Genomic DNA, 56,875 nt, shown 5'->3' with positions numbered 1-56,875 from the left:
TGGATCTTGGGCCCGGGCCCGGCACCTCGCGGACGTTCACCGGACAGCACCGGCCCGACCTCGTCCAGGCTCACCGTGGCGGCGACGAGCGGCCTGGGGTCGACCGCACCGGAGGAGTAGGCCCGGACGGTGGCGTCGAGGGCGGGGGAGGCGGACAGGATGCCCACCGCGGTCACGTCCTTCAGGACCAGGGAACGGGTGTCGATCCCGCTGCGCCCGCCCGCCAGCCCGATGTAGACGAGGCGGCCGCCCGGTTCGATCAACTCCAGTGCCAGTTCCGGCAGATGCGCGGCGTTCGAGGCGTCCACGACCGCGTCGAACGGCAGGTCCGGCAGCGCGCCCTCCGCCCAGACGTGCTCGAGGCCCAGCTCACGGGCGAAGGCGAGGGAGCTCTCGGTGCAGCCCATCAGATGGACCTCCGCACCGGCGGCCCGCAGGAACATCGCCGTCAGCAGCCCGATCGTGCCCGGACCCAGGACCAGGGCGCGGTCCCCGGGACGCGCCGCGGCGGCCCGCGCGGCGCGCAGCGCGTTGCCGCCCGGCTCCACCAGCGCGCCCAGCACCGGGTCGAGGGCCTCCGGCAGTGCGTGCAACGACGAGGCGGGCACGGTGAGTTGCTCGGCCAGCGCGCCCGCCCGCGCCCCGCGGATGCCGACCTCCTGCCGCTGCTCGCACACGTGCTGATGCCCCCGCAGGCAGCGGCGGCAGGTGCCGCAGCCGAGCATCGTGTCGCCCATGACACGCCGGCCCGTCCAACCGGGATCGACGCCGGCACCGACCGCCGAGACACGGCCGGCCCACTCGTGCCCCGGCCGCATCGGATAGGCGCAGTGCCCCTGGTGGAGATAGGCCATCTCGCCGGTGAAGAACTCGACATCGGTGCCGCACACGCCGACCCGCTCGACGTCGACGACGACCTCGCCGGGACCGGCCACGGGCACCGGGACCTCCTCGACCGCGTACGCGCCCGGCGCGGTCAGGACGAACGCGCGCATGAGGCCACGCCTCGCGGGCGCCCGGGCAGGGGCCGGCGCCGACGGGATACCGCGGTCCTCGGACGTCTGCGTATGCTCCATGGCGATCCAGACTGTAGACCGCCGTACCCGGCATCCGGAAGGAACCGCATGTCCGGGCTCCGCAGCACGCAGTGGTACGAGGGCCAGATCCTGACCCTGCGCAACGCGCGTCTGGCCAAGGTCGCGGCCTCGGTGCGCAACGGCGTCTACGAGACGGGCGGCATCCCGCTGAAGCTGCCGGTGGCCGCGCGGGCTCAGTGCGTGCTGCACACCGTCTGCAGCGCCGCATGCTTGGTGGACACGTCCTGCACCCGCTGCACGTTCTCGAGAAGCGCGCCGATATGCGGGTCGTCATCCTTGGCGGCGACCCTGGCGATCGTCAGCAGGACGGCCTCGTAGAACGCGTCCCGTACGGCCGGTGCCATGACGTCCGAGGCATCCAGGCAGCGGGGCCCCTTCAGGAGCCGCCGGGCGATCTGGCGCTCCACCGGCTCGCCCTGCGGGACCACTTGGCGGTTCGCCGAGAACACGCCCGCCCCTTTCGCCCACTGCTGCTGGGCGCCCTTCGAGGACAGCCGCCGGATCAGCTCACGGGCCCGGGCGCGCTTGCTGAACAACGCCGCGAAGTCGCCGGTCACCTCGTGGCCGCGCAACTGCGTGGCGCCTCCGGGCAACAGCGCGGCGGAGTCGGTGAGACGTGCGCGCCGCGTGTCCTTCGTACCGTAGAAGGAACGTGCGAACGAGCCCTGGTGCTCCAGGGTGCAGCCGTGCGCGCCGCCGAACAGCAGTCCGTGCCCGTCCGGGTCCCCGCGATGGTCCGTGCGCAGCGCCGTGCGCGCCGCGGACCTGTCCTGCTCGAGCAGCCGGGCCCAGGCCGTCCAGGCGGAACGCACCTCGGTGCTCGTCCACCACTTGTCGTGCGGCCCACCCGTGTTCAGGGCCCACCGCGTGTAGAAGCGGGGGCCCGCCCGCTGCAGGACGAGGTCCTCGATCCAGTCGGTGCCGGGCCAGCCCGAGGCGCCGTCGTCGCCCATGCCCATGCACCAACTGCTCATCGGCGCGGGCTTGTCGGCAGGCCGACGGCCCTCGCGATACCAGACGATGCTCTTCAGGTCAGCCTTCACCGGGACCCAGTACACGTGGTCGGAGGCTGTGCCGGCGGCGTTCCAGGGGGCGCCGTACTGCTTCGGGTCGAAGAGGTGGTCCAGCGGTTTGAGTCGGCCCTGCTGCTGGTATTCGGCGAGTTCACCGATGCCCGGCATGATCACGATGTCCGGCGGCTCGCCCGACTGCACCTTGGAGAGCAGCACCTCGCGCTGAGCCGCGGTGCCCTGGTACCGGAACGGGATGCCGAAGCTCCGTAGCACCGCCTTGAACTGCTGCTCCTGCTGCCCGGTCCACGTGCCGAGGATGGTCACCGGCTCCTCGTCGTCGTGCTGCGTCCAGACCACCACCACGCCGACGGCGGCGACCAGCACCATGACCACCAGCAGGACCAGCATCTTCAACCGGCGGGTCACCGTCGCCTCCAGTAGTCGCCGTCGAGCCGGAGTCCGAGACCGAGCGCGGGCAGGACGACGATCAGCAGACCGCCGACGAAGGTGCCCCGGTACACCCGGTCGGTCCAGGTGTCGTCGGTCAGCCGCTGCCGGACCTGCTCGGACCTCTGCGTGACGCTCGTCTGCGCGTCGATCAGTTCCTTGTGCGGCGCGGACACGTCGGTGATCCGTCCGGACACGTCGGTGATCCGGTGCAGGTCCTTCAGCGCCGCGCCGAGGTCGGCCTCGGTGGTCGACGTCGTCAGCACCGGGACCACGGCGAGTGCGACGGTGAGGGCCAAGGTCGCGAGCAGGTACGGGTTCCAGTCGCGGCCGCAGCGGTCGCGCAGCACGAACAGGGCCGACAGCAGGGTCAACGCCAGTGCCCCGAGGGCGAGTTCGGCCAGCCACCAGCCGGCACGCTGCCAGTCCCCCATGGTCGCCGTGGCCTCGGCGTGCCGGATCTGGGTCGTCTGGAGTCCGTCCAGCCGGGGTGCGAGTCCCACCTTGTCGCGGACGAGCAGCGACTTCGCCTCCCTGAACTTCTGGTCCCGCATGAGGGGTTGGTCCCGGTACACGGACATTCCGAGGTTGAGCGAGTTGCCGTAGGTGGCGAGCAGGCCGTTGACCGTGCCGAGGTCCTGGTCCGTGCGGTCGGCGATACGGGACAGGCCCTGGCTCGCGGCGGAGAGCTGGGACCGGTAGGTCTCGCCCGAGCCGGCCACATCGGCGAGCCGCTCCACCACCAGGGCGTTGGCCTCCTGGTACGAGCGCAGCGCGGCGAGCCGGGTGCCGGCGAGCCCCTGCACGGCGGGCGCCTCGCGGGACGCGAGCGCCACGGCGCCGCGCTGGGTCTGCCGGTAGGAGAAGAACAGCGCGGTCGCCGCCACCGCGGCGCACACGATCAGGATCAGCAGGTGCGCCTCCAGCAGCCGGCGGGTCCGCCAGGGACTCAGCAGCCCGCGCCACAAGGAGGCCGGCGAGCGGCGGCGCCAGGAGACGGCGCGTGCGGTCGTCACAGCAGCTTCCTTCCGCAGCTGATGCAGTAACGGGCCTCGCTCCCGGCCGGGGTGCGGCATGCCCGGCACCGCGGGCCCGGCCGCGCTCCGACGGCCTCGGTCAGGGGCCCGCCGGGCCGGGATCCGGCGCGCAGGATCATCGGGGCCAGGGTGCCGGCGTCGACGGTGCGCAGCCGGATCCGGCCCGCGGCCGCGTCCTCGATGTCGGCGACCGCGCGGATCTCGTCCAGCACCCACTCCGTGCCCAGCTGCGCCGCCAGCCGGGCGGCCTGCCCCAACCGGTCCTCGGCGGTGCCCTGTTGCCGTGCCTCGAGAGCGACGAGCCCTTGCCTGAGGGCACTGCGCATCCGTGCGGTGACGTTGAGGCTGCGTACGCTGTCGCCGCCCGCCGGGGCGTGCGGCGGGGACCGGTCGGGAAGGTGCCAGCGGGCGACGACCGGGGCGTGCACGTCGCCGACGGAGACCATGGCGAACTGCAGCTCCGTCTCCAGCGGATCCGCGTCCGCGTCGGCGACCAGGGTGAGCAGGTAGTCGCGGCGGCCCTGCTCCCACTGGTAGGTCGGAAAGCTCCAGCGGTGGGGCCGGCCGGGCTGCGGCAGCCCGCCGAGGCGGTGCGGGCGGGGCGCCTTCTCGGTCAGCGAGACCTGGCGGACGGAGGGCCGCACGGTCACCTCGATCGGCAGCTGCGGCGTGTGCACCCGGCGCAGCCGCTGGATCGCGCCGGTGACCGCCTGGGCGAGGCCGTCCTCCACGAACTCGGCGGTGCCGTGCAGTCGTTCGGCGAGGGCCAGCAGCGGATCGGGAGGCCAGTCCGTGCCCACGGCGAACACGTCGCAGGTGAACTGCCCGGCGCAGGCGTCCAGTTCCTCCTCCAGCCGCGTCTCGCCGGCGGCGCTGCTGCCGTCCGTGATCAGCACCAGATGCTGCACGGACAGCGGGCGCCCGGCGAGCAGGGCCCGCGAGGCGGCCGCCCAGGCGGCGTAACCGGCAGGCCGCGGACCGTCCTTGTGCAGCGGGAGCGAGCCGGCGGCGAAGGCGGCCCGGCGCCGCTCGTACTGGTTGGCGACGGCCCACTCGTCCTCGCCCACCGGATAGCACCGCCTCGGCTCGGTGCCGCCGCCCAGCACGGTGAAGGAGATGCCGTCGGGCAGGGCGCGCAGGGCGGCGGCCAGGGCTTGGACCGCCGCGCGGCGGGAGTCGGCGACGTCCACGGCGATGATCACCGCGAGCTCGACGGCGGGCAGATCGACCGGCGCTCCGTCGGCGGCCACGTCGACCTGCAGATGGGCCTCGATCTTCACGTTGCGGTGCGGGAGCAGATCGCCGTCGAGATCGACGTGCAGACGGATCCCCGGCTGCCGCCGAGTGTGACTGCTCATCTCCTACGTCACCGCTCCTTCCCCTTCGTCGCCGTACCGCGGGCCGGTGCCGCGCGGACCGTCGTGCGCTGTGTCGTGCGTGCCGTGCGGGCCGGGCGTGCGTCAGAACACGGTCTGCGGCCGTACCGAGTGCAGCAGGTCCACGAGGTGGTCGTGGGCGGCGGCCGACTCCCCGTGGTGTTCGGCCAGTTGCCGGTAGCGGGACTCCAGCCGGCTGCGCAGTTCGCGCTCCGGGCCGCCCAGGCGTCTGAGCCGGCGGGCGTCGAGCCGTCCGGCGCTTCCGGCCGGGCCCGGCCGGTCGCCGAGGCTGTGCAGCGCGTCCAGCTTCCACTCGTGCAGTTCGGTGCTCAGACGCAGTGCCTCGTCCTCGGACAGGCTCGGCTCGCCGGCGCCCGGAGTCCGGCCCACCAGGCCCTGGAGTTCCGCGAGCGCCGCGTCGACCTCACCGGGCGTGGGCAGCGGATCACCGTCCCCCGGCAGCCGGGCCGCACGGATGCGCACCGAGGCGATCCGGGCGACGGTGTGGTCCAGCGTGCCGGGCCCGACCCGGGCGAGCACGTCGAGGGCCGCCCGGCGGTCGCCCGCGCGCAGCGCGAGCCGGGCCAGCCCGAGGGCGGCGCCGCCGTGCGCGCGGTTGCGGGCGAACACGGCCTCGTACAGCTCCTTGGCGGTGGGCCCGGCGGTGTCGTCGCCGAGGAGTTCGCCGCAGTGGGCGAGGGCCAGCTTGGGGGCGTACTCGCCGGGCAGTTCGAAGTGGACCTGGAGGAAGTGGTTCCTGGCCTGGATCAGATGGCTCTGGGCCTGGGCGGCCTGGCGCGGGTCACCCGCGAGTCCGGCGCCGCGCAGGGCGAGCAGGGCGCGGTGCCACTCCAGCCGCCACCGCCGTACGGCCGACGGGCCGGGGATGGAGTCCGCGATGTCCAGCTCCTCCTGGGCCCGTTCCAGGTCGGCGGGCGTGTTGCGGCCCAGCAGGACACGGACGTTGTGCAGGCAGATCTCCACCGAGCGCGGCTTCTCGTCCTGCTGGTCCAGGAGCCCGCCCGGGTCGTAGCCGCTGCTGACCTCGAACCGCGCGGTCTGCGGGTCGCCCGGGAACCGCCGCGGCACCGGCAGGCACCGGGCGATCTCGGTGGGCGTCGGGGCGCCGAGGTCGAGGGCGGGGGCCACGGGCGGCTCGTACCGGTCACGGCGCGGGCGCGCCAGCCAGTGCTCGATGCCCGGCACCGTGCCGAGCCGGGCGCCGAGCAGCTGCGGGGAGGGCCGGAAGTAGTCGGACGGCTCGGGCGGGTCGCTCTTGCCGCGCAGGGCGCGGATCTCCCGCAGGGCGCCGCGGAGTTGGCCGGCCATCTCCCGGGCGTCGGCGAACCGCCGGCCCGGGTCGGTCCGCACGGCGCGCTCGACGACCCACCAGAAGGAGGCGGTGCCCAGGCCGGGCACCTCGTCGACGGCCCAGCGGGCGAGTTCGCGCAGGGTGACGCCGACGGTGTGCAGGTCGTGGGCGACGGTCGGCATGGCCGCGGAGCCGGTCTCGGGCGCCATGTAGTCGGGCGTGACATGGGCGGGCGGCAGGTCCTGGCCCTGTTCGCGCATGCCGCCGAGGTCGATGACCTTGACGCCGTCGCCGTGGTGCACGACGTTCGACGGCTTCATGTCCCCGTAGACGAAGACCCGTTCACCGCCGGCGTGCAGATGGACGAAGGCCTCCAGGATCTGGCAGCCGTACGCCGCGACGTGCTCGATGTCGAGGACGGACTCGCCGCGCCGGGTCTCCTCGACGACCTTCGCGAGGGTGCCGTCGCCGACGTCGTCCATGACGATGTAGCCGCCGGTGACCTCGCCGTGCTCGTCGCGCCGGGCGACGAAGTCGCGGATCTGGACGATGCGGAGGTGCCGCATGGCGACGAGGTTGCGCCGCTCGACGTCGGCGAGCCGGGCGCCGTCGTGCTCGTAGCGGTTGAGCAGTCCCTTGACGGCGACGACGTCACCGAGATGGGTGTCCTCGGCGAGGTAGACCCAGCCCTGGCCGCCGTGCGCGATGGGGCCCATGATCCGGTACTGGTCGCGCAGCACGTCGCCCGTGGCGAGTTCGGGCTCGTACGAGTAACGCTCGCCGCAGGCCGGGCAGAAGCCCTTGATCGGCACCGGGCCCTCGGTGTACGGCGGGGCGAAGGTGATGCCGCAGGTGGCGGACGAGCAGGCCATACGGATGCGCAGCGGCGCGTCGGCGCGGATGAGGCGTTCCCCGGCGGGGCGCGGGGTGCGCTCGGGGAGGTCGAGCAGGTCGTGGGGGCCGCGCTCGCGTGGGTCCTCGGGCAGGGCGGGCAGCCCCGCCGCGTGCTCCGCGCGGCCGCACACGGCGCAGTGGCCGGTGGGAAGCACCGTGCCGGAGCAGGCGGCTCCGTCGAAGTGCCGGTGGGGGCAGGTGGTCATCCTCCGGTCGTCCTCCTCCCTCGCCCGGGCCGGACCGGGCAGCTCGTCACGGTTCCTGGTGGCGGCTCAGGTCGGTGCGCAGGGTCCTGAGCAGCTTGCGCAGCCGGGTGAGCTGCTGGTGGGGGTCGTGCACGCCGTCGATCCGGCGCCGCTCGGCCCGGCGCAGGTCGGCCGTCTCGGTCACGGAGCCGAGGGAGGCACTGTCGACGACGTCGCGGCGGACCGCCGCCCCGAACTCCGCCCGCTCCAGCAGGTCGATCAGGATGTCCGCGTGGCGGAGCAGTGCGGGGCGCAGGAGTTCGTCCCGCGCCGCGCTCCAGCCGGTGCCGCCCTCATGGCGGAAGACGAGCAGCAGCCGGAAGTTCAACACCCTTAATCTGGCGAGGAGTTCGATCAGCGGACCGGGCTGGGGTTCCTCGTCGAGGCCGTCCACGACGACTGTGGCCGGTCGCGCGGGCGCGCGGTCGGCCGCCCGCTCGGGCTGGGGCCTGGTGCCGCGCAGCCAGTCCCAGTACGCCAGGTATTCACCGGCCGTACGGTCGATGTGGTCCAGCGCGTGATCGGCGAGATCGGGTCGGCTGCCACCACCGCGGTGGACGACCTCGGCCCGGTGCAGCAGATGGCGCAGCGAACGGTCCCTGCCGCTGTCCGGGGCCACCACGGTGATCTTCACCGGGTCCCCGTCCGGGTCGTCGAACCACCGGATCAGCCGCTCCTCGAAGGCGTGGTCCCAGGCGTGCGGGCCACTCAACTCCTTGACCACCGGCGAGAGTTCCGCGATGCGGTCGATGGGCAGCAGATACGAGAATGCCACCCGGTTGTCCTCGGGCAGCGGCCGGCTCATGTCGCCGCGCCAGCTGACGACGATCCCCACCACACGGGTGGGAGAGCCCTCCTGCGGCCGGGTGCACACGGCGGCGCCGCTGAAGCCGGCGCGCACCACCTCCGCCTTGGTGACGGCGTCGAGCTGCACCCGTTCGCCGCTGGCTCCGCCGATGCGGCCCCACAGGGTCATGCCCTCGTCGAATCCCTCCGCGTAGCCGCTCGTGAAGACCTCCATGCCGCCCCACAGCTCGGTGCCGAGCGGGGCGGGGCGCGCCTGCGGGCGCGGGTCGTCCAGCCGCAGCACGGCGGCGTCCTGGCCGCTCCCGCTCTCCCGCAGCCAGCCGCCGGGCATCACACGCGCGGCCACCGGCGGGAGGCGGTCGTTCTCCGCGAACTCCAGCCACATGGCGGTGCCGGGGTCGTCACCCACCACATGTGCGCAGGTCAGCGCGGTGCGCTGGTCGATGAGCACGCCCGCGCCGCAGACGGGGCCGTCGGCGCCCCCGCGGCGCAGCCTGAGCCTCCAGTCCGCACGCAGTTCCCCCATGTCGTCTCACCCTACGCGCGCGGCATGGCGGGTCCCTAGACTTATGACCAGGTTTGATCGGCCAATTTGCGGAAGTCGGCGGTGTGTTGACATGGGGGATACCGAACCTGTCGGTCTCGCGGAGGCCATCGGCACGGTGCGCGCGGAGTTGGCGCGGGCCGAGGCCGAAGGGGCCGAGAGCGACTGGCGGTTCAGCGTGGAGCAGGTCAGCCTGGAGTTCTCCGTGCAGTTCCACCGGGCCGGCGACGGCGGCGCGGGGCTGCGCCTCGGCGTGGTCGAGGCCCGGCTGGGCGGCTCGGTGAGCCGCGACAACACGCACCGCGTCCAGGTCGACCTCAAGCCCCTGCCGCGCCCCGACGGCCGGCACCACGAGGTGAGCCGCGAGAGCGGCACCGCCCGCACGGGACCGGGCCCGGACGACCACGGCGTCGCGCGGTAAGGACGACCTGTGCCCGGTGGCGAGGGCACCCGCGCCGCGGGCATGGTGGGGATCTCCGGAAAGGCGGGACCCTCATGACCACAGCGACCGTCGTCGGGGCCGGGCCCAACGGCCTGGCCGCCGCCGTCGCGCTGGCCCGGGCCGGCGTGCGGGTCACGGTGCTGGAGGCGGCCGACCGCATCGGCGGCGGCACCCGCTCGGGCGAGGCGATCCTGCCGGGCCTGCTGCACGACCACTGCTCGGCCATCCACCCCATGGCCGTCGGCTCGTCGTTCCTGAACGAGCTCCGCCTCGACCGCCACGGCCTGCGCTGGGCCTGGCCGGAGATCGACTGCGCGCATCCGCTGGACGGCGGCACCGCCGGGGCGCTGCACCGCTCGGTGACCGCCACCGCCGCCGGCCTCGGCCCCGACGGCGAGATCTGGCGGCGCCTGTTCGAGGGCCCCTCGGCGGCGTTCGGCACCTTCGCCGACGACATCATGGGCCCGCTCCTGCGCGTTCCCCGGCACCCCGTTCAGCTCGCCCGCTTCGGCCTTCCCGCGCTCGCCCCGGCGGCGCTGCTGGCCCGGGCGTTCCGGACCAAGCAGGCCAGAGCGGTGTGGGCGGGCGTCGCGGCGCACGCCTTCCACCCCCTGGAGCGGCCGCTGACCGCGAGTGTGGGGCTGGGCATCATCACCGCGGGACACCACTACGGCTGGGCGGTCGCCGTGGGCGGCTCGCGCCGTATCACCGGCGCCCTGGCGGCGGTCCTGGCCGAGCTGGGAGGCACGATCGAGACCGGCGTCCGGGTGTGCTCGGCGGCCGAGCTGCCGCGCGCGGACGTGACCCTCTGGGACGTCGCGCCCACGGCCCTGGCCCGCATCCTCGGCGATCTGCTGCCGCCCCGGACCGCCCGCGCCTACCGCCGCTACCGCTACGGCCCGGGCGCGTTCAAGGTCGACTTCGCGGTCGAGGGCGGCGTGCCCTGGCAGGCCGAATCGCCGCGCCGGGCCGGCACGGTCCACGTGGGCGGCGGCTACGCCGAGATCGCCGCCACGGAGCGGGACGTCCACGCCGGGCGGATGCCCGGGCGGCCGTTCGTCCTGGTCGGGCAGCAGTACCTGGCCGACCCGTCCCGGTCGGCCGGCGACGTCCACCCCGTCTGGTCCTACGCCCATGTCCCGAACGGCTACACCGGCGACGCCACCGAGGCGATCACCGCGCAGATCGAGCGGTTCGCCCCGGGCTTCCGGGACCGGATCGTGGGCACCGCGGTGCGCACCACGCCCGGGTTCGAGGAGTACAACCCCAACCACGTCGGCGGCGACATCATGACGGGCGCCATGAGCGCCGCCCGCCTGGTCTTCGGCCCCCGCCCCACCCTCCAGCCCTACGACACCGGGGTGCCCGGCCACTACCTGTGCTCGGCGGCCACCCCGCCCGGCGCCGGCGCCCACGGCATGTGCGGAGTCCACGCGGCCGCCCGTGCCCTGCGCCGACTGCGCGCCTGAGACACCGGCCGGTGACGCGTCCGCGGCTGGCGCGCCGCCGTCAGCCGCGCAGCGCGGCCCTCTCGCCCGCGCCGACGGCGCGCAACGCCCGCTCGACCGTCTCCTCGTTCTCGCCCACCGGAGCGACGTAGTCGAGGACGCCGCAGGCCGCGGCCTCGCCCAGGGTCCGGGTGATGACCCAGGTGGCCAGGTACTGCGAGGCCAGGCAGCCGCCCGCGGTGGCGATGGCGCCCTCGGCGTGGAACGGCGCGTCCAGCACGGTGACGCCGAGGGCCTCGACGTAGGGCCGGCTCCTGACGTCCGTGCAGGCGGGCATGGTGTCCAGCAGGCCGAGGCGGGCGAGCACCAGTGCGCCGGAGCACTGCGCGCCGATCAGCTGCCGTGCGGGGTCGAGCGGCAGCCGGGAGATCAGCCGGTCGTCGGCGACGACGTCGCGCGTCTTGACGCCGCTGCCGATCAGCACGACGTCCGCCTCGGTCACGAACTCCAGCGGGCGCTGCCCGGTCACCTCGATGCCGTTCATCGACGTCACCACCGGCTCGGGTGTCGTCACGAACGCCTCCAGACCGTCCTTGCGGCACCGGTTGATCAGCGCGAAGGCGATGAAGCTGTCGAGCTCGTTGAATCCGTCGAAGGTGACGACGGCTACCTGCATGGCGACTCCTCACGGCACGGGAACCGCAGCGTCTCAGGCGGGCCGCGCCCTCGTCGCGGGCCAATCGGCGGCCGGTGGCCCGCTCACGGGGTGGCCAGGCGGTAGCGCAGCACCCCGCCCTCGGCCACGAACGAGGACGGGAGGAACGGCGTGCCGACGGGGCGGCCGTCCAGGTGCAGCGACCGCACGCGGGAGCGCGCCGCCGACGCGTCCGGGGCGAGGACGGAGAGGGTGACGCCGTTGCCGCGGTGCACCGTGATCCCGGGGAACAGCGGGCTCGCCAGGGCGAGTTGAGGACTTCCCGGGACCTGGGGGTACATGCCCAGGCCGGCCCAGACCGCCCAGGAGGACATGGCGCCCAGGTCGTCGTTGCCGACCAGGCCGTCGGGGCGGTCGGTGAACAGGGTGGTCAGGGCGCGCCGCACGGTGTCCTGCGTGCGGTCGGGGCGCCCCGCGTAGTCGTAGGCCCAAGGGGCGCCGAAGGACGGCTCGTTGCCGAGATAGGCGTACGGCCTCTCGGCGCCCGCGTTGAGTTCGGTGAAGAAGGTGTCCAGGCGCGAGGCGACCGCGGCGTTCCCGCCCATGGCGGCGAACAGTCCGGGCAGGTCCTGCGGGACCATCCAGGTGTACTGGGCCGCGTTGCCCTCGACGTAGTCGGTGCGCTGGGCGGGGGTGAAGGCCGGCCAGGTGCCGTCGGCGGCGCGGGGCTGGAGGTAGCCGCTCGCGGGGTTGAACAGATGACGCCAGTTGCCGGCGGCGCGGTTGAGGGCGGTCTGGGTGCTCGTGTCGCCGAGCCGTCCGGCCAGGTGGGCGAGCGCGCCGTCGGCGACCGCGTACTCCAGCGTGGTGGACGCGGTGCCCCAGACGCCCTTGGTGCCGGCCGGGATGTAGCCCAGGGTGTCGTAGAGCTCGTGCCCGGGCCGCTGCCGGTCGTCGGAGCGGCCCGCCACGGCTGTGCGCAGCAGCGCCGCGGCGTCGAAGTCCGTGCCGCCGAAGGCGTGGATGGCGGCGGCCATCGCCGGCAGCGGGTCGCCGACCATGACGCGGGTTCCGCCGTTGGCGAGCGTCCACCGGTCGAAGTACCCGCCCTGGCGGCCCTGTTCGAGGATCGACTGGGCGACGTCGGAGGCCTCGCGCGGCGCGAGCAGGGCGAGCAGCTGGACCTGGGAGCGGTAGACGTCCCAGCCGGAGAAGTTCGCGTACTGCACATGCCCGGACCGGGTGCGGTGGACCTGGCCGTCCATGCCCCGGTAGCGGCCGTCGGTGTCGCTGAACGCGCTGGGGTGCAGCAGCGCGTGGTAGAGCGCGGTGTAGAAGACCCGGCGCTGCGTCTCGGTGCCGCCGGTCACGTCGATCCGGCCCAGCCACGTGTTCCACCGGTCGCGGGCCGCCTGCCGCACGGAGTCGTAGGAACGGCCGTCCTGTTCCACGGTGGCGTTGCGGCGGGCACCGTCGAGGTCGACGAAGGACACGCCCACCCGGGCGGTGACCGCACGGGTGCCGGGGGCGAAGGAGACGTACGCGCCCGACGTCTTGCCGTCCAGGTGCTCGGCGTGGGCGAAGGGCCGGTCGAACACGGCGTGGAAGTAGAGGCGGTAGCGGTTCGTGGAGCCGCAGAAGGCGCCGCCGTCGGTGTAGCCGGACAGGGTGCGCGTACCGATGGTGATGTCCCCGGTCGCCTTGTTGAACGCCCGTCCGGCGTCCACCGTCAGGCCGGCCGGGCTCGTGTCGCCGGCGGGATAGGTGAAGCGGGCGATGCCGGAGCGCTGGGTGGCGGCGATCTGCGTACGGATGCCGTTGTCGAAGGTGACGCCGTAACTGCCCGGCGCCGCCTGCTCGTTGGCGTGGGAGAAGGTTGCGTGGCGGGCCGCGGGGTCCGGGCCGGGGCGCCCGGTGAGCGGCATGAACGGCACGTTGCCGTAGTCGTCGCAGCCCGCGCCGGAGATGTGGGTGAGGCTGAAGCCGCGGATCCGGTTGTCCTGGTACGCGTAGCCGCCGTGCTGGTGCGTGACGGTGTCGGGGCTCCACTGGACACCGCCCAGCGCCGCGGACGCTCCCGGGAAGGTGTTCCCGGCCCCTCCGCCGTGTCCGAAGTCGGTGCCGCCCGGCGCCGTACCGACGAACGGATTGACGTAGGCGGCGGGATCGGCCACGGCACGCGCGGCCTCGGCCACGGAAGGGGTGGAGGAATCCGCCCGGACCGGCGAGGCCAGCAGGACGGACGAGGCCAGGGCTGCCGCGACGGGGTGCAGGCGCACGAAGCTCTCCTCGGGACGGTGGGCCGCCGCCTGTCGTACGGCGACGGACTGCCCACCTTCCCGACCGGACCGCGAGCGGACGCGGCGCCGTGCCGTGGGACGGGCCGCGGATCAGGCTCACGGCGGAACGCGGGGGAGCGGCGGAGGGGGCCGCGCCGCTGCCCGGTTCACCGCCGCCCGGTTCCCGGGGGACCGGCCATCCGTGGGCCGGCCCGGTCACACCTCCCGGTGGTCGATCCCGAGCAGGCTCGCCGCGGCCCGGAAGTCCGCCGCGTGCCTGCCGACGGCGAGGGACCAGTGGTGGCCCACGCCCGTCGCGCTCCACGCGTCCACCCACTCGCCGGGGTCACGGCCGAAGTCGACCCGGCTGGTGGTGTTGCCGATCTCCAGCAGCGGGCCGGGCACGACGGTGCCCTCGGACGTGACGAAGGACAGGCTGCCGTCGGCGTCCTGGCCGAGCCCCAGGAGGGTGACCGGGCCGTGCTGGACGTCGAACTCCACGCTGACGCCCCAGCCGCGTTTGCCGTGGTAGACGCCCAGCCCGCGCAGCAGCGGGTCGCGGGCGCTCACGGCCAGATGGGCCGGGCCGTCGTGGCCCATCTCCACCACGCCGTCCTCGAAGTTCAGCGCCTGGATCTCGGTGAACGAGCCTCCCGCGCCGACGCTCTGCGACACCAACTGCGCGACGCTGGTGCGCAGTTCGTACTCGCCGGCCGCGGGCACGCCCCGGGCGGTGAGCAGCGAGGCGCCCAGGATCATGCCGGCTCCGAGCCGCTCGTGCAGTTCACCGTCGAGCCCGCGGTGGTAGTAGGCGAGCGTGTCGAGGCCGAAGTCCTCGACCAGCCGGTCGAGCGCGACGGAGACGGTCGATCCCCACGCGAAGTCCTCGTCGACCACGCTGTCGTCGAGGGTGAAGACCTGCCGGGCGAGCGCCATCCGGTCGCGCGTCTCCGCCTCGGTCACCTGCTCCACCCGGTGCCGCAGGTCGTCGAACTCCAGCACCTCCACGTGCGAGCCGAAGGCCGTGGGCAGCAGCGTCAGGTCGGTCGAGACGTCGAGCATGCCGGGATACAGATGACCCATCAGGCCGTGCCGGGCGTGCCGGAGCGCGGCGCGGACGCGCGCGGCGCGGATCCACTGCTCGATGCGCCGCCAGGCCGTCTCCTGGCGCAGCCAGCCCGAGACGGACCGGAAGGGGATGCCGGCCCGGCGGAAGACGTTGCCGACCTCGGGCACCGGGCACTGTCCGCAGTAGGCCAGCCAGGCACCGGTGTCGAAGGCGGCGTGGTCCATCCGCTCGGACGGCTGGAGGTCGATGACCAGCACGGGCGTGTGCGAGCGGCGGGCGATCGGCAGCACCATCGAGGACGTCAGATACGTCGTCAGGAACAGCACGATCAGATCGCAGTCGGCCTTGCGCAGCTCCTCGGCCGCGGCGGCCCCCTCCTCGGCGTCGGAGATGAAGCCGACGTCCGTCACCTCCGTGTCCATGCCCCCGATCCGCTCGGCGACGTACCGGGCCGACTCCCGCAACTGCGGCAGCAGGCCCGGGAACTGGGGCCAGTAGGTGCCGAGCCCGCCGGCGACCAGGCCGATCCGGGTCCGGCGGCGGCGCACCGGTGGCAGCAACTCCGCTACGGGCGTGGGGTGTTCGGCGGTGGTCATGGTCGGTGCTCCTCGTGGGTCGCGGGGTCTGCTGCGCTTCAGGTCGGGGCCACCCGCAGGTCCGTCGGGGTGTGCGGGACGCCGGCGGTACGCCGGATGAGGACACGGACGATGTAGACGCCCGCGACCGCCGACGCCGCCATGCAGGCGGTGATCGACCAGAGCAGGGCGGACGCGCTGTACTCCATCAGGGCGGGCGTGACGAACGCGACGCCCGCGAACACCCCGCGAGACAGGGCGTAGGTGAGGCCCTGCGTGGTGCCGCGGGTGTCCGGGGGCAGCGTGAGCTGCGACCACACCTTGTAACTGGCCTCGCCCGCGAAGGGGTTGGAGATCTGGTAGAGCACGAAGAAGACGAGCATGCCGGCCAGGGCGCCGGCCGTCAGCGAGGCGATGCAGAAGGCGAGGATCTGCACGAGGGTGAAGACGTAGAACAGCCGGTCGCGCCAGGGGGTGTCGGCGATCCGGACGAAGACGAAGGTCAGCACCAGCGCGATCGGCAGGAAGGCCAGGTTGATCCCGGTGGCCAGACTCTGCGAGGCGCCGCTGACCGTGACCAGCAGATACGTGCCGAACTGGCCGAAGGTGTTGGCGCCGATCCCCCAGGTGACGTAGTACGCGAAGGTCGCGGCCATCGGCAGCAGCGCGGCACGGTTCAGCACGTTCTTCAGCTCGATGCCGCGCGGGGCGGCCAGCGCCGCCGCCTCCTCGGCCACCTCCGTGTCCGAGGGCTCGTCGGCCAGTTCGAGGCGGGAGCGGAGCTGCCAGGTGACCAGCGCGGCGACGGCCAGATGGCCGGTGATGATCCGCGCCCCGGTCATGCCCGAGTCCGAGAGCAGATAGCCGAGGAAGATGACGACGACGATGCCCGCCACCCACATGACCTGTGTGAACGACACCAGACGGGCCCGGCCTTCGGCGGGCGCGGCGTCCGAGACCACGGCCAGCGAGGTCGGCAGGTCGGCGCCGGCCGCGAGCCCCGCCACCAGGACGCCGATGAACAGCACGATGTCGTTCGGCGCCAGCGTGATGACGACGGCGCCCACCGCGTAGCAGAAGATGTCCCAGTTGTAGACGCGGCGGCGCCCGAACATGTCGGCCAGCCGGCCGCCGACGAGGGAGCCCACGGCGATGCAGCCGGTGACGATCGCGCTGATCGCGCCCGCCATCCACACGCCCATGTCGTAGCTGTCGCGGTAGATGGCCAGGTTGACGGCGATGCTGACGATGAGGGCGGCATCGAGGTAGGAGGCCATGCCCGACAGGGCCGCGACCTTCCACAGGCGCCAGGGGATGGGGTGTTCCGAGCGTGCTGGAGCAGTCGGGATTCGGACCATGATGCGACTCCGTCGTCTGGGGAGGGGCCGAGCGGAGGGGGACGTCGCGGCGCTGAGGCCGATGCGCAGTGAATATAGGGACAGAAAAACGTTCCAACAACCCCTCATGCACCCATTTGCAGGAAGACGCGACAGCCTCCTTCCCGCCCTCCCGATCCGGTGCCAACATTCCAGGTGGTCGAAGCATTGGACTGTGTAAAACGTTTTTGATCCGTGAGGGTGCCTCAGCCGTACTCGGAAGGACCGTGTTCGTGATCTCCTCCGCGCTGCAGCAGCTGTTCGACGACCCGCCCCGGGACTTCGGCCCCACCCCGCTGTGGTGGTGGTCGGGTGCGAGGGTCACCCGCGAGCGGCTCGCCTGGCAGATGCGCCGGTTCGCCGAGGGCGGCATCCACAACCTCGTCGTGATCAACCTGGCGCCCGCCGGCCCGAGTTTCGGCGCCCGGGCCGACGAACCGGCCTGGTTCGGCGAGGAGTGGTGGGCACGCTTCACCGACGCCTGCGAGATCGCCCTGGACCTGGGCACCCGCCTGTGGTTCTACGACCAGATCGGGTTCTCCGGCGCCAACGTCCAGGGCGGCGTCACCCGCCGGCACCCCGAGGCCACGGGGCTCGCCCTGCGCTCCCGCAGAGCGACGATCGCCAACGGCACGGCGGGGAACGCGAGTTCGGAGACGCTCGTGGGCGCGTACACCAGGGACGGCCGGCGCCTGCCCGTCACCGGTGCCCGCATCGAGACGGCCGACGGCAGCGAGGTCGACGTCGTCACCGCCGTCCCCACGGCCTTCGACTACCAGGACCCGGACGCCGTCCGCCTGTTGATGGACGCCGTCCACCACGAGTTCGACCGCCGCGTTCCCGCGTTCCTCGGCAACGTCATCGCGGGCAGCTTCCAGGACGAGCTGCCCGGCACCAACGCCTGGAGCCACCGCCTCCCCGGGGAGTTCCTCGCCCGCCGCGGCTACGACCTCCTGGACCACCTGCCCGCCCTCTTCGGCGGCACCTCCGCGGCGCCGGAGATCCGCGCCGACTACTACGCGGTCCGCGCCGAACTCACCGAAGAGGCCCTGTTCAGGCCGCTCGCCGCCTGGCACGAGGAGCGCGGCATGCTCCTGGGCTGCGACCAGAGCCATCCCGCGCGCTCGGGCTTCCCGGCCCAGTCCACCCAGATCTACTCGGACTACTTCCGCACCCACCGCTGGTACGGCGCCGCGGGCAGCGACCATCACGGCGACTCCAAGGTCCACTCCTCCATGGCCCACCTCTACGGGCACGAGCGGGTCTGGATCGAGGCGTTCCACTCCTCCGGCTGGGGCGGCACCCTGGAGGACACCTACGACTGGCTCCTGCCGTTCCTGCGCAGCGGCGCCAACCTCTACAACCCGCACGCCAGTTACTTCGGCACCGCGGGCGGCTGGTTCGAGTGGGCGCCGCCCTCCACCGACTGGCGGCAGCCCTACTGGCGGCAGTACCCGGCCTTCTCGCGCGCCGTCGCCCGGATCTGCTCCCTGATGTCCTGGGGTACCTACAGCGCCGGCGTGGCGGTCCTGCACCCCACCACCACCATGCAGGCCCTCATCCCGCTCGACGCCCCCGTCAAGCACTTCGGCGACGGCCGCCTCGGCGAGGCCCACGCCGACGTCGACGAGACGCAGCGGCACTACCTGGACCTGTGCGGCGTCAACAACTGGCTGCGCCCGCACGCCGGTTGCCTGGACCGGCGCGGCGTCTCCTTCGACATCGTCGACGACGCCTCGGTGCAGCGCGCCAGGGCGGGCGAAGGCGCCCTGCGGATCGGGGACCTGGCCTACACCGCCGTGCTGCTGCCCTCGGCGAGCGTCCTGGAGGAGGACACGGCACGCCGGCTGACCGAGCTGCTCGACGCGGGCGGCCGGGTGGTGGCGGTGGGCCGCCCGCCCGCGACCGCGGCCGGACGCGCCGGGGACGACTCCGTCGTGGCGGCGCTGAGCGCGCACCCGAGGCTGGAGCGCGCGGGCGACGCGGAGGCCGCGGCCCTCGCCGTGGCCGACGCCGCCGGCTACGCGACCGGCGACGTGCCGCTCCTCGTCAGGCGGCAGGGAGAGACGGCGATCGCCCTGGTCACCGGCGCCTTCCCGGACGCCCGCACCCACCCGCCCAAGGGCCGCCACACCATCGACGCCGCGCGCTACGCCCGCGTCAGGTCCGTCACCGTGCGCGCCCCGGTGGCCGAGGCCGAGGTCTGGAACCCGGCGACCGGCACCCGGCGCCCCGCGCGCGTCACCGTCGCCGACGGCGTATCGACCGTCGAGGTGCCGCTGGACGGCGCCCCCGCCGCCCTCCTCGTCTGGCGCGAAGGCACCCCGCCGCCCCCGCCGCCTGCCCAACTCGCCGCACCAGCCCGTGCGTTCGACCTGTCGGCCGGCTGGGAGGGGCGCCTGGTCCCCACGATGGACAACACCTGGGGCGACCTCGCGCTCCCCGCCGGAACCTCCGTCGACGAGCCGCAGATCTGGACCATGCGCTGGACCGAGTCCGCCGCCCCCGGCGCCGACTGGCAGCAGACACGGGCTACGTACGGCAACCGGGTGCGCGTCCTGCCGCCGCTGCCCGCCGCGAAGGCCCCCGACCCGCTGGACCGCGCGGCCGCCGCCCGCGTCCTGGCCGGGGAGCTGCCCCTGACCCCCTGGGACGAGAGCTGGACCGTGGCGCTGTTCTCGTCGAGCCGCGGCACCCCGGACCCCGAAGGACTCCTGGGCAACAAGGGGCTGGTGGCCGAGGAGTTCGTCCGGGTCCCGGTGCCGGGCCCCGGAACCGTCGCCCGGGTCCGTGCCGTCGTCGAGACCGGCCATCGCGGACCCGCCGATCTGCACGTCGGTGCCGAGGCGGCCAAGCGCGTGTGGTGGAACGGCGAGCGGTGCGCCACCGGCACCGGCTACCTGGCGACCGCCCGGGTCGAGGTGGAGCGGCCGTACAACATCCTCGAGTACGAGCTGTCCGACACCGAGGACCGCCCGTCCGCCATCTCGGCCAAGGACCATGCGCCGCTGGGCAGTTACTTCTGCCTGACCGGCCCGGACGGATTCGTGCCACGCCCCCGGTTCATGCGTCTGCCCGACGGCGTACGGCCGGACGGCGGCGTGAGCTACCAGGGGCGGCTGGACGTCGCGGACGGGGACGCACGAGCAGTGCTCGTCGTGGGTGCCGCGGCCGGGGTCACCGTGCTGCTGGACGGCGCCGTGGTGGCACGGCAGGAGAAGGTCGAGTACTACGAGTCCGACTGGGGCGCGGTGCCGATGTTCTTCCGGCACGAACTGACCCTCCCGGCGGGCGAGCACGTCCTCGACGTCGTGGCCGACGGCGCCCGCGCACGGGACGCGGTGTACGTCGACCTCGTGGCATCCACGGAGTCCGAGGTGACCGCGCTCGTCAGCGGCGCAGGCTGGCAGGCAGCGACGGGGGAGTGGCGCGGACGCACGGTCGAACACGAGGGCCGGTGGGGGGAGCTGCAGCACTGCCACGCCGCCGTACGGCCGCACCCGCTGCCCGGCACCGCATGGCTGGCCGGCGCTCCCGCGCTCGGCTCTCCCGTCCTGCCGCTGCGCTCCACCGACGACGTCCGCGAGAGCGCGCAGCACTTCCGTTTCACCGTCCCGCCCGGCACCGTCTCCCTCGACCTGCCGCTGGAGCTTCCCGCACGGGTGAGGATCGCGGAAGGCGCCGAACGACCGCTCGACGGACAGGTGCTGACACTTAATCAACCCCTGCCGGAGCCCACGGAGATCGCGGTCGTCACCGCGCCCACGGCCGTCCTGCGAGGCGGCTGCGCCTGGCGCGGACCCGTACGCGTCCGCACCGCCCCCGCGCCGCTGCCGCTGGGGGAGTGGCGGTCGCTGGGACTGGGCGGCTGGAGCGGCGGTGTGACCTACGCGCGGGACGTGGAGGTGCCCGACGGCCCGGATCCCGTGCTCGACCTGGGGCGCGTGCACGGCAGTGTCGCGGTCGCCGTCGACGGCGCACCGGCCGGCGAGGCCTTCTGCGCCCCGTACCGCTTCGAACTGCCGGGTACCGCCGGACGCACCGTGCGGATCGAGGTGACCGTCCACAACACCCTGGCGCCGTATCTCGCCGAAGCCACCCCGACCGCCTGGGCGTTCCCGCACCAGCAGGCCTCCGGGCTGCTGGGACCGGTGACACTCCAGGTACGGGACTCAGACGCCGGGCAGTGACCGGGTGGAGTCCCGCAGGACCAGGTCCGGCGCGAACACCCTTGTCTCATGGGTGTGTTCGGCGCGGGCCTCCACCTCGTCGAGCAGCATCTCCACGGCGGCCCTGCCGAGGTCCTCGACGGGCTGGCGGACCGTGGTGAGGGTCGTACCGACGAAGCTCGCGATGTCCAGGTCGCCGTAGCCCACCACCTGTACGTCCTCGGGGACCTTCACCTCGCGCTCGGCCAGGCCGCGGCACAGCCCGGCGGCGAGGAAGTCATTCGTGCAGAACACCCCGTCGGGCAGGTCCTCCAGACCGCGGGCGATCTCCAGGCCGTACGCCACCGTCATCTCCTCGGCGACCAGCTGGCCCAGCCGTGCCGAGCGCCGGCTGCGCACGGCCTGGCGGGCGCCCTGGTAGCGGTCGGCGCACTGGCGTATCGAACGTTCGCCGTTCACCACGAGGATGTCGCGCGCTCCGCAGTCCAGCAGGTGCTGCAGGGCGATCCGGCCGCCGCCGACGTCGTCGACGGAGACCGAGCAGCCCTCCTGTGCCGGCATCGCGCGGTCCGCCAGGACCAGCGGGATGCCGCGCTCGCGCAGCCGGGTCAGCCGGGTGGGGTCGGCGCTGAGCGGCACGACCACGGCGCCGACCGCCCGCTGCTCGACCAGCATGGTGAAGTAGCCCTGCTCGCGCTCCGGAGCGTCCCCGCTGTGGCACAGCACGAGCGAATAGCCGTGGTCGTACGCCGCGTCGGCGGCACCCCTGGCGATGCGCGCGTAGAAGGAGTTGGTGACGTCGGGCAGGACCAGGCCGATCGAGGACGAGTGGCCGGTGCGCAGTCCGGCGGCGCCCGGATGCGGCACGTAGTCGAGCGCCGCGACCGCGTCGCGGACCCGCTCGGCGGTGCGGGCGTTGACGCGCTCGGGACGGTTGAGCACGTTCGAGACCGTCGACACCGAGACGCCGGCGGCGGCTGCGACGTCCTGGATGCGGGCGGGGCGAGCCGGAATGGCGTCCACCCCCCTCGCTGTGGCAGCCGTGCGACCAGGCACGACGTGGTCCTCAAAGGCGACGTCAGTCTACCCCGGCTGCGCCTGTAACGTTTTTCGCCCTCGTGCCCGGACCGGGCTCAGCGCGCGAGCAGCTTCCTGAGCTCGCCGGCGACCCGCTCGGGCGCCTCCTCGGCCATGAAGTGGCCGAAGTCGACGGTGCGGTGGGCCAGTTGCGGTGCCCACGCCGACCACAGCGCGCGGGCGTCGAAGCCGAGGGCGGCGCCCCAGTCCTGCTGGAGCACGGTCACCGGCATCGTCAGCACGTTGCCCGCCGCGCGGTCGGCCCGGTCGTGCTCCAGGTCGATCCCGGCGGAGGCCCGGTAGTCGGCGACGACCGACGGCACCGCCGCGCGGCAGGCGTCCAGATAAGCGGCGCGCACGGCGGGCGGGATCGCCGCGCGGTCACCGCCCCACAGGTCCAGGAAGTGGCCGAAGAAGAGATCGGGCTCGGCGGCGATCATCCGCTCGGGCAGGCCCGGCGGCTGGGCCATCAGGTAGAGGTGGAAGCCCACCGCCGCGTCCACGCCGTGCATCACCTCCCACATGTCCTGCGTGGGGAGCACGTCCAGGCAGGCCAGGTGTGTGACGGCGGCGGGGTGGTCGAGCCCGGCGCGGAAGGCGACCAGGGCGCCGCGGTCGTGCCCGGCCAGCGCGAACCGCTCGTGGCCGAGCGCGCGGGCGAGCTCCACGACGTCGGCGGCCATGGTGCGCTTGCTGTAGGCGGTCCCGTCGGGGTCGGCCGGCTTGTCGCTGGCGCCGTAGCCGCGCAGGTCGGGGCAGATCACGGTGTGGTCGGCCGCGAGGTCGGCGGCGACGTGCCGCCACATCAGGTGGGTCTGCGGGAAGCCGTGCAGCAGCACGATGGGGCTGCCCGAGCCGCCTACGGCGGCGTGCAGCGCGACCCCGTCGGCGACCTGGACGCGGCGGTGCTCGAATCCGGGGACGACGGGGGTCGCGCTCGCGCAGGGTGCGGCAGGTTCGGCGGAGGCCGGGCCGTGCCCGGCCGGTGTCACGGAGTGCTGCTGGAACATCACGGTGCGCTGCTTTCGTCGGTGCGGAGGGCGCCCGCCGGCGGGCGGACACGACGAGCGTCCCGCGCGCGAATCAGCATCCGATCAGCACGTACTGTGCATCCGACCAGAACGTACTGTGGCGGACGAGGCAGGCGCGGGAGGTGAGGATGGAGCCGATCACCTTCGGTGTGCTCGGGCCGGTGACGGCCTGGGACGGCACCGGTGACGCGCTGCCGCTGAAGGGCCCGCGGCACCGGGCGGTGCTGGCCCGGCTGATCACGGCGCGCCGGCGCGTGGTGCCGGTCGCCCGCCTCGTCGCGGACCTGTGGGACGAGCCCGGAGCGGGCTCCGCCGGGGCGGTGCAGACCTTCGTCGCCGATCTGCGCCGCGCCCTGGAACCGGACCGCCCGGCCCGCGCACCGGCCCGCCTGCTGGTGACGGAGGGCCCCGGATACGCGCTGCGCACCGCGCCGGACGGCGTGGACGCCTGGCGGTTCGAGGCGGCCGTCACCGACGCGGCCGTGCTCCCGCCGGAGCGAGCCCTCCAACTTCTCGACGGGGCGCTGGAGTTGTGGCGGGGCCCCGCCTACGCCGAGTTCGCGCACGAGCACTGGGCCCGCGCCGAGCGTTCCCGCCTGGCCGAGCTGCGGCTGGGCGCGGTGGAGCAACGGGCCCGGGCCCGGCTGGAGTTGGGCCCTGCGGACGAGGCCGTGGCCGGCCTGCACGCCCATGTGGCCGAACACCCCTGGCGTGAGGAGGGCTGGCGGCTGCTGGCCCTCGCGCTGTACCGCACCGGCCGCCAGGCGGACGCCCTCGCCGTGCTGCGCCGGGCCCGCACCATGCTGGCCGAGGAGCTGGGCGTGGACCCCGGGCCCGGGTTGCGGCGCCTGGAGGCGGACATCCTCACGCAGGACCCGCGCCTGGCCGAACCGGCGGGACCGCCGGACGCGGCGGCGCGCCTGTGGACCCAGGTGGCGGCGGACTACGACCGTACGGTCGCGGCCGGCGCCCGGGCCCGGCTGGAGTCCACCGTCCAGCTGGTCCGCAACCTCGCGGTGACCGGAGGCGGCGGCCTGCGGGCGGCCCAGGAGCACCGCCTCGCGGCCGTCACCGCCGCGGAGGAGTTCGGGGACCCGGCCCTGACCGCCCGGGTGATCGGTGCCTACGACGTCCCCGCCATCTGGACCCGCAGTGACGATCCCGGCCAGGCGCGGCAGATCGTCGCGGCCACCGAGCGCACCCTGGCCGCGCTGCCCCAGGACGCCGCGCACGCGGCGGCACGCGGCCGGCTGCTGGCCACCGTCGCGCTGGAGATGCGCGGCACCCGTTCCCCGCGCGGTCCGCAGGCCGCGCGCGAGGCGGAGGACATCGCCCGCCGCCTGGACGACCCCACGCTGCTGGCGTTCGCCCTCAACGGCGCGTTCATGCAGTCCTGCACCCGCACCGGGCTCGCGGCCCGGCGCGACACCATCGGCGCGCGACTGGTCGAACTGGCCGCACGGCACGGCCTGGAGAACTTCGAGGTGCTCGGCCGCCTCATCCGCATGCAGGCCCGCAGCGCGATCGGCGACTTCCCGGCGGCGGACGGGCACGCCGCCGCCGCGGACCGGCTCGCCGAGCGCCATGAGCGCCCGCTGGTCGCCGTCTTCACCCGGTGGTACGGCGCGCTGCGTATCGCCGCCGCCGGGCGGACCGCCGAGGCCGAGGCCGTCTACGAGGCCGCCGCGGAGGGGCTGCGCGGCTGCGGCATGCCGGGTCTCGAGCGCGGTCTCGCCCCCCTCGCCCGGCTCTGCCTGCGCCTGGCGGACGGGCGTACACCGGCGCGGCAGGCCGTCGAACACGTCGACCCGGACGACGACTGGGGCCCGTACCGCCCGTGGATCGAGCCCTACGTCCGGCTGCGCGCCGGCGCCCGCGAGGACGCCGCGGACCTGCTGCGGGCCGCACCAAAGCCGCCCGCCGACCTCCTCCAGGAGGCCGTGTACTGCCTCCAGGCGGCGGTCGCCCTGGAACTCGGCGACCGCACGACGCTGACCCGGCTGCACACCCGCCTGGCCCCTGCCGCGGGTGAACTCGCGGGAGCTGGCAGCGGATTGATCACCCTCGGCCCGGTGGACGGCTGGCTCGCCGCGATGAGCGGAGCATCCCCCTCGACGTAGCCGAAACGGTCGCCCTCCGTAACCGTACTGGTCGCTCTCCGCCATCGGTGTGCCGTCCGGCCGGCGGCATGGGGTCACCGCCGTTCGACAACTGTCCGGGAACCGTACGAAGTGCGACTCTGGGACGAGAGGTATCCGCCGAGGGGACTCGGGAGGGCCCATGGGACGTGACGTACCCGCCCTGGTGTTCACGCGCGAGGACCGCCGTCGGTACCGGGACAAGATGCACACGTGCCTCGACGTGCTGGCGCAGATGCTGCGCGAGTCCGGCTTCGAGAGCGAGCGCCCGCAGGTGGGGCTGGAGATAGAGCTCAACCTGGTCGACGGCGACGGACGGCCGGCCATGCGGAACACCGAGGTGCTCCAGGCGATCGCCGACCCCGCGTGGTCGAGCGAGCTGGGCCGCTTCAACCTGGAGATCAACATCCCGCCGCGGCAGCTGACCGCGGGCGGCCCCGGCGCCTGGGAGCAGGCGATCCGCGACGCCCTCAACCACGCCGAGGAGCGCGCGGCGGCCCTGGGCGCCCACATGATCATGATCGGCATCCTGCCGACCCTCGGCGAGGACGACGTGGGGGAGACCGCCCTGTCCGGCGATCCGCGCTACCGGCTGCTCAACGAGCAGATCTTCGCGGCCCGCGGCGAGGACCTGCGGATCCGGGTGGACGGCGTGGAGCACCTGTCGATGTACGCCGACGCCATCACCCCGGAGGCCGCCTGCACCAGCACCCAGTTCCATCTCCAGGTCGCACCCAAGGAGTTCGCGGACTACTGGAACGCCGCCCAGGCCGTCGCGGGCGTGCAGATCGCCCTGGCCGCCAACTCCCCCTTCCTGTTCGGCAGGGAGCTGTGGCGGGAGACCCGCGTCCCCCTCTTCGAGCAGGCCACGGACACCCGCCCCCAGGAGATCAAGGCCCAGGGCGTACGGCCCCGGGTGTGGTTCGGGGAGCGGTGGATCACCAGCGTCTTCGACCTGTTCGAGGAGAACGTGCGCTACTTCCCGGCGCTGCTGCCGCTGTGCGACGAGGAGGACCCGCAGCGGACCCTCGACGGAGGCGGCGTCCCGGAACTCGGCGAACTGACCCTGCACAACGGCACGATCTACCGCTGGAACCGGCCCGTCTACGCCGTCACCGACAGCGGACCGCACCTGCGCATCGAGAACCGCGTGCTGCCCGCCGGACCCACCGTGGCCGACATCATCGCCAACGGCGCCTTCTACTACGGCCTCACGCGCGCCCTGGTCGACGACGACCGGCCGGTGTGGACGCGGATGTCCTTCGCGGTCGCCGAGGAGAACCTGCACGCCGCGGCCCGCGACGGCATCGACGCCCGGCTGTACTGGCCCGGCAGCGGCGAGGTGCCGGTCACCGAGCTGGTGCTGCGGCGGCTGTTGCCCGAGGCCCACCGGGGCCTGGAACTGGCCGGCATGGACGCGGCCTGGCGCGAACCCCTGCTGGGCATCATCGAGCAGCGCTGCGTCACCGCCCGCAACGGCGCCCTGTGGCAGGCCGAGACCGTCCACCACCTGGAGAAGTCCGCCACCCCCGACCGCTGGGAGGCGTTGCGGCGGATGACCACGACGTACATGGACTACATGCATCTCAACGCGCCCGCGCACACCTGGCCCGTGGACTGACCGGCCGGCGTCCGACGGGACCGACCGGCGTCCGAGGGGACCGACCGGCCCGCGTCCGATGTAACCCGGATCACACGGGCGAAGTGCATCGTGACGGGGTGCCCAACGTCTTTCCCTGGGTGTAGGGGGCTGGTCGGAACAGGGACGGTGCGTGTGGAACAGAGTCGAGCCGAGGGGTTCGACGGGTTCGTGGCGGCTCGCTGGTCTGCGCTGTTCCACCTCGCCCGTCTGCTCGTGGGAGGCGATCGGCACCGGGCCGAGGATCTGCTCCAGGAAGCCCTGGTCAAGCTCTGGTTCGTCTGGCCCAAGATCGCCGACGAGGCCCCCGAGGCCTACGTGCGCAAGGTGCTGGCGCGGGCCGCCGCGCGCTCGGCACGGCGGCGCTGGTGGGGCGAGCGCCCGGTCGAGCAGCTGCCCGACCTGCCCGCCGCCGGCGACATGTCCGCCTCCGTGGCGGAGCGCTCGCGGCTGGAGTCCGCCCTGGCCCAACTGCCGCCGCGGCAGCGGGCCGCCGTGGTGCTGCGGTACTACCAGGACCTGCCCGAGAAGCAGGTCGCCGAGGTGCTCGGGTGCCCCGTGGGCACGGCCCGCTCGCACGCCTCGCGTGGCGTGGCGCGGCTGCGCCGCATCCTGTCCGACGTCATCGAGCCGGTGGGGTGAAGGGGAGCCGATGGATCACTTCGAGCGGGAGCTGACGCGGATGATGCGCGACTCCCAGGAGTACACCCCTTTCGAGGCGGAGGACCGCGTGCGGCTGCGGGCCGGTGTGCAGGCCCGCCGCCGGGTCCGCACCGCGCAGAAGGCGGCCGGTTCGTTCCTGGCCGTCGCCGGACTCGGCATCGGGTTCTTCATGCTGCCCCACGACCCGGGCGACGACAGGCCGCAGGCGCCGCACCCGATTCCCGCGACGAGCCCCGTGTCGCCCAGCCCTTCGCCGACGGACACCTCGGCGCCCCCGAGCGCGACCGCCACCGAGACCCCCACCGGTAGCACCGGGCTGCCGTCCGCCCCCGCCACGACACCGACCTCGACCGGCACCTCGGACGCGTCGACCTCCGCCCCGCCACCCACCCACACCGAGACGGCACCGCCCGGTGACACCGGGACGCCCACCGCACCGGCGACACCCTCGGGCACGCCGACGACGGTCCGGGCGTCCGCGACGGGCTCGGCCGACCCCGGGTAGCCCGGCCCGCCTCCGCGACTCGCCCTTCCTGAACACCCCTTCGTAAGCCGCATCGCGCCCCCGCCGTGCGTGCCTTCGGCATGCCCCGCGCCAGAACCCGAAACGGGATGGAACGTGACCTATCTGATGGATCAACTGCCGCTCCGTACGCCGCTGTCGGCGCACCAGCGCGAGCCCGTCCTGGACGTGGTCGTGCCGGTGTTCAACGAGCAGGCGGACCTGGAGCGGTGCGTACGGCGGCTGCACGCGCATCTGCGCGAGACGTTCCCGTACCCCTTCCGGATCACCGTCGCGGACAACGCAAGCACCGACGCGACCCCGCGGATCGCGGCACGACTGGCCGCCGAGCTGTCCGAGACGGTGTGGCTGAGGCTGGCCGAGAAGGGGCGCGGCCGTGCGCTGCACGCCGCCTGGTCGGGTTCGCGGGCGCCGGTGCTGGCCTACCTGGACGTCGACCTGTCGACCGATCTGGCCGCGCTGCTGCCGCTGGTCGCCCCGCTGATCTCCGGGCACTCCGACATCGCCATCGGCACCCGGCTGGCCCGCGGCTCCCGGGTGGTGCGCGGACCCCGGCGGGAGGTCATCTCCCGTTGCTACAACGCCCTGTTGCGCTCCACGCTCGCCGTGGGCTTCACCGACGCGCAGTGCGGCTTCAAGGCGGTGCGGCGCGACGTCGCCGAACGGCTGCTGCCCCTGGTGCAGGACTCCGGGTGGTTCTTCGACACGGAGCTGCTGGTGATCGCCGAGCGGGCCGGGCTGCGCATCCACGAGGTGCCGGTCGACTGGGTCGACGACCCCGACAGCCGCGTCGACATCGTGTCCACCGCCCTGGCCGACCTGCGCGGCATCGCCAGGATCGGCCGCGCGCTGGCCCGCGGCGCACTGCCGACGGCCGGGCTGCGCCGCGACGACGACGGGCCGCCGAGCGGGCTGGCCGGCCAGCTGCTGCGCTTCGGCGCGGTGGGAGCCGTCAGCACCGTCGGATACGTCCTGCTGTACGCGGCGCTGCGCCCGGCAACCGGCGGACAGGCCGCCAACGCGGGCGCGCTGCTGCTGTGCGCCCTCGCCAACACCGCCGCGAACCGGCGCCTCACCTTCGGGCTGCGCGGTCGCGGCGGGGCGCTGCGCCACCACGCCAAGGGCCTGCTGGTCTTCGGCGTCGGGCTGGCCCTGACCAGCGGATCGCTCGCCGTGCTGCACCGCCTGACGCCCGGCGCGGCACGCTCCACCGAGATCGCGGTGCTCGTCGCCGCCAACCTGGCCGCGACCTTGCTGCGCTTTCTGCTGCTTCGCGCCTGGGTGTTCCCCGCCCGCCGCCGCAAGGCGGGATTCGAGGCCGCATGAACGACACCCTGAACCCGGTCGCCCGCCCCGACGCCCGCGCGATCCTGCGCACCGGCAGGGACCGCCTCCCCGGCCTCCTCGCGGAGGCCCGGCACGCGTTCCGCCACTATGGCCCCGTCCTGGCCCTGTACGGCGTCCTGAAGCTCATCGGCTTCACCGTCTTCCTGCAACTGCTCGACTCCACCGGGGAGTTCCGCAGAAAGGACCCGCGTTTCGGCGGCGGCGCCCACGCCTGGGACGTCCTGGCGAGCTGGGACGGCTGGTGGTACCAGCAGATCGCCGCCCACGGCTACGACCCCGCGCTCGTCCGGATCCCCGGGGCCTCGGGCCTGATCACCCTGGAGGGCAACTCGGCGGCGTTCTTCCCGCTCTACCCGGCGGCGATGCGGCTGGTCTCCGACTGCACGGGCCTCGGCCTCTACGGCGCCGGACTGCTGGTCTCGATCCTCGCCTCGTTCGCCGCGGCCCTCGGCATCCACGCCGTCACCGCCCGGTTCGGCGGCCGGCGGGCGGGGCTCGCCGCGGCCGGGCTGTGGGCGGTCTGGCCCGGTTCCGGCACCGAGTGGTCCGGCTACTCGGAGTCCCTCTACGTCGCCCTCGCCGTCTGGGCCTGCCACGCCGTCCTGACCGACCGGTGGCTGACCGCGGGCGTGCTCACCTTCGCCGCGGGACTCAGCCGCCCGACCGCGCTCGCGCTCGTCGCCGCCCTCACCGTCGCCGGGCTGCGGACGCTGCACCGCCGGCAGGAGGACGTCGCCCGCCCGATGACCGCGATCCTGATCGCGCCGCTCGGCCTGGCGGGCTACCTCCTGTGGGTCGGCGACCGCATGGGCGACCTCACCGGCTACTTCGAACTCCAGAAGGGCGCCTGGGCCCACACCTTCGACTACGGCAAGCAGACGCTCGACGTCTTCACGTCGCTCGCCGTGGGCCGCACCGACTACCTCTTCCCGTGCCTCGTCGAGGACCTCATAGGGGTGCTGACCATCTTCCTGGGCCTGCTGCTGATCCCGCTCCTGATCCGGCTGCGCCCGCCCTCCGTGCTGACCGTCTACACGGTCCTCACCTTTGCCCTGGTCCTCGGCAGCCAGCAGATCTTCGGCAACGTCTCCCGCTACCTGCTCCCCGCCTTCCCCCTGTTCATCCCACTCGCCGTCCGCCTGCGCACGGTCGGCCTCCCCCTGCTGTGCTGCCTGCTCGCCGTCACGGCGGTGGCGTCGGGCTCGTACGCGGGATACGTACTCTTCGAACTGGGGGTCCCCTAGCCGACTCTTCGAACTGGGCGTCTTCTGTCCGAAGTGTCGCGTCCGGTGCGGGAGTTCACGGTCCCGTGGGTTCGTCGAGGACGTCCTCGCCCCAGGCCGCCGCCACGGGCATGAACCGGTGCTCGGCCGCGTGCGCTGCCATGCGGGCGTTGCGCTCCTGGGCGTCGGGGCCGTCCGGGAGGTGGAACTCCTCGCCGGCGCGGGCGGACCTGGCCTGCATGCTCGTGGCGTGCGGCAGGCGCCGCCGTTCGTAGCGGTCGAGGGCGGCGGGCACGTCGTCCGGTGCCGCGTCCGCGAGGCAGTCGCCGAGGACCGCGGCGTCCAGGATCGCCTGCGCCGCGCCCTGGGCCTGGAAGGGCACCATCGCGTGCGCGCTGTCGCCCAGCAGGGTCACCCGCCCGACGCGCCACCGTGCGAGCGGGGCACGGGTGTAGATGCCGTAGCGGAAGACCTGGCCCGCGCGTTCCAGGACGCGCAGGACGCGCGCGTCCCAGCCGCCGAACTCGCGCAGCTGCTCGCCGGGTTCGGCCTGCGCGGTCCAGGACTCCTGCGCGGCGTCCGTGCCGAACACGGCGACCACGTTGAGGAGTTCACCGCCGCGCAGCCAGTAGTGGACGACGTGGCGGCCGGGGCCGAGCCAGACACCGGTGTCCGGCAGACCCAGATCGGCCACCTCCCCGGCCGGGAGCAGCGCCCGGTACGCCGCGGTCCCGGAGAAGACCGCCTCGTCCGCGCCGAAGAGCCACTGCCGGGCCGTGGACCGGATGCCGTCCGCCGCGACCACCAGGTCCGCCACCAGGCGCTCGCCGCCGGCCGTCCGCACCCACGCGGACCTCTCGTCCTGGTCGATCCCCACGACGAGGGTGTTCAGCCGCACCCGCGCCGGCGGCACCGCGGCGGCCAGGGCGTCGCGCAGATCGGCCCGGTGGATCTGCAGATACGGTGCCCCGAACTCCTCCTCGACCTCGCGGCCCAGCGCGTACCCGCAGATCTCGGCCCCGTCGGACCAGGTGCGGAAGCTCGCCGCGGCGGGATGGGCGGACTGTGCGGCGACCGCGTCGAGCAGGCCCAGCCGGCGCAGTTCGCGGGTGGCGTTGGGCGCGAGCTGGATCCCGGCGCCCAGTTCCGTGAAACGCGGTGTCTGCTCGACCAGGGTGACCTCGTGACCCGCGCGCCGCAGGCTCAGTGCCGAGGCGAGTCCTCCGATGCCCGCCCCCACGACGATCGCTCGCATGACACGACCTCACTTCGACGCACTCGCGGGCCTCGCACGGTGGAGCCAGGCTACCGAGCGCAACTCCACCGCCGCACAAGGTCTTTCCGGCCAACTTTGACCCCGGCTTTACCCCGCGTGCCGCCCGGACCCGGCGGTGGCCGACCGGCGTCTTGTGCGCACCAGCGCCCACTGGAACGCTTCCCTTCCGCCGGCCGTGACCAGGGCCGCGGAACGACACGGGCTCGACGCGAGCGCTACGGCGGGGGAGCGGGCGGATGGAGCTGGAGCTCCGGCATCTGCGGGTGCTGTGCGCGATCGCCGACGCGGGAAGCGTGGGCCGGGCGGCCGCGGACCTGGGGTACTCACAACCGGCCGTCAGCAGCCAACTCCGCCGGATCGAGCGCTACTTCGGCGAGCCCCTCTTCGAGCGCGGCACGACCGGAGTGCGGCCGACCCCTTACTGCGTCGAGGTCGTGACCCAGGCGCGCGACGTGCTGTCCCGCGCCGCCGCGATCGGCCACCGGCCGGCCGCCGACGGCTCGCGAGCTCGCAGAACCGTGCGCGTGGCGGCCACCAACTCCCCGGTGCTGTCCGGCATGGTCTCGCGCGTCAGGGCCCGGCTGCCGGACGTCGCACTGGCCGTGAGCAGCGTCTACGCCTCCTCATGCATCGTCGAACTCCTGGAGGAGGGCGCGGTGGACGCGGCCGTCGCCGCCGACTACCCGGGCAGGGAACTCACGCACTCCGGAGCGGTGACGCACCGCGGCATCGTCACCGAACCCACCTTCGTGGCGCTGCCCGCCCGCCATCCGCTGGCACACCGCCCGCAGATCCCGCTGGCCGAACTGGCCGACGAGGCCTGGTTCCTGACCCCGGACGACGGAGCGGGCTGGCCGGGCGTCTTCCACACGGCCTGCGCGGCGGCCGGCTTCGCACCCGTCGCCGTCCACGAATTCCTCGGTGACCAGCTGCAGTTGCAGGGGATGATCGCCGACGGGCTGGGGGTGTCCGTCGTCCAGGCGACGCTGCGGCCGATCCCGGAGGTGGTGATCAGGCCACTGGCCGGCACGCCGCTGTGGTGCCGTTACGTGCTGGCCTGGCGGCGCGACGCGGTGACCGGGGAGGTGGCGGACACGCTGTTGCAGTGCGCGTCCGCCGCGTACCGCGAACTCGCGGGAAAATCCCCGCACTTGAAGGACTGGGTCACGCGGACGTGGCGTGCGGGCGGCGGCGGCGCGTAGGCCGATTCCGGCTCGTGCTGGGTGTGCTGGACGGCGGGGGCGTGGTGGGGCGCGCTGGCCGCGAGGGGTGTTATGGCCTGTCACCGCACAGTGCTATGTCACATTCCATTGTTGGCGCGGTCCGCCGCTGAGAAGGTGCCCCACGCGCCTCACCCCCCGCATCGAGGCGCATCCCTCCGTGAAGGAGCCAGTGATGCGCTACCGCTTCACGCTGCCCGGACGCATGTCCGCCACCCTCGCCGTCTGCGCCACCCTCACCGGCCTGCTGTCGACGCCGGTGCTCGCGGCGCCCCCGCCACGGCAGGGCGCCACCTCAACGACCCTGCCCCGGCCGGCGACACCCCCGCCGACCGGCCCGACCACCGGCGCCGGCGGTGCATCCGACGCCGCCGACCATCCGGCCGTACAGGACCGCCTCCTCACCGCGGCCCAGCTGCCGCCTCTGCGCCCCGCGACGCCAACTGCCGTGAGTAGTGCGGAGCATGGACGAAAGCACGCGTCGAGAGCGGCCTCCTGCACCCCGGCCGACTTCGCGGGCCGGACCGGCTCCGCGCTCGTCGCCTTCGTCGAAGCCTCGACCACCGCCTGCGTCAACGGCCTGTTCGCCGTGACCGGCACCGATGCCGGCGGCGTCTTCCGCGAGGCGCAGATGGTCACCGTGGCGACCGCCTTCACGCAGGAGGCGCAGCGCTACCAGGGCGACAACTCCCGCGGGGTGTGGCAGCTCGTGCTGTTCCTGCGGGCCGGCTACTACGTCCAGTTCAACCACCCGGACGACGTCGGCCCGTACGGTGCGGCCCTTGCCCGTGCCACCACGTCCGGCCTGGACGCCTTCTTCGCCAACGCGCACTCCGGCGACGTCACCGCGGCCAACGGGGACGTCCTGGGCGAGGTCGTCGTCCTCACCGACAGTGCCGACCAGCAGGCCCGCTATCTGAGCGTCTACCAGCGGCTGCTCGACGCCTACGACAGCTCCTACGACGCCGTCGGCAGCATGATCGCCGCCGTGAACGACGTCTACACCCCGCTCTGGCGCGGCAATTGGAACCCCGCCTACGTCGACGCGGTCACCGCCGACCCGGGTGTCGTACGGACCCTGCGCGCCTTCGCGCTCGCGCACCTGGACCTGCTCGGCACCGACCAGGGCCATCTGGACGCCAACGCCGGGATGAACGTGGCCCGTTACGTCGAACACCCCGGCCTGCGCGACCTGGTCCGGCCCCTCGCCAAGGAACTGCTGGACGCCTCGGAGATCACCGGGCCCACCGCCGGGTTGTGGGTGGCGGTGGCCACCCAGGCCGACGCCTACGACCGTGACGACTGCTCGTACTACGGCATCTGCGACCTGCCCGCCCGGCTCACCGACGCCGCCCTGCCGGTCACCCACGCCTGCGACGCGAGCCGCACCGTCAGGGCCCAGGCACTCACGCCCGCCGACCTCGACGCCGTATGCGCCAGCCTGCGCGCCCAGGACCCGTACTTCGGCAGGGTGGTCAAGGCCGACCGCCCCATACCGGGCCAGTACCTGTCGACCGTCGAACTCGTCGTCTTCGGCAGCCGCGCGGACTACCGGACCTACGCCGGGGCGATCTACGGCGTCAGCACGGACAACGGCGGCATCACCCTGACGGGAGACCCCTCCGACCCCGCCAACCGGCCGCTGTCGATCATGTACCAGAAGGAGACCGACGACGGCTTCCCGGCCCGGGTCTGGAACCTCGACCACGAGTACACGCACGTCCTCGACGCCCGCTACGACATGAAGGGCGACTTCGCGCAGCAGACCTCGGTGCCCGACGTGTGGTGGATCGAGGGGCTGGCCGAATACGTCTCCTACGGCTACCGCGGCCTCACCGACGAGCAGGCGGTCACGGAGGCGGGCCGGCACACCTACCGGCTGAGCACGCTGTTCGCGAACACGTACGCCAACAGCGACGTGACCCGCACCTACCCCTGGGGCTATCTGGCCGTCCGGTACATGGCCGAGCGGCACCCCGCCGACGTCCGGCGGATGCTCGCCCGCTTCCGTGTCGGCGACTACGCGGGCGGACACGCCGTCTACGCCACCGGCATCGGCACCCGCTACGACGCCGACTTCGACCGGTGGCTCACGGCCTGCGCCGCGGGCGCCTGCGCCGCCCCCGGCCGCACCGGGCTCCGTACGTCCTGACCTGCGCACCGCACTCCCGCGTTGCCCCCTCCGGGTGCCTGCCGCACGCTTGAGGCATGGGTGCGGACGACGGCCCCACGCTGATCACGTCCGTCCAGCGGGCCTTCCGGCTGCTGGAGGCGGTGAGCGCGCACGAGAACGGCGCGCCGGCGAAATTGCTGGCACGTGAGACGGGTCTGCCCCTGGCCACGGCCTACCACCTGCTGCGGACCCTGGTCCACGACGGATACCTGCGCAAGCTGGGCGACGGCGGGTTCGTCCTCGGGGACCGCATCCAGACGCTGCAGGCCACGGGCCGTGGCCAGGCCCTGCTCAGCCGGGTCCGCCCCACGCTGGCCGCGCTGCGGGACGAGCTCGGGGCCGCCGCGTACCTCACCTTCTACGAGGACGGCGAGATCCGGGTCGCGGAGATCGTCGACAGCGCCCGGGCACCCCGCGTCGACCTCTGGGTGGGCTTCGAGGACGCGGGGCACGCCACCGCCCTCGGCAAGTCCGTCCTGCGGGAACTGGACGAGGGCGCGCGCATGGACTACCTCTCGCGGCACCAGCTCGCCGACCTCACCCCGCGGACGATCACCAGCCTGCCCGAGCTGCTGCGGCGCCTGGACTCCGCGCCCGGGGCCCCGGCCGTCACCGACCTGGAGGAGTACTCCCTGGGCACGGTCTGCGTGGCCGTCCCCGTCTACAGCGGGGAGACGCTCGGCTCCCTCGGCGTCTCGCTGCCGGTGGAGCGGCTGCACCGGATGCCGGACGTCCGGGAGCGGCTGATCCCGATCGCGAACCGTGTGACCAGGGGGCTGTCGCTCACTATCTGAAAATCCACTTCTTGTGAGAGCCCAGGGCGAGGCCGTTTCCTGGAGGAAACAGGCATTTCGGTAGCGTGCCCCCAGCCCTTGTGGGCCCACACAGAAGAGGACAGCGAAAGACACATGAGCCAGGCCCGCCAGCGTCACGACGGCCGCCGGCCCATATGGTCGCGCGGGTACCGAGCCGCCGGTCGGGGGGCCTCCGCCCGCCGCCGCGCCATCGCCCAGCTGACGGCGACGGCGCCCATCCTGCCCGTCCTCATCGTCACCGTGGTCGTCCTCGTCGACCTGGTCGGCGGATCGGGCGCGTGCTGGCTGCCGCTGCTCGCGGCGGGGCCCGCCCTGGCCGCCACCACCAACGGGCCGCGCGGTGTCCTGTGCGTCGGACTGCTCGCCGTGGTCCTGTGCGCGGCCCTCGGCACCTGGGACGGCAGGCCGCACCAGGCGCTCACGGCCGTGCTGTCCGCGCTGGTGGCCGTGACGCTGGCGAGCGCCCTGGCCAGCAGGCTGCGGGCCGGCCGCGAACGGGTGCTGGCGGCCGTGCGCTCGGTCGCGGAGACCGCCCAGCACGCCCTGCTCAAGCCCGTGCCGCAGACCGTGGGCCCCTTCCAGGTCGCCGTCCGCTACAGCGCGGCGGCGGCCGAGGCCCGGATCGGCGGCGACCTGTACGCGCTGATCCCCACGCCGTACGGGGTGCGGATGATCGTCGGCGACGTGCGGGGCAAGGGGCTGCCGGCCGTGGGCACCGCCGCGCTCGTACTCGGTGTCTTCCGCGAGGCCGCCTGGGACGAGCCCGATCTCCTCGCCGTCGTCGAGCGGATCGAGCGGAGCCTCGCGCGCAACCTCGGCAGCGACGACTTCGTCACCGCCGTGGTCGCCGGTCACCCCGAGCGGGGGCGGCTGGAGATGGTCAACTGCGGGCACGCGCCGCCGCTGCTGGTGGGCGCGTCCGGAGAAGTCGAGGCCGTCGAGCCCACGCGGCCGGCCCCACCCCTCGGGCTGCGCGCCCTCACCGACCACGCTCCGGGCCTGCAGGTGCTGCCCTTCGCCGACGGGGACCAGCTGCTGCTCTACACGGACGGGGTCACCGAGGCCCGCGACGGCGGCCGCGAGTTCTATCCACTCGACGAGGGACTGGCCCGCCATGTCTGCGACGACCCGTCCCGCACGCTCGACGCGCTCCACGACGAACTCCTCGACCACGTGGGCGGCCGCCTCCACGACGACGCGGCCCTCCTCCTGATCCGCATGCCCACCCCCTCCGGACCGACACCGACGACAGGACCGGGAGGCAGGGACGTGGCGACGGAGGCGGTGTGAGGGGCGTCCTTGCGCGGGCTGTCGGCTCGTCGGTGTGGTCAGGGGGCCGCGGTTCCGCGCTTTTCTCTCCACTGCTCGGCGGGAGTGAGCGGGACCGGGGCAGGCGGCGAGGGTGTCGTCGTCAGGTCGATGCGGCGGCCCTCGGACGACGAGCGCAGCAGGGCGGTCATCGTCTCCAGGACGTGCAGGGCGAGATCGCCGCTCGCCCGGGGCGCCCGTGTCCCCGACGCGTCGGCGGCGATGAAGTCGAGCAGGCCGACACCCCGCGCCCCCTCGGCGTATCCCGCAGAAGGCGCCAGCGTGCGCCACTGCGTGCCGCCGAGTTCGTAGCGCCGGACCTCGCCGTCGAACCAGTTCGGATCCGGCACCGAGAGGGTCCCCGTCTCGCCGTGGACCTCGATCGGCGCCGCCGTGGTGGCGACGCCGTCGAAACTCGTGGTGATCGTCGTCAGGGCCCCGCTCACATGCTCCAGCACACCGGAGACATGGCTGTCCACCAGCACCGGTATCCGCTCACCCGCGCGCGGGCCGGTACCGACGACCCGCTCGTCCCGCAGCCGGCTCGACGCTCCGGTCACCGACCGCACCGGACCCAGCAGATGCACCAGCGAGGCCAGGTAGTACGGCCCCATGTCGAACAGGGGGCCGCCGCCGGGGACGTAGTAGAAGTCCGGCTGGGGATGCCAGCGCTCGTGCCCCGGCGTCACCATCACCGCCGTGGCGAACAGCGGCCGCCCGATCGCCCCCGCCTCCACGGCCGCCCGCGCCGTCTGGATCCCGGTGCCGAGGACGGTGTCCGGCGCGCACCCCACCCCGACGCCCGCCTTCGCCGCCGCTTCCAGCACGGCACGCGCATCGTCGAGCGTCACGGCCAGCGGCTTCTCCCCGTAGACGTGCTTCCCGCGGGCGACGGCACCGAGGGCGATCTCGGCGTGCGCGGCCGGGACGGTGAGGTTCAGCACCGTGTCCACGTCCGGGCTGCTCAGCAGCTCCTCGACGGTCATCGCCGCGGCGCCGGGCAGTTCACCGGCGGCGGAGGCCGACCGCGTGGCGTCGAGATCGGCGACCGCGGTGACGCGTACGGCGGGATGGCCGGCCAGCGTGTCCAGGTACGCCCGCGAGATGACACCCAGTCCTACGACGCCGATGCGGTGCGCGTCGCCCACAGCATGCCCCTCTCGATGACCGTACGGACGTTGGGGTTCTCCAGGACGTCCAGGCTGTGCCCCGGAGTCGTCACCACGATCCGCCCGGCACCCCAGCGGCGCGTCCAGATCGCGGGAACGGTCACGGGCCGGTGCCACGGCTGCCACGGGTGGGCCGGGTGCGTGGTGGTGGCGAGGACGTCGATCAGCTCGTCGTGCAGCACCCAGTACTGCTCGGTGCACAGCTCGAAGTCCTCGATGCCCGCGGTGACGGGGTGCTCGCGGCCGCGTTCGGTGACGGCGACGACATGCGGCACGAAGTTGTCCTCCGCCTCGCCCCGCCTCTCGCACGGCTCCTTGCCCGGGTGGGTCGCGAACTGGCCGCCCACCAGGTGGAGATAGTCGGAGGAGGCGCGGAAGGAGTCGACGATGCCGCCGTGCCAGCCGGTGAACCCGGTACCGGCCTCGACCGCCGAGGCCAGCCCCGACAACTGCCCGGCGGTGATCTCCGACATCGAGACGCACTGCACCACGAGGTCCGTGCCGGCCATCTCGGCGGCGTCGGCGTAGACCTCGGTCGACTCCTCGATCCGTACGGTGAAACCGTTCTTGTCGAGGAAGGGCAGGAACAGCTCCGTCGCCTCGACCGGGCGGTGTCCCTCCCATCCGCCGCGGACGATCAGGGCCTTCTTGCGCGTCATCTTCTTCCTCACCCTGGACAACGGAGTCCTCACTATGCGCCCGTCTCCGGGGCCGGGGGAAGGCCTTGTGGATCAACGAAAAGTTTCGCGGCCGGGCCCTGTTCCCGGCCGTGGGCGACAAGGCTGCCTCAGGGTGCGGCCGAGCCGGCCGACGCCCTGGCGTCGACGACCCAGACGGCCGCCGTGAAGCGGACGTCGGCGCCGTGCACGAAGGTGTCGAACGCGGCGCGGACCGTGTCCACGACCTCGCGGCGCGGCCCCTCCTCCATGTCGCCCAGGACCTGGCTCAGCGGTCCCAGCCGGGTGAAGTAGTTCTCGAGTTCGGCCTCGGGCAGCACGCACTCCACGTCTGCCGGCCGGATGTCGATCCCGGACCAGCCGCTCTCCGCCAGGATGCGGCCGACCTTGTCCCGGTCCGCGAACGCGAACTGCCCCGGCTGCCCGGCGCTGCGGGGCGGGACGTCGACCAGCGGCGCGGCGGCGCGTTCGGCCGTCGTCATGAACGGGTTCTCCTCTGCGTCGCGCCAGACGACGAGCCGGAGCCGGGCGTCGTCCGTCGCGGCCCGCCGGAGATTCCCGAACGCCTCGACGGAGTCGCCGAAGAACATGACACCGAAGCGCGAGACGACGGCGTCGAAGACGGCCGGCTCGAACGGATGGTCCTGCGCGTCCGCGTGGATGAACGACGCCGGCACGCCCTCCCGCTCGGCGCGCTCGCCGGCCGCCGCGACCAGCGGTTCGGAGATGTCGACGCCGACGGAGTGCCCCGCCGGGCCGAGGCGTCTGGCGACGGCCAGGGTGACGCCGCCGGTGCCGCAGCCCACGTCGAGCACACGTCGGGGCTGCTCGGCGGGCACGGCTTCGGTGAGGTACGGCACGAGGTGCCGGAACATGCCGTCCAGCACCGGCTGCAGGTCGACCCAGGCATGCCCGCCCGGCCCGTTCCAGCGGTCGCCGTAGGTCCCAGGTGTGGCATCCATGATCGTCTCCTTCTCGTTGCGTCCGTCCGGCCGGGATGACACCGTGCCACTTCAAGTCGACTTGAGGTAAAGAGAATGACAGAGCTGGACATAGCCGACGTGGTGCAGCGCGCCGGGGTCCCCGCCTCGACCCTGCGCTTCTACGAGGAGAAGGGGCTGATCGCCGCGAGCGGCAGGCGGGGACTGCGCCGGCAGTACGACCCCGCCGTCCTGGACCGGCTGGCGCTGATCGCGCTGGGGCGCACCGCCGGGTTCTCGCTCGACGAGATCGCGCGCATGGTCGCGCCGGACGGGCGGCCGGCGCTCGACCGGGAGATGCTCGCGGCCAAGGCGCACGAGCTGGACCGGACGATCCGCGAACTCGGCGTCCTGCGCGACTCCCTGCGCCACGCCGCGGCCTGCCCCGCGCAGAGCCACGCGGAGTGCCCCACCTTCCGCGGCCTCCTCGCAGCGGCCTCCTCGAAAGGATCGCGTCCAGGGCGGTCGCGTGCACGGCAGTCGCGTCCACGGCAGCCGCCGGAGGGGGACCCGGCGGCTAACGGCCCTCGCCCGCCGACTCCGTCGAATGACCGCCGCGGGCAACGGACTTGAGGAGATGACGGCGGACGAAGTCACACCAGTGGTCCACGGCGCCGTCCTTGGTCTCGGTGTGCGGGCCGCTGTAGCCGATCAGCTCCTTGTCCGGTGATCCCAGTGCGTCGAAGAGGGCGAGCTGGCCGTCCCGGGGGAACACCTCGTCGTACCACTGCATGTGGAACAGGGCCGGGGCGGTGATCCGCGCGGCGTCCGCCGCCACGCGCTCCGGGACGTCCAACCCCCGGTGCATGTCCGTCGTTTGCCGTAGTCCGAACTTCCCGAGCACGACGCACCGCAGCCGCTCGCCCAGGGTTGCCGCCAGCGGAATGCCGAAGCGCGCCCCCATGGACATCCCCAGATAGGCGAGGCGGTCACCGTCCGCGAGCGCGGCGGCATGAAGTGCGTCCACCGCGGCCCGCCAGTCGTCCGTCATCCGGTCGAGTACGGCCTCGATCCCCGCCGCGGCGATCAGGGGCTGATACTCCGCCGCGGGCAACGGAGCGGGGACACGCTCGCCGTGATACGGCCCGTCGACGGCGAGCACGGCGCAGCCCGCCCGCGCGGCGAACCAGCGCCCCAGACGGCAGTTTCGCGCACTGCGCTTGTGGCCGCTGCCGCCGTGCCCCAGCAGGACCAGGGGAGGCGGCGACGAGGCGGCCGGCGCAGGCAGCCACACCGCGCCCGGAACCGTCCGGGCCCCCGACGCCAGGCGCAGCCGAAACGTGCGCTCCTCGCAACCACCCTCCCCGGAAGGGAGGTTGACCCACTCCATGGCCATGGCGCCGTCCGCGGACACGCGATCACACCGGGTCGGCGTCGTAGGTTTCCCGGGCCTGCTCGACCTCGTCGAGATGGGCCGTGGCCCATTCGGCAAGGTGCGCGAACAGCGGGGCGAGACTGCGGCCGAGCTCGCTGATCTCGTACTCCACCCGGGGAGGCACCTCCGGGTGATACGTGCGGACGACGAGACCGTCACGCTCCAACTGCCGCAGTCGCTGCGTGAGTACCTTCGGCGTGATCTTGGCGATGCGCCGCTCCAGCTCGACGAAGCGCTGCCGGCCGTAGGTGTGCAGGCTCCACAGGATCGGTGTGGTCCAGCGGCTGAAGACGATGTCCACGACCGGGCTGATCGGGCAGGCAAGCTCCGGATCGGCCGCGGCGGTTGCCGTCCGGGTCGTCCTCGCGTCGGCCATGCGCATCCCTCCGGGATAGCCACTTTCCTGTAGGTACCTACTATACCGGCGGTGTTAGCGTCCCCGAGGCGCCCGGACAACACGTCCAAGCGGTACCTCCCGCCCGCCCGGTCTTCACCGGGCACGGGTCAACCACGGCTCTAGAACTGGGGAGTTGTTCATGATCGTAGTGACGGGGGCGACGGGCAACGTGGGCCGATCGCTCGTGCAGAGCCTCGCGGTGGCGGGTGAGCAGGTGTCCGCGACGTCCCGCGGCATCTCGGCCGCCGACGTACCTCAAGGCGTACGCCACCACCGGGCGGACCTCACCGACCCGGAGACCCTGCGGCTCGCGTTCGACGGCGCCGATGCGCTGTTCCTCCAGAACGGCGGCCCCAGCGCCCACTTGCTCGACCCGCACGCCATCCTCGACGTCGCCAAGAGCGCCGGCATCACGCGCGTCGTGCTGCTGTCCTCCCAAGGGGCCGCGACCAGGCCCGAGTCCGCCTCCCACGGGGGCACGGCACGCGCCATCGAGGACGCCGTGACGCAGTCGGCGCCGGACTGGACGATCCTGCGTCCCGGCGGATTCGACTCCAACGCCTACGCCTGGGCCGAATCCGTCCGCACCCGTCGCGTCGTCGCCGCGCCCTTCGCCGACGTCGGCCTGCCCCTGATCCACCCGGCCGACATCGCCGAGGTCGCCGCCGCGACGCTGCGCGAGGGCGGCCACGGTGGCCGGATCCTCGAACTGACCGGCCCCGCCCTCGTCACACCCCGCCAAGCGGCCGCGGCGATCGGCGAAGCCCTCGGGGAGCCGGTCCGCTTCGCGGAGTTGACCCGCGCCGAGGCGCGGGCCCAGATGGTCCGGTTCATGCCGGGGCCCGTGGTCGACACGACCCTCGACATCCTCGGCGCACCGACCCCGGCGGAGCAGCGCATGAGCCCCGACGCCGAACAGCTCCTCGGCCGCGCGCCGCGCACGTTCGCCGACTGGGCGCACGCCAACGTGGGCGCCTTCCGCTAGGGGGCGGTGGCAGCTGGATGCGGCGGCGGCATCCTCGTGACGAACGGGCTTCGCCGGCCCTTGCCCGGCGAAGCCCGTTCACAGCGGATCACGGATCACGGATCGTCGATCGTGGATCAGGTGGATCAGGTGGATCAGGCAGTCTGCAGCGTCAGCCCGTAGCGGTTGAGGATCTCGTTGATGGGCTGGTACCAGGTCTCGCCGCCGGAGGTGCAGTTGCCCCAGCCGCCTGAGGTGACGCCCTGGGCCTGGTCGCCGCTGATGAACGAGCCGCCGGAGTCGCCGGGTTCGGCGCAGACGTTCGTCTTCGTCATCTCGTGGACCGCGCCCTGGCTGTAGTTGACCGTCTCGTTCTTGGCCAGGACGGTGCCGCAGTGCCAGTGCGAGGTGGAGCCGGAGCGGCAGATGGAGGCACCGACGGGCGCTTCGGCGGAGCCGCGGACGAGCTGGTCGGACACCGTGCCCCAGCCGAGCACGACCGGCACGGTCCACCATCCGCTGCCGACGTTCACCCAGGAGTAGTCGTTGTCCGGGAACGAGGAGCCCTGGAAGTTGCCGACGTACGAGTGGTCCCAGCCGTACACCGCGCCGGCGTGCTGGTCGCAGTGCCCGGCGGAGACGAACCCGCCGTACACCGAGAAGCCTATGGAGCAGCGGACGTTGCCGGTGTAGTAGGGGTCGCCGCCGACGGTGCCGGCCGCGAGGGTCCGGGGCGCCTTCGCGGTGTGCTCCACGGTGACGGGGCCGGCCTTGCGTGCCTTCGCGAGGAAGGTGCGGACATCGTTGTCATTGCGGTGTGCGGTGACGACGTCCACGACGACCTTGTTCGCCTTGGTGTCGACGTACCAGTTGCTGACGCCGGCGGGTGCGGACAGGGCGTCGATGCGGGCCTTCGCCGCGTCGAGCTGCCGCGCGCTGTGCTCGACGAGGCGTACGGCCGCTCCGGTCGCGCGTACGGCGCCGGTGTCCGCGCCGCGGGTGACGGCCACGGTCAGCGTGCCGCTCGCGGCGTCGAACCACGAGCCGCCGTAGGAGGATCCGGCGGCGTGCTTCGCCTTCCGCTCGACGGCCGTCGCCGTCTTCTCCGCCGCCAGACGTGCCTCGGCCTGGCTCTTCGTCAGGCCGAAGTCGTGCTGCATCGCGGACAGGAGCGAGGAGGAGGCGGGTGCTTCGGTGGACCGTGCGGGGGAGCCGGCGGCGGTGGCCGGCTGGGTGCTCGCGGTCGCCCAGGTGCCCAGCAGGAGGAGTGCGGGCAGGGCTGTGCGCATCGCTGTTGTGCGTCTCAAGGCAGTGGCCCCTTCGTTGTTCCAGCAAAGGTGGGGGTGGAACAGCAGAACGATGAGAGCGCTCTCAGCCGTGCGTGGCCGAGCATAGCGGGGGATCATGGACAGGTCCATGCCAATGCGACGGTCGGCGCGGGTTCCTCCGGGCGGCTCGCGCACCGGGGTGTTCTTGCGCGAGCCGGGGGACTGCGCGCGCGCCGGGGTAGCCGCACGCGCGCGCCAGGTGCCCTTCGCGTTCGCGGGGGGTTGCCCCTCATGTCCGCGGGAGTCGACGCATGCGTCCGCGGCAGTCATCGGCGGTGAGCACGCCTGGGCTCGGGCCCGAACGCGCCCCCCCGTGTGCCTCCGCCGTCTGCCCCCGGGCCTGCCCTCCCGGCCCTTCCCCGCGAGCCGCCAGGGGTGGAGGGTTCTGCTTCTCTGCCCTGGCGGACATGAAGCGGACATGAAGGAGAAGCGGCGTGCGCGCGCAGACACGGCCCGGCGCGGTCGAGGAGACCGGCGCCGCGCGGCAGCGGTCCGGAGCGGCGACCGCCCGTCCGCCCGTACGGGACCTGAGCCCCGCGGGCGTCCTGAACCTCCAGCGGACCGCCGGCAACGAAGCGGTGTCCCGGACGGTCCAGCGGCACCGGGACCCCGTCGCGACGGTGCAGCGGACCAGGACGGCCGACCCGGAGATCCAGCCCGTCGTCGACGCGGTGGAGGAGATGCTGAGGACCGCCCGGTCCTTGATCGCCACGGCCCAGGGGTTCGGGTTCCGGCTGCGGGGCAGGGAGAGCCAGCAGAAGCACTGCGACGAACTCGGCATGTCTCTGGACACCGCCGAGCACATGGTCTACGGGCAGTTCCGCGCCGACGGTCCGGCCGGCCGGACGACGAACCCGCGCACCACCGCGCTGAAGGCCCTGCTCGACGAGATCCAGCAGCGGCACATCGAGTACGTGGGCATCCTGCGCCGGTTCAACCTGCGTCCCGTCGGCGCCGACATCGGTCCCGAGGACACCGAGGGCCTGGCGCAGCTGTCGAACACCTGGTCGCGGGTGGTCGGCGGGCAGGGCATCAGGACCTCGTCGACCCCGCGGCCGTTCGGCGAGGACCGTACGCCCGCGGCGCTGCCGGGCTTCGAGGACCAGATGCTGTCCCACCACGCCCGGCTGCTCTCCCGGCAGCACGGCCGGGACCTCGTCGGCGGTCTGACCGCCGGGGTCGCGGGCGCCGGCGCGGCCATGGTGGGCGTGGTGCCTTTCCATCCCGAGCAGATCGAGTTCATGGGCGGCAACAGCGTGGTCGGCGCGGAGGCGGCCGTGGACACGCTCGACGGGCTCGCGTCCGCCCCCAACGCTCCCGGCAGGGGCAGCAGCAGCGTCGTCGCCGTGCCGCACGGCCTGCGGGACAGCGAGGGTGCGCACGAGGGCGAGGCCGTCTCGCCCGCCTTCCTGGTCTACGGGCACGAGCTGATCCACGCGCAGCACAACATGCACGGCATCAACATCCGGAACATCGGTGACGAGGAGGCGGCGACCGTCACCGGCAACCAGACCTCCACCGCCCTGCACGAGCAGCGGCAGGTGCCGGTCACCACCGAGGAGATGCTGCGCGACGAACACGGCCTGCCACGCCGCGGCGGTTACACGTAGCCCAGAGCCCCGTCGGCGTCACCGACCAGGGGCTATCTCGCGCAGGTGATCGCGGCTCACGCGGGAGGAGTACGCCCTGTCGGCCGGGACCAGGTCTGGCCTGGTGCGGGGCCGTCCCAAAGCGCGGGAACGCGCAAGCGGGCCATGACGTCCGTGAAGGCGGAAGCGTCGCCGGCCTGGACGGGCGTGACGATGAAAGCGAGGGGGCGGCACCGGTCGTCGGCCGCAAGGTGGATCCTCGTGGTCGGTCCGCGGCGGACCGGCCGATGGCGTGGTCGTCCGGCTCGCCGGCCGGGACCCCTGAGCGCGAGCCGCGGCCGCGTGCCGGTGAGCACGTACGACCGTGGAGTCCACGGACACACCCCGGCTGACGTCTTCGTCCGCGTCGACCCGAGCCACGCCCGAACCAACCACCGGCTCATCCAACCGATATGGCCTAGCCCTGCGGTGCAAGCGTGCGCAGAACGTCGAACTCGTTGCCCTCGGGGTCGGCCATGACCACCCAGCTTCGGTCCGGTCCCTGACCCACGTCCGTCTTGGTGGCGCCGAGTGCGAGCAACCTGCTCACCTCGTCCTCGGTGCTGCCGTCGATCGGGCTGACGTCGAGATGAAGCCGGTTCTTGACGGTCTTGCCCTCGGGTACGCGGATGAAGACCAAGGTGGGCGGCATCTGACCGGCCCGGACCGCCTCGACGGTGGGTACCCAGGAGCCGATCTCGACCTGGTCCTCGCTCCGGTCGATCACTTGGAAGTCCAGGACCTCGCACCAGAAGGCCGCGAGCCTCTCCGGATCGTGGCAGTCGACGACCAACTCGGTGAACCTGCTTGTCATGCTTCTCCCCGATAGTGCGGACGGGGCTCAGCGTAGGTCGCCCGCGCGACAGTTCCGAGATCTTTTCGACCAGAGACATCCAACGGGCTTGATCTGGAGGAAGCCGTCCAGCCCCATGGGTTGTTGGCCTGATCCCTGGGGTCGTGGGTCGTCGGCCTCCCTCTCGAGAGCCCGTCCGTCCGCCCCCGACGGACATCGGCCCGCGCCGCCGCCCCTGCCCCGGGAGCCGCTGCCCCCCCAGGCCGCCGCCGGCCACCGCCCCACCCCTCCGGAGGGCCGCCGCCGGGCAGGCCGCCGCCGGCCACCACCCACCCCCCAAGAGCCGCTGCCCCAGGTCGCCACCGGCCACCGCCCCACCCCTCCGGAGGGCCGCCGCCCGGCAGGCCGCCGCCGGCGACCACCCACCCCCCCCGGAGGGCTGCCGCCAGCCGCCGCCCCAACCCTCCGAACGGCAGCCACCCACCCCCCAGCACCGCAGCCACCCATCACCCCCGACGGCAGTCACTTCCCACCCCCGACGGCAATCCGTCCCCACCCCCGCCAGCCGCAACCCCCCACCCCCTCAACCCCCGCGACCTGCCCCTCCACAGTCCGAACTTCCTGCAGGGGGGTTGTCCTGACATGCGCCCGCACCTAGGGTCACTCCGAGTGCAAGCGCTTTCTGCTTGACTGTTCGTCGTATGTCCGAGGAGCGCCGTATGCCCCCACGCCCCCACCGTCGCTCAGTCGCCGTCGTCGGCACCGGCGCCATCGTCAGCGGGAGCCATCTGACCGCGCTGAGAGCCCACGCGGACCGCGTGGAACTGGTGGCCGCCGTCGATGTGGACGAAGGCCGGCTGGCGGCCTTCCGGGAGCTGGCGGGCGGCGAGGTCGCCGGGTACACGTCGATGGACGAGATGCTGGACGCCGTACGGCCCGACCTGGTGCTCATCGGCACGCCGCCGTCCCTGCACCGTGAGCAGACGATCGCCGCGCTCAAGTCCGGCGCCTGGGTGCTGTGCGAGAAGCCCCTGTGCCTCTCGCTCGCCGAGTACGACGAGATCGCCGCGGCCGAGGAGTCGTCCGGGGCCTACGCCGCGGTCGTCTTCCAGCACCGCTACGGCTCCGGCGCCGTCCACGCCCGCGAGCTGATCACCGGCGGCCGGGTCGGCGCCCCGCTGGTGGCACACTGCCAGACCACCTGGTACCGCGACGCCGCCTACTACGCCGTACCGTGGCGCGGGCGCTGGGCCACCGAGGGCGGCGGCCCGACCATGGGCCACGGCATCCACCAGTACGACCTGCTGCTGCACCTGCTCGGCCCGTGGGCCGAGGTGCGGGCCATGGCGGCGCGGCTGGTGCACGACACCGAGAGCGAGGACGTCTCGACGGCCCTCGTCCGGTTCGAGAACGGCGCCCTCGCCACCGTCGTCAACAGCGTGCTCTCCCCGGACGAGGTCAGCCGCATCCGCATCGACTGCGCCGACGCGACCATCGAGCTCACCCATCTGTACGGCCACACCAACGACGACTGGGTCTACACCCCCGCCCCGCACGTCCCCGCCGAGCAGGCCACGGCCTGGCGTACGCCCGCCGCGGACGTTCCCAGCTCGCACGCCGCCCAGCTCGGCGCGCTCCTCGACGCCTACGACGGCGGCGTACGGCCCCCGGGCAGCGGCCCGGACGCGCGTGCCACGCTGGAGTTCGCGGCCGCGCTCTACAAGTCGGCGTTCACCGGACGGCCCGTGCTCGCGGGCGAGATCGGCCCGGGGGACCCGTTCTACCCGGCCATGCACGGCGACCACCCCGACTGGGCCCCCAAGGAGCGCGCATGAGCATCCGCGTCACTCACGCGTACGGCGACCACATCGCGGTGGCGGCGCCGGACGGCACCGAGATCCTGCGCTACGTGTACCGTCCCGACCCCGACGCCTTCGAGTCGCGCAAGCCCTACGCCCACCCGCTGCGCACTCTCGGCGGGCGCACCGTGACCGGATACCGCCCGAGCGACCACCGCTGGCACAAGGGCCTGCAGATGACCGCGAGTCATCTCTCCGGCCAGAACTTCTGGGGTGGCAACTGCTACGTCCACGGCGAGGGGTATCTGCGGCTGCCCGAGCGCGTCGGCTCGATGCGGCACGACGGCTTCCCCGAGTTCACGGTCGAGGACGACCGGCTCGCCTTCACGGAGGCGCTGACCTGGGTCGAGAACGGCGGCGCGGAATGGGCCCGCGAGGTGCGCGGGATCGCCGTGCACTCCGTCGACGAGGAGGCCGGCGCCTGGGTCCTGGACTGGTCCATCGACCTCACCAACCTCCGTGACGTGCCGCTGGCCTTCGGCTCGCCCACCACCCACGGGCGGGAGCTGGCCGGCTACACGGGACTGCAGTGGCGCGGCCCCCGCGACTTCACCGGCGGCACCGCCTTCGGCCCCGACATCGACGGGGGAGCGGGCGCCGACGCGGGCAAGCTGATGGGCACCCAGAGCCCCTGGCTGGCCTTCACCACCGAGCACGACGACGTCGACGCGCACTCCACGCTCGTCTTCGCGCACGCGCCCGAGAACCTCGACGAGACGGCCGCGATCCACGCCTCGCACTGGTTCGTGCGCTCCGAGCCGATCCCGACGGTCGCCTTCTCCTGGGCGTTCTTCGAGGAGTTCGAGCTGCCGCCCGGCGCCTCCTTCGGCTACCGCTACCGGGTCGTCGTCGCCGACGGCGCCTGGGACCGCGACCGCGTCGGCACCCACCTGGAGGGCCTGCCGTGGTGAGCGACCCCGGCCCGGCCCTTCCGCACCCGCTGCCCGGCGCGATCGGCCTGTCCCACCTCAGCGCCTACGACTGGGAGGCCGCCGACGGCGTGTGCGGCGGCAGCCCGCATCTGCATCTGGTGTGCACGGAGGCGTACGTCGTCACCGGCGGCCGCGGGGCGGTGCAGACACTGAGCCCCGACGGCTACCGGGACATCCCGCTGGAGCCGGGCTCGGTCGCCTGGTTCACGCCCGGCACCGTGCACCGCATGGTGCAGGGCGGCGATCTGCGGATCACCGTGCTGATGCAGAACAACGGCCTGCCCGAGGCCGGTGACGCCGTCTTCACCTTCCCGCCCGAGGTGCTCGCCGACCCCGAGGCGTACGCGGCGGCCGCAACGCTCCCTCCCGGCACGGGAGTTGATGCGGAGAAGGCGGCGCGCCGCCGCAGGGACCTCGCGGTCGAGGGCTACCTCGCCCTGCGCGAGGCGCTGACGGCGGGGGACGGCGGACCGTACCGGGAGTTCCAGCGGGCCGCCGCCCGGCTGGTGCGCGACAAGGTGCCGCACTGGCGGGAGTTGTGGCGGGCCGGCGCGCTGGCCGCCGCCGCACGCACCGGTGCCCAGCTCGACGCGCTCGCGACGGGCGGTGACGACTATCTCGCCGACGCGACCGCGCACCGCACCGGACCCACCCGGCTGGGCGGCTTCGGCATGTGCGGCCGCCGTGACGAGTACGCGCTGCCCGGCACGACATTGCCGTACGAGGGCAAATAGCCTGTGACGCAAGGTAGTTGATGGGGCGTCAGGGGAGGCGTCCGGGGGGTTTCCGCCCGAGGAACGAAGACCGAGGAGAGGAAGAGGTGACCTCGGCATGCCCGGACACAGGACAAAGGGGTTCTGCGCGTCGGCCGCCGCACTCGCGCTCTGCGCGATGCTGGCCGGCTGCGGGGGATCCGGGGAGAGTGCCGGCGGCGGCAAGGCCGTGCTGCGCTACACGTGGTGGGGCAACCCCGACCGCGCGGCACGCACCGAGCAGGCCGTCGCCCTGTTCGAGAAACAGCACCCCGGCGTGCGGGTGCAGACGTCGTTCTCCGGCTACGACGCCTACAAGCAGAAGCTCGCCATCCAGGCCACCGGCGGCGACGCACCCGACGTGATGCAGCTCGACTACCGCCAGATCGACCAGTACGCCTCCGGGCACGTGCTCCTAGACCTCTCCAAGGTCTCCGGCGCGCTGCGCACCGGTGAGATCGACGCGGGGCTGCTGGCCACCGGCCGGGTGCGCGGCAAGCTGTACGCCGTCCCGCAGGGCCGCGGCACCGAGACCGCCGTCTACGACGTCGCCGCCTGGAAGGCGTCCGGGGTGCCCCTGCCGAAGCAGGGGTGGACCTGGAGCGAGTGGGCGGACGCCATGCGCACCCTCGCGAAGAGGACGGGCAAGCCCGGCGCCACCGACCCGGGCCAGAGCGAGGACGCCTTCGAGGTGTGGCTGCGCGGCCAGGGCAAGACGCTCTACACCGAGGACGGGGGCCTCGGGTTCACCGCCGCGGACCTCACCCGCTGGTGGACCTTCGCCGACCGGCTCCGCAAGGAGGGCGCGGTCTCCCCGGCCGAGCAGACCACCCAGCTCGACGGCACCGTGGAGAACACCCCGCTCGGGCGTGGCAAGGCGCTCAGCGACTTCAACTGGGACGCCCCGTCGAGCGGTTACCTCGCGATCGTCAAGGGCGGGGTCGCGCTGGGGCCGATGCCGTCCGGCGCGGACGGCACGCCCGGCCAGTACTTCAAGCCGTCGATGTTCCTCGGCATCGGCGCCCACACCTCCCACCCCAAGGAGTCCGCGGAGCTCGTCGACTTCCTCCTCAACGACCCGCGGGCGGCGAAGATCCTCGGCGCGACCCGAGGCATCCCCGTCAACGAGACCATCCGCAAGCAGACGGCCTCGCAGCTCACGGACTTCGACAGGACCGTCGCCGACTACCAGGACTCGCTCGAGGGGAACCTCAAGGACCCGCCGCAGGCTCCGCCCTCCGGCGACAACGCCCTGCAGACCACCTTCGCGCGCGACTACGACCAGGTGTCGTACGGGCGCATGTCGCCGCGCGAGGCGGCCGAGAACTACATCACCGAGGCGAAGGCGGAGCTGAGGTCATGACCACTACCGACATCCCCGCGTCCACCGCCCGGCCGCCCCGCTCCGCGGCCGTCCCCCGGCGGCGACCCCGGCCCGAACGGGAAGGCGCCGCCTGGGTGTTCCTCTCGCCCTGGGTGCTCGGCGCGATCGTCCTGACGCTGCTGCCGATGGCCGTCTCGCTGTATCTGTCCTTCACCGACTACGACTTGTTCAACGCGCCGCACTGGGTGGGCCTGCGCAACTACACGCAGATGTTCACCGAGGACCCGCGCTACTGGCGCTCGGTCGTGACGACCCTGACGTACGTCGTCATCGCCGTGCCCCTCCAACTCGCGCTCGCCCTCGGGGTCGCGCTCGCCCTGAAGACCATGAAGCGCGGCAAGGGCTTCTACCGCTCCGCCTTCTACGCGCCCTCCCTGCTCGGCGCCTCCATGTCCATCGCCCTCGTCTGGCGCGCGATCTTCAACGACGGCGGCACCGTGGACAACCTCCTCGGCACCGGCGGCTGGATCAACAGGCCGGGCTGGTCGCTGCCGGCCGTGGCGCTCCTGACGGTCTGGCAGTTCGGTGCGCCGATGGTCATCTTCCTCGCCGGCCTGCAGCAGATTCCGGCGGAGCTGTACGAGGCGGCGGCCGTCGACGGGGCGGGCAGATGGCGGCAGTTCGTCTCCATCACCGTGCCGATGCTGTCACCGGTGCTGTTCTTCAACCTCGTCCTGCAGACCATCCAGGCGTTCCAGGTGTTCACCCCCGCCTTCGCGGTCAGCGGCGGCAAGGGCGGCCCCGCCGACTCGACCCTCGTCTACACCCTCTACCTCTACGACCGCGGCTTCGTCGCCTCCCACATGGGCTACGCCTCCGCCATGGCCTGGGTGCTGCTGCTCGTCATCGGCGCCGTCACCGCGGTGCTGTTCCGCACCTCGCGCTCCTGGGTCTTCTACGCCTCCGAGGGGGAGCGATGACCACCACAGCCTCAACCTCCGTGCTGCGCAAGCCCGTTCGCCGGGGGCGCGTCGCCGTCCACATCGGCTGCCTGGCCGCGCTGCTGGTGATGCTCTATCCGCTGGCCTGGCTGCTGGCCACCTCGCTCAAGCCGGCCGACGAGGTCATCGCCAGCCTCGACCTGCTGCCCCGCCACCTGGAGTGGTCCAACTACACGACGGCTCTGGACGGCGTGAACGACGTGTCCGTCTGGCGGCTGCTCGGCAACTCGCTGCTGATCGCGGGCGGTGCGGTGGTCGGCAACGTCGTGAGCTGCTCGCTGGCCGCGTACGCCTTCGCACGGCTGCGGTTCCGCCTCCGCGGACCGATGTTCGCGTTCATGATCGCGACGATCATGCTGCCGCACCATGCGGTGCTGATACCGCAGTACATCATCTTCAACAAGCTCGGCCTGGTGAACACGTACTGGCCGCTGATCCTGCCGAAGTTCCTCGCCACGGAGGCGTTCTTCGTCTTCCTGATCGTGCAGTTCATGCGCGGGCTGCCGCGGGAGCTGGAGGAGGCGGCGCGGATCGACGGGTGCGGGCCGTTCCGCAGCTTCTTCCAGGTGATCCTGCCGCTGACGCGTCCCGCGCTGATCACCACGGCGATCTTCACCTTCATCTGGACCTGGAACGACTTCTTCACTCAGCTGATCTACCTCTTCGACCCGGACAAGTTCACGCTCACGCTCGCCCTGCGGTCGTTCGTGGACGCCTCCAGCCAGTCGGCCTTCGGCCCGATGTTCGCGATGTCGGTGATCGCGCTGCTGCCGATCGTGCTGTTCTTCCTCGCCTTCCAGCGGTTCCTGGTGGAGGGCATGGCGAGCTCCGGACTGAAGGGATGAGCACCATGAGCCGAGCGCGCCCGGCACAGACCCGGGAGCCGGGCGAGATCTTCGGCCCGCGCATGACCCTGTTCGCCGACGTGCTGGGCGTCGGCCTCGCCACGACGGTGGCCTGCCTTCCCCTGCTGACCGCACCGGCCGCCCTGTCGACGGCCTGCGCGGTCCTGCGCGCGGCCGGGGAGGACCAACCGGCCACCACGGGCCGCTACTTCGCCCTCCTCCGGCAGCGGCTGCGGCGGGGTGACCTGCCGGCGGGAGCCCTGGCCCTGGCGGGCGCGCTGCTGCTCGCCGCCGACCTGGCGCTGGCGGGGGCGGGGCTGCCCGGAGCCCCCCTCTTCGCCGCGGCCGCCGCGGCGATCGGCGCCTGCGCCACGGTGACCGCCCTGCGGGCGTGCGCCCGCCCCGCATCCCTGACGAACTGGCGAACGGCGCTGCACGAGGCGGCACACGACGCAGCACGGGACCTCGGCGGCAGCGCCCTGATCCTCCTGGCCGTCGTCACGGCCGCACTCTGCGCCTGGATGCTCGTCCCCCTCGCCTTCCTGACTCCTGGCCCCCTGGCCCTGGCACTGACGGCGGTCGACGTACGGCGGGCGGGTGTACGTGGAAGGGGGCCGAGGGAGGCCGGGGTGCCGGGCGGCTGACGCCGGGGTGTCGAGCGGGTGATCCCGGCCGGGCGACCGGAACCGAGCGCGGCGGTCGGCCGGCAGGGTGACCGTGTCTGTCCGCCGCTCTGCGAGCGTGCGCGCGTCTCGTGCGTCGGCCACGGCGGAGTACGCCCGTCCGGCCGAGCGGAGCTGTGGTCGGCAGGTGCCGTCCGGGCCCGCGGCGCGAGCCGGGAGCGCAGGCCCGGACCGCCAAGTTGCTCGCGCCCGCGCCTCCCCGGCGCCCAAGAGCGTGCGCCTGAACGCCGACCGCGGTGACTCACGTCCCGGGGCGCCCCCATCGCCGCGGCGCGCGGGAAGCCGGACCCGTCGGCGCCAGCCGTGAACGTGGACCCGCCTCACCCTGCGGCGCTCACCGTGGTTCGCCCGCGTACGTGCCGAAGTACCAGCGGTTGCCCTCCGGGTCCCGGGCTGCGAAGTCTCGGGAGCTGTAGTCGGTGACGTGGAGGTCGGTGGTGATGTCGGCGCCCGCCTCCTTGGCGCGGGCGTGGACGGCGTCCGGGTCGGCGGTGACGACGTAGGCGCTGAACGCACCCGGCGGCGTCGGACCGGTCAAGGCCTCCGCCTCCTCGCGTACGGAGCCCAGCATGACGCCGCCGCCCTCGGGCCAGCTGAGCTGGGCGTGGTCGACCCGGTCCCCTTCGCCGTAGACCACCGTCTCCTCGAAGCCGAAGGCGTCGACGAGGAAGCGGATCAGGGCGCGGGCGTCATGGGCGCGGAAGGTGGGCCAGACCTGCGGGGCGGGCGGCTGCTGGGCGGGGTCGGGCGTGGTGGTCATGGTGATGAGCCTCCGTGTCGCGGGCGGCTGCCCGGTGCGGCCGGTTGTTCGCACCAGCTTCACGTGGGCGGATGGTGCCCGGATTGGATGTTTCGGAACTCCTGCGCCAGCCAGTCGCTGGGCGTGCACGCGGCCAGCGCACCGAACTCGCGGTCCAGGTGCGACTGGTCCGCGTAGCCGCAGTCGGCGGCGAGCGTCGCGAGGTCGAGGGCGCCGGGGCGGCCCGCCAGGCGGCGCCGGGCCAGGTCGAAGCGGATGACCCGCGCGGCCGCCTTCGGCGTGAGACCGATCTCCGCGCGGAAGCGGTTGCGCAGATGCCGCTCGCTGACCGCGGCCTCGGCGGCGAGCCGGTCGACGCGCAGGCGCCCGCCGGCCGACAGCAGCCGCTGCCACGCTCCGGCGACCGGTGCGGCCGAGGCCGCCCGTACGCCGTCGTGGCGGATCATGCGGCGCAGCAGCCAGTCGTCGACGGCGGCGAAGCGGGCGGCCCAGCAGGACGCCTCGCGCAGCCGGTCGTGGACCTCCCGCAGGTCCGCGCCCAGCACGTCGTCCGCTTGGACGTCCGTACCGGCCAGCTCGCCCGCCGGCAGCCCCAGCAGCACCCGCGCGCCGAGCGGGCTGATCGCGACCTGGATGCCGGACTGCCGCCCGGGCATCTCGATCAGCGCGGGCGTGAGGTGCAGACCGCCGAGCAGGGTCGGGTAGTCGCCGGGCGCGTCGCGAGGGTCGGGGTGGGCGGCGATGCTCAGCGGCTCGTCGAGGGTGATGATCAGGGTCAGCCACGGGGACGGCAGCCCCCGGTGCCGGGCGGGCGGCACACCGCGCTGGCGGTAGCCGGAGTACCAGCCGACCAGCCCCCGCAGAGGCGGCGCGGGCGCCGCCCGCACCGCCTCGTCCACGAGGTCGCCTGCCATACGGCCATTGTCCCGCGCACCGGGCGGACGGCACTACGGCAGCGGCCGGGGCACCGGGGCACCGGCTTCCGGTGGTTCCGCGACGCCGATGATGTGCGCCGCCGTCGTCCGGACGCGGGCCGACCAGCCGAGCGCGGTCAGGTCGGCCGCGAGGGTGCGCCCGTCGTGGAACACCTTCACGATGCGGTGCCGGCTGCCGTCGCCGAGCCGCCGCACCGCCGTCGGCACGGCATGCCCGGCGAGGACGTCCTCGTACGCGGCACCGGGCGGCCCGTCGTCGACGAAGACCGCCCGGCCGCCCGGAGCGAGCGCGCCGGCGACGGCGTCCCAGAAGGCGGGCAACCGCCGCGGCGGGACGTGCGAGAGCCAGAAGGCGAAGAACACGGTGTCGTAGCGGCGCGGTGGCCGCCAGGAGAACAGGTCGGCCTCGACGAAGCGGACGGTGCGGGCGGTGGAGTCCGCGGTACGCGCGCGGGCCAGGGCCAGTACCTCGGGCGCCGCGTCGACGGCCGTCACCGTCTTCGCCCGCGCCGCGAGCAGCGGGGTCCACTGGCCCGTTCCGCAGGCCAGTTCCAGCACATGCCCGCCGACGGGCAGGTCGCGGACCGAGGTCAGCAGCCGCCGCAGCTCCGCGTACTCGGTGTAGGGCCGGTCGTACTCGCCCGCCCCCGCCCGGTAGTAGGCCAGCTGCTCCGCAAGGAGGGTGTCGTCGTCCATGCGGTCACGGTCGGCCTTGACCCTTGGGCAGGGTCAAGGCCCGCACCGCGAGCCGTGGCGCGCCCGCTCAGCCGCCGACGTACTCCGCAAGGTGCCGGCCCGTGAGGGTGGAGCGCTCGGCGACCAGGTCGGCCGGGGTGCCCTCGAAGACGATGCGGCCGCCGTCGTGGCCGGCGCCGGGGCCGAGGTCGATGATCCAGTCCGCGTGCGCCATGACCGCCTGGTGGTGCTCGATGACGATGACCGACTTGCCGGAGTCGACCAACCGGTCCAGCAGGCCGAGGAGTTGAGCCACGTCGGCGAGGTGCAGACCGGTGGTCGGCTCGTCGAGGACGTAGACGCCGCCCTTGTCCGCCATGTGCGTGGCCAGCTTCAGGCGCTGGCGCTCACCGCCGGAGAGGGTGGTCAGCGGCTGGCCGAGGGTGAGGTAGCCGAGGCCGACGTCCGCGAGGCGTTCGAGGATCTTGTGCGCGGCAGGCGTGCGCGCCTCGCCCTCCGCGAAGAAGTCCAGGGCCTCCGCGACCGGCATCGCCAGGACCTCGGAGATGTCCCGGCCGCC

47 protein-coding genes and 1 pseudogene (2 of these 48 running past the window's edge) are annotated in these 56,875 nt (G+C 73.3%); 23 read left to right on the top strand and 25 right to left on the bottom strand.

Annotated features, from left to right (window positions below; translation table 11 throughout):
- From ACFU97_RS11550 to ACFU97_RS11525, 6 genes are all read right to left on the bottom strand, one after another.
- A protein-coding gene (locus tag ACFU97_RS11550) for a zinc-binding dehydrogenase (protein ID WP_384254099.1) crosses the window boundary here: on the bottom strand, positions 1-995 show its 5' portion. Its footprint begins 37 nt before the window's first position; the window shows 995 of its 1,032 coding nt (coding positions 1-995); it begins with the start codon at positions 993-995; its stop codon lies off the left edge, out of view.
- Positions 996-1,270: 275 nt separating this feature from the next.
- A complete protein-coding gene (locus ACFU97_RS11545) occupies positions 1,271-2,536 on the bottom strand; it encodes an extracellular solute-binding protein (RefSeq protein WP_384254097.1) in 1,266 nt (421 codons plus the stop codon).
- A complete protein-coding gene (locus ACFU97_RS11540) occupies positions 2,533-3,573 on the bottom strand; it encodes a hypothetical protein (protein ID WP_384254094.1) in 1,041 nt (346 codons plus the stop codon). The genes ACFU97_RS11545 and ACFU97_RS11540 overlap by 4 nt, the downstream gene beginning before the upstream one ends.
- Positions 3,570-4,952: a hypothetical protein gene (locus ACFU97_RS11535; RefSeq protein WP_384254092.1), complete on the bottom strand. Its 1,383-nt coding sequence runs from the start codon at positions 4,950-4,952 to the stop codon at positions 3,570-3,572. Before ACFU97_RS11535 ends, ACFU97_RS11540 begins: the two co-directional genes overlap by 4 nt.
- Positions 4,953-5,054: 102 nt before the next feature.
- Positions 5,055-7,382, bottom strand: a complete 2,328-nt coding sequence (locus ACFU97_RS11530; protein ID WP_384254089.1) for a tetratricopeptide repeat protein — start codon at positions 7,380-7,382, stop codon at positions 5,055-5,057.
- A 46-nt stretch (positions 7,383-7,428) separates the two neighbouring features.
- Positions 7,429-8,754 carry a serine protease gene (locus ACFU97_RS11525; protein ID WP_384254087.1) on the bottom strand — a complete coding sequence of 442 codons (1,326 nt, stop codon included), beginning with the start codon at positions 8,752-8,754 and terminating at the stop codon, positions 7,429-7,431.
- 91 nt (positions 8,755-8,845) lie between these two features.
- Between ACFU97_RS11525 and ACFU97_RS11520 the strand changes: the two genes are divergently transcribed.
- Both ACFU97_RS11520 and ACFU97_RS11515 read left to right on the top strand, forming a co-directional pair.
- On the top strand, positions 8,846-9,193 hold the full coding sequence (locus ACFU97_RS11520; RefSeq protein ID WP_384254084.1) for a trypco2 family protein: 348 nt from the start codon (positions 8,846-8,848) through the stop codon (positions 9,191-9,193).
- Positions 9,194-9,267: 74 nt separating this feature from the next.
- Positions 9,268-10,683, top strand: a complete 1,416-nt coding sequence (locus ACFU97_RS11515) for a phytoene desaturase family protein (RefSeq protein WP_384254082.1) — start codon at positions 9,268-9,270, stop codon at positions 10,681-10,683.
- Between the two features lie 40 nt (positions 10,684-10,723).
- On the opposite strand, the gene ACFU97_RS11510 is transcribed toward ACFU97_RS11515, so the two are convergent.
- The 4 genes from ACFU97_RS11510 to ACFU97_RS11495 form a co-directional block, all read right to left on the bottom strand.
- Positions 10,724-11,338 (bottom strand): DJ-1/PfpI family protein, encoded by a 615-nt coding sequence (locus ACFU97_RS11510; protein WP_384254080.1) that lies wholly within the window; start codon positions 11,336-11,338, stop codon positions 10,724-10,726.
- Positions 11,339-11,421: 83 nt separating this feature from the next.
- Positions 11,422-13,596 (bottom strand): GH92 family glycosyl hydrolase, encoded by a 2,175-nt coding sequence (locus tag ACFU97_RS11505; RefSeq protein ID WP_384254077.1) that lies wholly within the window; start codon positions 13,594-13,596, stop codon positions 11,422-11,424.
- Between the two features lie 216 nt (positions 13,597-13,812).
- Positions 13,813-15,261 (bottom strand): arabinose isomerase, encoded by a 1,449-nt coding sequence (locus tag ACFU97_RS11500; protein WP_384254075.1) that lies wholly within the window; start codon positions 15,259-15,261, stop codon positions 13,813-13,815.
- A 38-nt stretch (positions 15,262-15,299) separates the two neighbouring features.
- A complete protein-coding gene (locus ACFU97_RS11495; protein WP_384254073.1) occupies positions 15,300-16,598 on the bottom strand; it encodes an MFS transporter in 1,299 nt (432 codons plus the stop codon).
- A gap of 251 nt (positions 16,599-16,849) precedes the next feature.
- Here ACFU97_RS11495 and ACFU97_RS11490 point away from each other — a divergent pair, with 251 nt between their 5' ends.
- On the top strand, positions 16,850-20,806 hold the full coding sequence (locus ACFU97_RS11490; protein WP_384254071.1) for a glycosyl hydrolase: 3,957 nt from the start codon (positions 16,850-16,852) through the stop codon (positions 20,804-20,806).
- Here the strand turns inward: ACFU97_RS11490 and ACFU97_RS11485 are convergent.
- Entirely contained in the window at positions 20,789-21,808 is a 1,020-nt protein-coding gene (locus ACFU97_RS11485; RefSeq protein WP_384254069.1) for a LacI family DNA-binding transcriptional regulator, read from the bottom strand. The two genes, ACFU97_RS11490 and ACFU97_RS11485, sit on opposite strands and share 18 nt — an antisense overlap.
- 110 nt (positions 21,809-21,918) lie before the next feature.
- Positions 21,919-22,872, bottom strand: coding sequence for an alpha/beta fold hydrolase (locus ACFU97_RS11480; protein ID WP_384254066.1), 954 nt, complete (start codon positions 22,870-22,872; stop codon positions 21,919-21,921).
- Positions 22,873-23,021: 149 nt separating this feature from the next.
- On the opposite strand from ACFU97_RS11480, the gene ACFU97_RS11475 reads away from it, so the two are divergent.
- From ACFU97_RS11475 to ACFU97_RS11450, 6 genes are all read left to right on the top strand, one after another.
- Positions 23,022-25,013: a BTAD domain-containing putative transcriptional regulator gene (locus ACFU97_RS11475; RefSeq protein ID WP_384254064.1), complete on the top strand. Its 1,992-nt coding sequence runs from the start codon at positions 23,022-23,024 to the stop codon at positions 25,011-25,013.
- A 160-nt stretch (positions 25,014-25,173) separates the two neighbouring features.
- A complete protein-coding gene (locus tag ACFU97_RS11470; RefSeq protein WP_384254061.1) occupies positions 25,174-26,652 on the top strand; it encodes a glutamate--cysteine ligase in 1,479 nt (492 codons plus the stop codon).
- Between the two features lie 153 nt (positions 26,653-26,805).
- Positions 26,806-27,312 carry a SigE family RNA polymerase sigma factor gene (locus tag ACFU97_RS11465; RefSeq protein ID WP_384254059.1) on the top strand — a complete coding sequence of 169 codons (507 nt, stop codon included), beginning with the start codon at positions 26,806-26,808 and terminating at the stop codon, positions 27,310-27,312.
- Positions 27,313-27,322: 10 nt separating this feature from the next.
- Positions 27,323-27,838, top strand: a complete 516-nt coding sequence (locus ACFU97_RS11460; protein WP_384254056.1) for a hypothetical protein — start codon at positions 27,323-27,325, stop codon at positions 27,836-27,838.
- Positions 27,839-27,964: 126 nt separating this feature from the next.
- Positions 27,965-29,182, top strand: coding sequence for a glycosyltransferase (locus tag ACFU97_RS11455; RefSeq protein WP_384254154.1), 1,218 nt, complete (start codon positions 27,965-27,967; stop codon positions 29,180-29,182).
- Entirely contained in the window at positions 29,179-30,447 is a 1,269-nt protein-coding gene (locus ACFU97_RS11450; protein ID WP_384254054.1) for a hypothetical protein, read from the top strand. The genes ACFU97_RS11455 and ACFU97_RS11450 overlap by 4 nt, the downstream gene beginning before the upstream one ends.
- A 55-nt stretch (positions 30,448-30,502) precedes the next feature.
- On the opposite strand, the gene ACFU97_RS11445 is transcribed toward ACFU97_RS11450, so the two are convergent.
- The gene (locus tag ACFU97_RS11445; protein ID WP_384254052.1) at positions 30,503-31,681 is read right to left on the bottom strand and encodes an FAD-dependent monooxygenase; all 1,179 of its coding nucleotides are present in this window, start codon (positions 31,679-31,681) and stop codon (positions 30,503-30,505) included.
- 257 nt (positions 31,682-31,938) lie between these two features.
- On the opposite strand from ACFU97_RS11445, the gene ACFU97_RS11440 reads away from it, so the two are divergent.
- The 4 genes from ACFU97_RS11440 (at position 31,939) to ACFU97_RS11425 (ending at position 37,200) form a co-directional block, all read left to right on the top strand.
- On the top strand, positions 31,939-32,904 hold the full coding sequence (locus tag ACFU97_RS11440) for a LysR family transcriptional regulator (protein WP_384254049.1): 966 nt from the start codon (positions 31,939-31,941) through the stop codon (positions 32,902-32,904).
- A gap of 193 nt (positions 32,905-33,097) precedes the next feature.
- Entirely contained in the window at positions 33,098-35,074 is a 1,977-nt protein-coding gene (locus ACFU97_RS11435; RefSeq protein ID WP_384254047.1) for a collagenase, read from the top strand.
- Between the two features lie 56 nt (positions 35,075-35,130).
- Positions 35,131-35,889: an IclR family transcriptional regulator gene (locus tag ACFU97_RS11430; RefSeq protein WP_384254045.1), complete on the top strand. Its 759-nt coding sequence runs from the start codon at positions 35,131-35,133 to the stop codon at positions 35,887-35,889.
- A 114-nt stretch (positions 35,890-36,003) separates the two neighbouring features.
- Positions 36,004-37,200: a PP2C family protein-serine/threonine phosphatase gene (locus ACFU97_RS11425; RefSeq protein WP_384254042.1), complete on the top strand. Its 1,197-nt coding sequence runs from the start codon at positions 36,004-36,006 to the stop codon at positions 37,198-37,200.
- A gap of 38 nt (positions 37,201-37,238) precedes the next feature.
- On the opposite strand, the gene ACFU97_RS11420 is transcribed toward ACFU97_RS11425, so the two are convergent.
- From ACFU97_RS11420 to ACFU97_RS11410, 3 genes are all read right to left on the bottom strand, one after another.
- Positions 37,239-38,366 (bottom strand): Gfo/Idh/MocA family protein, encoded by a 1,128-nt coding sequence (locus ACFU97_RS11420; RefSeq protein WP_384254040.1) that lies wholly within the window; start codon positions 38,364-38,366, stop codon positions 37,239-37,241.
- A complete protein-coding gene (locus tag ACFU97_RS11415; protein ID WP_384254037.1) occupies positions 38,336-39,046 on the bottom strand; it encodes a ThuA domain-containing protein in 711 nt (236 codons plus the stop codon). Before ACFU97_RS11415 ends, ACFU97_RS11420 begins: the two co-directional genes overlap by 31 nt.
- Positions 39,047-39,174: 128 nt before the next feature.
- Positions 39,175-40,026: a class I SAM-dependent methyltransferase gene (locus tag ACFU97_RS11410; protein ID WP_384254035.1), complete on the bottom strand. Its 852-nt coding sequence runs from the start codon at positions 40,024-40,026 to the stop codon at positions 39,175-39,177.
- 75 nt (positions 40,027-40,101) lie between these two features.
- Here ACFU97_RS11410 and ACFU97_RS11405 point away from each other — a divergent pair, with 75 nt between their 5' ends.
- Positions 40,102-40,617 (top strand): helix-turn-helix domain-containing protein, encoded by a 516-nt coding sequence (locus tag ACFU97_RS11405; RefSeq protein ID WP_384254032.1) that lies wholly within the window; start codon positions 40,102-40,104, stop codon positions 40,615-40,617.
- On the opposite strand, the gene ACFU97_RS11400 is transcribed toward ACFU97_RS11405, so the two are convergent.
- Entirely contained in the window at positions 40,562-41,398 is an 837-nt protein-coding gene (locus ACFU97_RS11400; protein WP_384254030.1) for a dienelactone hydrolase family protein, read from the bottom strand. The genes ACFU97_RS11405 and ACFU97_RS11400 overlap by 56 nt on opposite strands.
- Positions 41,399-41,402: 4 nt before the next feature.
- Positions 41,403-41,801, bottom strand: a complete 399-nt coding sequence (locus tag ACFU97_RS11395; RefSeq protein WP_384254028.1) for a winged helix-turn-helix transcriptional regulator — start codon at positions 41,799-41,801, stop codon at positions 41,403-41,405.
- 154 nt (positions 41,802-41,955) lie between these two features.
- Here ACFU97_RS11395 and ACFU97_RS11390 point away from each other — a divergent pair, with 154 nt between their 5' ends.
- Positions 41,956-42,801 carry an SDR family oxidoreductase gene (locus tag ACFU97_RS11390; RefSeq protein ID WP_384254025.1) on the top strand — a complete coding sequence of 282 codons (846 nt, stop codon included), beginning with the start codon at positions 41,956-41,958 and terminating at the stop codon, positions 42,799-42,801.
- Positions 42,802-42,935: 134 nt separating this feature from the next.
- Here the strand turns inward: ACFU97_RS11390 and ACFU97_RS11385 are convergent, their stop codons facing one another.
- The gene (locus ACFU97_RS11385) at positions 42,936-44,069 is read right to left on the bottom strand and encodes a S1 family peptidase (protein WP_384254152.1); all 1,134 of its coding nucleotides are present in this window, start codon (positions 44,067-44,069) and stop codon (positions 42,936-42,938) included.
- 473 nt (positions 44,070-44,542) lie between these two features.
- On the opposite strand from ACFU97_RS11385, the gene ACFU97_RS11380 reads away from it, so the two are divergent.
- Positions 44,543-45,718, top strand: a complete 1,176-nt coding sequence (locus ACFU97_RS11380) for a hypothetical protein (RefSeq protein ID WP_384254023.1) — start codon at positions 44,543-44,545, stop codon at positions 45,716-45,718.
- Between the two features lie 39 nt (positions 45,719-45,757).
- Here ACFU97_RS11380 and ACFU97_RS11375 read toward each other — a convergent pair.
- Together ACFU97_RS11375 and ACFU97_RS11370 are read right to left on the bottom strand one after the other, a co-directional pair.
- A pseudogene (locus ACFU97_RS11375) lies at positions 45,758-46,117 on the bottom strand (transposase); the annotation flags it as partial.
- Positions 46,118-46,154: 37 nt separating this feature from the next.
- Positions 46,155-46,550 carry a VOC family protein gene (locus ACFU97_RS11370; RefSeq protein WP_384254020.1) on the bottom strand — a complete coding sequence of 132 codons (396 nt, stop codon included), beginning with the start codon at positions 46,548-46,550 and terminating at the stop codon, positions 46,155-46,157.
- Positions 46,551-47,248: 698 nt separating this feature from the next.
- Here ACFU97_RS11370 and ACFU97_RS11365 point away from each other — a divergent pair.
- From ACFU97_RS11365 to ACFU97_RS11335, 7 genes are all read left to right on the top strand, one after another.
- Complete coding sequence (locus ACFU97_RS11365; RefSeq protein ID WP_384254018.1) at positions 47,249-48,364, top strand: Gfo/Idh/MocA family protein; 1,116 nt, start codon at positions 47,249-47,251, stop codon at positions 48,362-48,364.
- The gene (locus ACFU97_RS11360; RefSeq protein WP_384254015.1) at positions 48,361-49,299 is read left to right on the top strand and encodes a PmoA family protein; all 939 of its coding nucleotides are present in this window, start codon (positions 48,361-48,363) and stop codon (positions 49,297-49,299) included. Before ACFU97_RS11365 ends, ACFU97_RS11360 begins: the two co-directional genes overlap by 4 nt.
- Complete coding sequence (locus tag ACFU97_RS11355) at positions 49,293-50,054, top strand: cupin (protein WP_384254013.1); 762 nt, start codon at positions 49,293-49,295, stop codon at positions 50,052-50,054. Before ACFU97_RS11360 ends, ACFU97_RS11355 begins: the two co-directional genes overlap by 7 nt.
- Positions 50,055-50,151: 97 nt before the next feature.
- Complete coding sequence (locus tag ACFU97_RS11350) at positions 50,152-51,435, top strand: ABC transporter substrate-binding protein (RefSeq protein ID WP_384254011.1); 1,284 nt, start codon at positions 50,152-50,154, stop codon at positions 51,433-51,435.
- On the top strand, positions 51,432-52,376 hold the full coding sequence (locus tag ACFU97_RS11345) for a carbohydrate ABC transporter permease (RefSeq protein WP_384254009.1): 945 nt from the start codon (positions 51,432-51,434) through the stop codon (positions 52,374-52,376). The genes ACFU97_RS11350 and ACFU97_RS11345 overlap by 4 nt, the downstream gene beginning before the upstream one ends.
- Positions 52,373-53,242, top strand: a complete 870-nt coding sequence (locus tag ACFU97_RS11340) for a carbohydrate ABC transporter permease (protein WP_384254007.1) — start codon at positions 52,373-52,375, stop codon at positions 53,240-53,242. Before ACFU97_RS11345 ends, ACFU97_RS11340 begins: the two co-directional genes overlap by 4 nt.
- A 5-nt stretch (positions 53,243-53,247) precedes the next feature.
- Positions 53,248-53,886 carry a hypothetical protein gene (locus ACFU97_RS11335; protein WP_384254005.1) on the top strand — a complete coding sequence of 213 codons (639 nt, stop codon included), beginning with the start codon at positions 53,248-53,250 and terminating at the stop codon, positions 53,884-53,886.
- 373 nt (positions 53,887-54,259) lie between these two features.
- Here the strand turns inward: ACFU97_RS11335 and ACFU97_RS11330 are convergent, their stop codons facing one another.
- The 4 genes from ACFU97_RS11330 to ACFU97_RS11315 all read right to left on the bottom strand — a co-directional run.
- A complete protein-coding gene (locus ACFU97_RS11330) occupies positions 54,260-54,685 on the bottom strand; it encodes a VOC family protein (RefSeq protein WP_384254003.1) in 426 nt (141 codons plus the stop codon).
- A 59-nt stretch (positions 54,686-54,744) separates the two neighbouring features.
- The gene (locus tag ACFU97_RS11325) at positions 54,745-55,599 is read right to left on the bottom strand and encodes a helix-turn-helix domain-containing protein (protein ID WP_384254001.1); all 855 of its coding nucleotides are present in this window, start codon (positions 55,597-55,599) and stop codon (positions 54,745-54,747) included.
- Positions 55,600-55,632: 33 nt separating this feature from the next.
- Complete coding sequence (locus ACFU97_RS11320; protein WP_384253998.1) at positions 55,633-56,316, bottom strand: class I SAM-dependent methyltransferase; 684 nt, start codon at positions 56,314-56,316, stop codon at positions 55,633-55,635.
- A 67-nt stretch (positions 56,317-56,383) separates the two neighbouring features.
- Positions 56,384-56,875, bottom strand: partial view of an ATP-binding cassette domain-containing protein gene (locus ACFU97_RS11315; RefSeq protein WP_384253996.1) — the final stretch only. It continues 1,890 nt past the right edge of the window; 492 of the gene's 2,382 nt are visible here — the last part of the coding sequence; its start codon lies beyond the right edge, outside the window — the gene reads right to left on this strand; its stop codon occupies positions 56,384-56,386.

Source organism: Streptomyces sp. NPDC057616, from assembly GCF_042800575.1.
Classification (GTDB): Bacteria; Actinomycetota; Actinomycetes; order Streptomycetales; family Streptomycetaceae; genus Streptomyces.
The sequence above is the reverse complement of the archived record's forward strand: the minus strand, read 5'-3'. Positions and strand labels throughout refer to the sequence as shown.

Bases quoted from the DNA above. Each gene is read 5' to 3' on its own strand.
- ACFU97_RS11440 (WP_384254049.1), top strand. From the start codon at position 31,939: ATGGAGCTGGAGCTCCGGCATCTGCGGGTGCTGTGCGCGATCGCCGAC.
- ACFU97_RS11365 (WP_384254018.1), top strand. From the start codon at position 47,249: ATGCCCCCACGCCCCCACCGTCGCTCAGTCGCCGTCGTCGGCACCGGC.
- ACFU97_RS11405 (WP_384254032.1), top strand. From the start codon at position 40,102: ATGACAGAGCTGGACATAGCCGACGTGGTGCAGCGCGCCGGGGTCCCC.
- ACFU97_RS11480 (WP_384254066.1), bottom strand. From the start codon at position 22,872: ATGTTCCAGCAGCACTCCGTGACACCGGCCGGGCACGGCCCGGCCTCC.
- ACFU97_RS11470 (WP_384254061.1), top strand. From the start codon at position 25,174: ATGGGACGTGACGTACCCGCCCTGGTGTTCACGCGCGAGGACCGCCGT.
- ACFU97_RS11345 (WP_384254009.1), top strand. From the start codon at position 51,432: ATGACCACTACCGACATCCCCGCGTCCACCGCCCGGCCGCCCCGCTCC.
- ACFU97_RS11350 (WP_384254011.1), top strand. From the start codon at position 50,152: ATGCCCGGACACAGGACAAAGGGGTTCTGCGCGTCGGCCGCCGCACTC.
- ACFU97_RS11535 (WP_384254092.1), bottom strand. From the start codon at position 4,952: ATGAGCAGTCACACTCGGCGGCAGCCGGGGATCCGTCTGCACGTCGAT.
- ACFU97_RS11520 (WP_384254084.1), top strand. From the start codon at position 8,846: ATGGGGGATACCGAACCTGTCGGTCTCGCGGAGGCCATCGGCACGGTG.
- ACFU97_RS11525 (WP_384254087.1), bottom strand. From the start codon at position 8,754: ATGGGGGAACTGCGTGCGGACTGGAGGCTCAGGCTGCGCCGCGGGGGC.
- ACFU97_RS11335 (WP_384254005.1), top strand. From the start codon at position 53,248: ATGAGCCGAGCGCGCCCGGCACAGACCCGGGAGCCGGGCGAGATCTTC.
- ACFU97_RS11500 (WP_384254075.1), bottom strand. From the start codon at position 15,261: ATGACCACCGCCGAACACCCCACGCCCGTAGCGGAGTTGCTGCCACCG.
- ACFU97_RS11370 (WP_384254020.1), bottom strand. From the start codon at position 46,550: ATGACAAGCAGGTTCACCGAGTTGGTCGTCGACTGCCACGATCCGGAG.
- ACFU97_RS11360 (WP_384254015.1), top strand. From the start codon at position 48,361: ATGAGCATCCGCGTCACTCACGCGTACGGCGACCACATCGCGGTGGCG.
- ACFU97_RS11390 (WP_384254025.1), top strand. From the start codon at position 41,956: ATGATCGTAGTGACGGGGGCGACGGGCAACGTGGGCCGATCGCTCGTG.
- ACFU97_RS11325 (WP_384254001.1), bottom strand. From the start codon at position 55,599: ATGGCAGGCGACCTCGTGGACGAGGCGGTGCGGGCGGCGCCCGCGCCG.
- ACFU97_RS11385 (WP_384254152.1), bottom strand. From the start codon at position 44,069: ATGCGCACAGCCCTGCCCGCACTCCTCCTGCTGGGCACCTGGGCGACC.
- ACFU97_RS11445 (WP_384254052.1), bottom strand. From the start codon at position 31,681: ATGCGAGCGATCGTCGTGGGGGCGGGCATCGGAGGACTCGCCTCGGCA.
- ACFU97_RS11320 (WP_384253998.1), bottom strand. From the start codon at position 56,316: ATGGACGACGACACCCTCCTTGCGGAGCAGCTGGCCTACTACCGGGCG.
- ACFU97_RS11330 (WP_384254003.1), bottom strand. From the start codon at position 54,685: ATGACCACCACGCCCGACCCCGCCCAGCAGCCGCCCGCCCCGCAGGTC.
- ACFU97_RS11415 (WP_384254037.1), bottom strand. From the start codon at position 39,046: ATGACGCGCAAGAAGGCCCTGATCGTCCGCGGCGGATGGGAGGGACAC.
- ACFU97_RS11430 (WP_384254045.1), top strand. From the start codon at position 35,131: ATGGGTGCGGACGACGGCCCCACGCTGATCACGTCCGTCCAGCGGGCC.
- ACFU97_RS11495 (WP_384254073.1), bottom strand. From the start codon at position 16,598: ATGGTCCGAATCCCGACTGCTCCAGCACGCTCGGAACACCCCATCCCC.
- ACFU97_RS11460 (WP_384254056.1), top strand. From the start codon at position 27,323: ATGGATCACTTCGAGCGGGAGCTGACGCGGATGATGCGCGACTCCCAG.
- ACFU97_RS11425 (WP_384254042.1), top strand. From the start codon at position 36,004: ATGAGCCAGGCCCGCCAGCGTCACGACGGCCGCCGGCCCATATGGTCG.
- ACFU97_RS11435 (WP_384254047.1), top strand. From the start codon at position 33,098: ATGCGCTACCGCTTCACGCTGCCCGGACGCATGTCCGCCACCCTCGCC.
- ACFU97_RS11530 (WP_384254089.1), bottom strand. From the start codon at position 7,382: ATGACCACCTGCCCCCACCGGCACTTCGACGGAGCCGCCTGCTCCGGC.
- ACFU97_RS11510 (WP_384254080.1), bottom strand. From the start codon at position 11,338: ATGCAGGTAGCCGTCGTCACCTTCGACGGATTCAACGAGCTCGACAGC.
- ACFU97_RS11475 (WP_384254064.1), top strand. From the start codon at position 23,022: ATGGAGCCGATCACCTTCGGTGTGCTCGGGCCGGTGACGGCCTGGGAC.
- ACFU97_RS11515 (WP_384254082.1), top strand. From the start codon at position 9,268: ATGACCACAGCGACCGTCGTCGGGGCCGGGCCCAACGGCCTGGCCGCC.
- ACFU97_RS11455 (WP_384254154.1), top strand. From the start codon at position 27,965: ATGGATCAACTGCCGCTCCGTACGCCGCTGTCGGCGCACCAGCGCGAG.
- ACFU97_RS11340 (WP_384254007.1), top strand. From the start codon at position 52,373: ATGACCACCACAGCCTCAACCTCCGTGCTGCGCAAGCCCGTTCGCCGG.
- ACFU97_RS11395 (WP_384254028.1), bottom strand. From the start codon at position 41,801: ATGCGCATGGCCGACGCGAGGACGACCCGGACGGCAACCGCCGCGGCC.
- ACFU97_RS11410 (WP_384254035.1), bottom strand. From the start codon at position 40,026: ATGGATGCCACACCTGGGACCTACGGCGACCGCTGGAACGGGCCGGGC.
- ACFU97_RS11450 (WP_384254054.1), top strand. From the start codon at position 29,179: ATGAACGACACCCTGAACCCGGTCGCCCGCCCCGACGCCCGCGCGATC.